At 63.6% G+C, this 55079-nt stretch carries 60 protein-coding genes (1 of these 60 running past the window's edge); 23 read left to right on the top strand and 37 right to left on the bottom strand.

Annotated features, from left to right (window positions below):
* A protein-coding gene (locus FJ527_RS25765; protein ID WP_140716521.1) for a histidine phosphatase family protein crosses the window boundary here: on the bottom strand, positions 1–90 show its 5' portion. The gene continues 492 nt to the left of window position 1, outside the view; 90 of the gene's 582 nt are visible here — the first part of the coding sequence; its start codon is at positions 88–90; its stop codon lies off the left edge, out of view.
* Between the two features lie 171 nt (positions 91–261).
* Here FJ527_RS25765 and FJ527_RS25760 point away from each other — a divergent pair, with 171 nt between their 5' ends.
* Positions 262–711 (top strand): universal stress protein, encoded by a 450-nt coding sequence (locus FJ527_RS25760; protein ID WP_140716523.1) that lies wholly within the window; start codon positions 262–264, stop codon positions 709–711.
* Positions 712–748: 37 nt separating this feature from the next.
* Here the strand turns inward: FJ527_RS25760 and FJ527_RS25755 are convergent, their stop codons facing one another.
* Complete coding sequence (locus tag FJ527_RS25755; RefSeq protein WP_140824341.1) at positions 749–1660, bottom strand: AraC family transcriptional regulator; 912 nt, start codon at positions 1658–1660, stop codon at positions 749–751.
* A 205-nt stretch (positions 1661–1865) separates the two neighbouring features.
* Between FJ527_RS25755 and FJ527_RS25750 the strand changes: the two genes are divergently transcribed.
* On the top strand, positions 1866–2432 hold the full coding sequence (locus FJ527_RS25750) for a DUF308 domain-containing protein (protein ID WP_140824340.1): 567 nt from the start codon (positions 1866–1868) through the stop codon (positions 2430–2432).
* A gap of 33 nt (positions 2433–2465) precedes the next feature.
* On the opposite strand, the gene FJ527_RS25745 is transcribed toward FJ527_RS25750, so the two are convergent.
* The gene (locus FJ527_RS25745; protein ID WP_140663555.1) at positions 2466–3164 is read right to left on the bottom strand and encodes an RES family NAD+ phosphorylase; all 699 of its coding nucleotides are present in this window, start codon (positions 3162–3164) and stop codon (positions 2466–2468) included.
* Positions 3158–3568: an MbcA/ParS/Xre antitoxin family protein gene (locus FJ527_RS25740; RefSeq protein ID WP_015316785.1), complete on the bottom strand. Its 411-nt coding sequence runs from the start codon at positions 3566–3568 to the stop codon at positions 3158–3160. Before FJ527_RS25740 ends, FJ527_RS25745 begins: the two co-directional genes overlap by 7 nt.
* A gap of 282 nt (positions 3569–3850) precedes the next feature.
* Between FJ527_RS25740 and FJ527_RS25735 the strand changes: the two genes are divergently transcribed.
* Positions 3851–4735 carry an AraC family transcriptional regulator gene (locus FJ527_RS25735; RefSeq protein ID WP_140824392.1) on the top strand — a complete coding sequence of 295 codons (885 nt, stop codon included), beginning with the start codon at positions 3851–3853 and terminating at the stop codon, positions 4733–4735.
* Positions 4736–4799: 64 nt separating this feature from the next.
* Here FJ527_RS25735 and FJ527_RS25730 read toward each other — a convergent pair whose 3' ends face one another.
* From FJ527_RS25730 to FJ527_RS25705, 6 genes are all read right to left on the bottom strand, one after another.
* Positions 4800–6233 carry an aldehyde dehydrogenase family protein gene (locus tag FJ527_RS25730; RefSeq protein ID WP_140824339.1) on the bottom strand — a complete coding sequence of 478 codons (1434 nt, stop codon included), beginning with the start codon at positions 6231–6233 and terminating at the stop codon, positions 4800–4802.
* A gap of 147 nt (positions 6234–6380) precedes the next feature.
* Positions 6381–6764 (bottom strand): ACT domain-containing protein, encoded by a 384-nt coding sequence (locus FJ527_RS25725; protein ID WP_140824338.1) that lies wholly within the window; start codon positions 6762–6764, stop codon positions 6381–6383.
* 16 nt (positions 6765–6780) lie between these two features.
* Positions 6781–7245, bottom strand: a complete 465-nt coding sequence (locus tag FJ527_RS25720) for a GNAT family N-acetyltransferase (protein ID WP_140824337.1) — start codon at positions 7243–7245, stop codon at positions 6781–6783.
* A gap of 269 nt (positions 7246–7514) precedes the next feature.
* Entirely contained in the window at positions 7515–8504 is a 990-nt protein-coding gene (locus FJ527_RS25715; protein WP_140824336.1) for an aldo/keto reductase, read from the bottom strand.
* A gap of 2 nt (positions 8505–8506) precedes the next feature.
* The gene (locus tag FJ527_RS25710) at positions 8507–8848 is read right to left on the bottom strand and encodes a carboxymuconolactone decarboxylase family protein (RefSeq protein WP_140824335.1); all 342 of its coding nucleotides are present in this window, start codon (positions 8846–8848) and stop codon (positions 8507–8509) included.
* Between the two features lie 42 nt (positions 8849–8890).
* Positions 8891–9286 carry a cupin domain-containing protein gene (locus FJ527_RS25705; RefSeq protein ID WP_140824334.1) on the bottom strand — a complete coding sequence of 132 codons (396 nt, stop codon included), beginning with the start codon at positions 9284–9286 and terminating at the stop codon, positions 8891–8893.
* A 145-nt stretch (positions 9287–9431) separates the two neighbouring features.
* Between FJ527_RS25705 and FJ527_RS25700 the strand changes: the two genes are divergently transcribed.
* From FJ527_RS25700 to FJ527_RS25685, 4 genes are all read left to right on the top strand, one after another.
* Positions 9432–10325 carry a LysR family transcriptional regulator gene (locus FJ527_RS25700; RefSeq protein ID WP_140824333.1) on the top strand — a complete coding sequence of 298 codons (894 nt, stop codon included), beginning with the start codon at positions 9432–9434 and terminating at the stop codon, positions 10323–10325.
* Between the two features lie 63 nt (positions 10326–10388).
* Entirely contained in the window at positions 10389–11828 is a 1440-nt protein-coding gene (locus FJ527_RS25695) for a PAS domain S-box protein (protein WP_140824332.1), read from the top strand.
* Positions 11829–11939: 111 nt separating this feature from the next.
* Entirely contained in the window at positions 11940–12326 is a 387-nt protein-coding gene (locus FJ527_RS25690) for an ester cyclase (protein ID WP_015316775.1), read from the top strand.
* A gap of 131 nt (positions 12327–12457) precedes the next feature.
* Entirely contained in the window at positions 12458–13522 is a 1065-nt protein-coding gene (locus tag FJ527_RS25685) for a YeiH family protein (RefSeq protein ID WP_140824331.1), read from the top strand.
* Here the strand turns inward: FJ527_RS25685 and FJ527_RS25680 are convergent, their stop codons facing one another.
* Positions 13523–14020, bottom strand: coding sequence for a GAF domain-containing protein (locus tag FJ527_RS25680; RefSeq protein ID WP_140824330.1), 498 nt, complete (start codon positions 14018–14020; stop codon positions 13523–13525).
* Between the two features lie 323 nt (positions 14021–14343).
* Between FJ527_RS25680 and FJ527_RS25670 the strand changes: the two genes are divergently transcribed.
* The 6 genes from FJ527_RS25670 (at position 14344) to FJ527_RS25645 (ending at position 21399) form a co-directional block, all read left to right on the top strand.
* Positions 14344–14577: a hypothetical protein gene (locus tag FJ527_RS25670; protein WP_015316770.1), complete on the top strand. Its 234-nt coding sequence runs from the start codon at positions 14344–14346 to the stop codon at positions 14575–14577.
* Positions 14578–14961: 384 nt separating this feature from the next.
* Complete coding sequence (locus tag FJ527_RS25665; RefSeq protein ID WP_140824328.1) at positions 14962–16005, top strand: LacI family DNA-binding transcriptional regulator; 1044 nt, start codon at positions 14962–14964, stop codon at positions 16003–16005.
* Between the two features lie 74 nt (positions 16006–16079).
* Entirely contained in the window at positions 16080–17357 is a 1278-nt protein-coding gene (locus tag FJ527_RS25660; RefSeq protein ID WP_140716548.1) for a sugar ABC transporter substrate-binding protein, read from the top strand.
* Positions 17358–17528: 171 nt separating this feature from the next.
* Positions 17529–18455 (top strand): sugar ABC transporter permease, encoded by a 927-nt coding sequence (locus FJ527_RS25655; RefSeq protein WP_015316767.1) that lies wholly within the window; start codon positions 17529–17531, stop codon positions 18453–18455.
* A complete protein-coding gene (locus FJ527_RS25650) occupies positions 18455–19312 on the top strand; it encodes a carbohydrate ABC transporter permease (protein WP_140617877.1) in 858 nt (285 codons plus the stop codon). The genes FJ527_RS25655 and FJ527_RS25650 overlap by 1 nt, the downstream gene beginning before the upstream one ends.
* Before the next feature lie 86 nt (positions 19313–19398).
* Positions 19399–21399 carry a glycoside hydrolase family 127 protein gene (locus FJ527_RS25645; protein ID WP_140824327.1) on the top strand — a complete coding sequence of 667 codons (2001 nt, stop codon included), beginning with the start codon at positions 19399–19401 and terminating at the stop codon, positions 21397–21399.
* 29 nt (positions 21400–21428) lie between these two features.
* Here FJ527_RS25645 and FJ527_RS25640 read toward each other — a convergent pair whose 3' ends face one another.
* The 9 genes from FJ527_RS25640 to FJ527_RS25600 form a co-directional block, all read right to left on the bottom strand.
* A complete protein-coding gene (locus tag FJ527_RS25640) occupies positions 21429–22523 on the bottom strand; it encodes an acyltransferase family protein (protein WP_140824326.1) in 1095 nt (364 codons plus the stop codon).
* Between the two features lie 355 nt (positions 22524–22878).
* Entirely contained in the window at positions 22879–23271 is a 393-nt protein-coding gene (locus FJ527_RS25635) for a DUF1801 domain-containing protein (RefSeq protein ID WP_140824325.1), read from the bottom strand.
* A 32-nt stretch (positions 23272–23303) separates the two neighbouring features.
* Positions 23304–23750, bottom strand: coding sequence for a DUF1801 domain-containing protein (locus FJ527_RS25630; RefSeq protein ID WP_140824324.1), 447 nt, complete (start codon positions 23748–23750; stop codon positions 23304–23306).
* Positions 23743–23964 carry a hypothetical protein gene (locus tag FJ527_RS25625; protein ID WP_015316761.1) on the bottom strand — a complete coding sequence of 74 codons (222 nt, stop codon included), beginning with the start codon at positions 23962–23964 and terminating at the stop codon, positions 23743–23745. Before FJ527_RS25625 ends, FJ527_RS25630 begins: the two co-directional genes overlap by 8 nt.
* Before the next feature lie 39 nt (positions 23965–24003).
* A complete protein-coding gene (locus tag FJ527_RS25620; RefSeq protein ID WP_015316760.1) occupies positions 24004–24396 on the bottom strand; it encodes a VOC family protein in 393 nt (130 codons plus the stop codon).
* Between the two features lie 79 nt (positions 24397–24475).
* Positions 24476–24907 (bottom strand): SRPBCC domain-containing protein, encoded by a 432-nt coding sequence (locus FJ527_RS25615; RefSeq protein ID WP_140824323.1) that lies wholly within the window; start codon positions 24905–24907, stop codon positions 24476–24478.
* Positions 24904–25227: a metalloregulator ArsR/SmtB family transcription factor gene (locus FJ527_RS25610; RefSeq protein ID WP_140824322.1), complete on the bottom strand. Its 324-nt coding sequence runs from the start codon at positions 25225–25227 to the stop codon at positions 24904–24906. Before FJ527_RS25610 ends, FJ527_RS25615 begins: the two co-directional genes overlap by 4 nt.
* A 94-nt stretch (positions 25228–25321) precedes the next feature.
* Positions 25322–26053: a gamma-glutamylcyclotransferase gene (locus tag FJ527_RS25605; protein WP_140824321.1), complete on the bottom strand. Its 732-nt coding sequence runs from the start codon at positions 26051–26053 to the stop codon at positions 25322–25324.
* Between the two features lie 146 nt (positions 26054–26199).
* Positions 26200–27108 carry a LysR family transcriptional regulator gene (locus FJ527_RS25600; protein ID WP_140824320.1) on the bottom strand — a complete coding sequence of 303 codons (909 nt, stop codon included), beginning with the start codon at positions 27106–27108 and terminating at the stop codon, positions 26200–26202.
* A gap of 98 nt (positions 27109–27206) precedes the next feature.
* On the opposite strand from FJ527_RS25600, the gene FJ527_RS25595 reads away from it, so the two are divergent.
* From FJ527_RS25595 to FJ527_RS25585, 3 genes are all read left to right on the top strand, one after another.
* Positions 27207–28430 (top strand): MFS transporter, encoded by a 1224-nt coding sequence (locus tag FJ527_RS25595; RefSeq protein ID WP_140824319.1) that lies wholly within the window; start codon positions 27207–27209, stop codon positions 28428–28430.
* Between the two features lie 52 nt (positions 28431–28482).
* Complete coding sequence (locus FJ527_RS25590; RefSeq protein ID WP_140724925.1) at positions 28483–29175, top strand: DUF2270 domain-containing protein; 693 nt, start codon at positions 28483–28485, stop codon at positions 29173–29175.
* Positions 29176–29262: 87 nt separating this feature from the next.
* Positions 29263–31629: a cation:proton antiporter gene (locus FJ527_RS25585; RefSeq protein ID WP_246677807.1), complete on the top strand. Its 2367-nt coding sequence runs from the start codon at positions 29263–29265 to the stop codon at positions 31627–31629.
* A gap of 70 nt (positions 31630–31699) precedes the next feature.
* Here the strand turns inward: FJ527_RS25585 and FJ527_RS29435 are convergent, their stop codons facing one another.
* The 3 genes from FJ527_RS29435 to FJ527_RS25575 all read right to left on the bottom strand — a co-directional run bounded on the left by FJ527_RS29435 (position 31700) and on the right by FJ527_RS25575 (position 33359).
* Positions 31700–31843 (bottom strand): hypothetical protein, encoded by a 144-nt coding sequence (locus tag FJ527_RS29435; protein ID WP_181166483.1) that lies wholly within the window; start codon positions 31841–31843, stop codon positions 31700–31702.
* 182 nt (positions 31844–32025) lie between these two features.
* On the bottom strand, positions 32026–32859 hold the full coding sequence (locus tag FJ527_RS25580) for a methyltransferase domain-containing protein (RefSeq protein ID WP_246677806.1): 834 nt from the start codon (positions 32857–32859) through the stop codon (positions 32026–32028).
* Positions 32860–32945: 86 nt separating this feature from the next.
* Positions 32946–33359, bottom strand: coding sequence for a DOPA 4,5-dioxygenase family protein (locus tag FJ527_RS25575; RefSeq protein WP_140824318.1), 414 nt, complete (start codon positions 33357–33359; stop codon positions 32946–32948).
* A 201-nt stretch (positions 33360–33560) separates the two neighbouring features.
* Between FJ527_RS25575 and FJ527_RS25570 the strand changes: the two genes are divergently transcribed.
* Positions 33561–34520, top strand: coding sequence for an ornithine cyclodeaminase family protein (locus FJ527_RS25570; RefSeq protein WP_140824317.1), 960 nt, complete (start codon positions 33561–33563; stop codon positions 34518–34520).
* Positions 34521–34609: 89 nt separating this feature from the next.
* Here the strand turns inward: FJ527_RS25570 and FJ527_RS25565 are convergent, their stop codons facing one another.
* The 9 genes from FJ527_RS25565 to FJ527_RS25525 all read right to left on the bottom strand — a co-directional run bounded on the left by FJ527_RS25565 (position 34610) and on the right by FJ527_RS25525 (position 44473).
* Positions 34610–35344 carry a hypothetical protein gene (locus FJ527_RS25565; protein ID WP_140824316.1) on the bottom strand — a complete coding sequence of 245 codons (735 nt, stop codon included), beginning with the start codon at positions 35342–35344 and terminating at the stop codon, positions 34610–34612.
* 11 nt (positions 35345–35355) lie between these two features.
* A complete protein-coding gene (locus FJ527_RS25560) occupies positions 35356–36453 on the bottom strand; it encodes a hypothetical protein (RefSeq protein ID WP_140824315.1) in 1098 nt (365 codons plus the stop codon).
* Entirely contained in the window at positions 36453–36842 is a 390-nt protein-coding gene (locus FJ527_RS25555; RefSeq protein WP_140824314.1) for an ATP-binding protein, read from the bottom strand. Before FJ527_RS25555 ends, FJ527_RS25560 begins: the two co-directional genes overlap by 1 nt.
* Complete coding sequence (locus FJ527_RS25550) at positions 36836–38725, bottom strand: ATP-binding protein (protein ID WP_181166482.1); 1890 nt, start codon at positions 38723–38725, stop codon at positions 36836–36838. The genes FJ527_RS25555 and FJ527_RS25550 overlap by 7 nt, the downstream gene beginning before the upstream one ends.
* A complete protein-coding gene (locus FJ527_RS25545; RefSeq protein ID WP_140824312.1) occupies positions 38718–40106 on the bottom strand; it encodes an Eco57I restriction-modification methylase domain-containing protein in 1389 nt (462 codons plus the stop codon). The genes FJ527_RS25550 and FJ527_RS25545 overlap by 8 nt, the downstream gene beginning before the upstream one ends.
* A 354-nt stretch (positions 40107–40460) precedes the next feature.
* Positions 40461–40706: a MoaD/ThiS family protein gene (locus FJ527_RS25540; protein ID WP_140824311.1), complete on the bottom strand. Its 246-nt coding sequence runs from the start codon at positions 40704–40706 to the stop codon at positions 40461–40463.
* A gap of 164 nt (positions 40707–40870) precedes the next feature.
* A complete protein-coding gene (locus FJ527_RS25535; protein ID WP_140824310.1) occupies positions 40871–43135 on the bottom strand; it encodes a xanthine dehydrogenase family protein molybdopterin-binding subunit in 2265 nt (754 codons plus the stop codon).
* 1 nt (position 43136) lies between these two features.
* Entirely contained in the window at positions 43137–43613 is a 477-nt protein-coding gene (locus FJ527_RS25530; protein ID WP_015316741.1) for a (2Fe-2S)-binding protein, read from the bottom strand.
* Positions 43613–44473 (bottom strand): xanthine dehydrogenase family protein subunit M, encoded by an 861-nt coding sequence (locus FJ527_RS25525; RefSeq protein ID WP_140824309.1) that lies wholly within the window; start codon positions 44471–44473, stop codon positions 43613–43615. Before FJ527_RS25525 ends, FJ527_RS25530 begins: the two co-directional genes overlap by 1 nt.
* Before the next feature lie 215 nt (positions 44474–44688).
* On the opposite strand from FJ527_RS25525, the gene FJ527_RS25520 reads away from it, so the two are divergent.
* From FJ527_RS25520 to FJ527_RS25510, 3 genes are all read left to right on the top strand, one after another.
* Positions 44689–45144 carry a hypothetical protein gene (locus FJ527_RS25520; protein ID WP_140824308.1) on the top strand — a complete coding sequence of 152 codons (456 nt, stop codon included), beginning with the start codon at positions 44689–44691 and terminating at the stop codon, positions 45142–45144.
* Positions 45145–45241: 97 nt separating this feature from the next.
* Positions 45242–46390 carry an amidohydrolase gene (locus FJ527_RS25515; protein WP_140824307.1) on the top strand — a complete coding sequence of 383 codons (1149 nt, stop codon included), beginning with the start codon at positions 45242–45244 and terminating at the stop codon, positions 46388–46390.
* 134 nt (positions 46391–46524) lie between these two features.
* Positions 46525–47145: an FMN-binding negative transcriptional regulator gene (locus FJ527_RS25510; RefSeq protein WP_140824306.1), complete on the top strand. Its 621-nt coding sequence runs from the start codon at positions 46525–46527 to the stop codon at positions 47143–47145.
* A gap of 12 nt (positions 47146–47157) precedes the next feature.
* Here FJ527_RS25510 and FJ527_RS25505 read toward each other — a convergent pair whose 3' ends face one another.
* Both FJ527_RS25505 and FJ527_RS25500 read right to left on the bottom strand, forming a co-directional pair.
* Positions 47158–48054, bottom strand: a complete 897-nt coding sequence (locus FJ527_RS25505; protein ID WP_140824305.1) for a sigma-70 family RNA polymerase sigma factor — start codon at positions 48052–48054, stop codon at positions 47158–47160.
* Positions 48051–48809 carry an SDR family oxidoreductase gene (locus FJ527_RS25500; RefSeq protein WP_140824304.1) on the bottom strand — a complete coding sequence of 253 codons (759 nt, stop codon included), beginning with the start codon at positions 48807–48809 and terminating at the stop codon, positions 48051–48053. Before FJ527_RS25500 ends, FJ527_RS25505 begins: the two co-directional genes overlap by 4 nt.
* A 243-nt stretch (positions 48810–49052) precedes the next feature.
* On the opposite strand from FJ527_RS25500, the gene FJ527_RS25495 reads away from it, so the two are divergent.
* Positions 49053–50075 (top strand): aminopeptidase, encoded by a 1023-nt coding sequence (locus tag FJ527_RS25495; protein WP_140665972.1) that lies wholly within the window; start codon positions 49053–49055, stop codon positions 50073–50075.
* 40 nt (positions 50076–50115) lie between these two features.
* Here FJ527_RS25495 and FJ527_RS25490 read toward each other — a convergent pair whose 3' ends face one another.
* Both FJ527_RS25490 and FJ527_RS25485 read right to left on the bottom strand, forming a co-directional pair.
* On the bottom strand, positions 50116–50676 hold the full coding sequence (locus tag FJ527_RS25490; protein WP_246677805.1) for a GNAT family N-acetyltransferase: 561 nt from the start codon (positions 50674–50676) through the stop codon (positions 50116–50118).
* A gap of 401 nt (positions 50677–51077) precedes the next feature.
* On the bottom strand, positions 51078–51920 hold the full coding sequence (locus tag FJ527_RS25485) for a helix-turn-helix transcriptional regulator (protein WP_140824303.1): 843 nt from the start codon (positions 51918–51920) through the stop codon (positions 51078–51080).
* A 135-nt stretch (positions 51921–52055) separates the two neighbouring features.
* On the opposite strand from FJ527_RS25485, the gene FJ527_RS25480 reads away from it, so the two are divergent.
* The gene (locus FJ527_RS25480) at positions 52056–52856 is read left to right on the top strand and encodes a carbohydrate ABC transporter permease (RefSeq protein ID WP_224585587.1); all 801 of its coding nucleotides are present in this window, start codon (positions 52056–52058) and stop codon (positions 52854–52856) included.
* Positions 52857–53287: 431 nt separating this feature from the next.
* Here the strand turns inward: FJ527_RS25480 and FJ527_RS25475 are convergent, their stop codons facing one another.
* Positions 53288–53491: a hypothetical protein gene (locus FJ527_RS25475; RefSeq protein WP_140824301.1), complete on the bottom strand. Its 204-nt coding sequence runs from the start codon at positions 53489–53491 to the stop codon at positions 53288–53290.
* 207 nt (positions 53492–53698) lie between these two features.
* On the opposite strand from FJ527_RS25475, the gene FJ527_RS25470 reads away from it, so the two are divergent.
* Entirely contained in the window at positions 53699–54982 is a 1284-nt protein-coding gene (locus FJ527_RS25470) for an alpha-D-ribose 1-methylphosphonate 5-triphosphate diphosphatase (protein ID WP_281406550.1), read from the top strand.
* Positions 54983–55079 lie beyond the last annotated feature (97 nt).

Here is a 55079-nt window from a genome sequence, read left to right as displayed (position 1 = left end):
CATGTCGGTGCGCCCGGTATGCTGCCCCGAAAGGCTCCATGCCGTCTCGCCATGCCGGACCAGATGGATTTGGGGGAACGCACTGCTCATGGGGTACCTTTCGATGTCGGCGGCACCTTAGAGGACGATGCGGCAAAGGGGAATCCGGGGTACTGGCGAAACCTCGCCTGGCCCTGATTCCCGCCGCATTGGCACAATGATTGAGCGTGCGGCATAACTATCTCTGCTGGATAGTCATCAGGCACGACAGGCAACACCATCATGTACAAACATCTGCTCATCGCCACCGACGGTTCTGACCTGGCCGGCAAGGGTGTCGCCCAGGGCCTCACACTGGCCAAGGGCATCGGCGCCGCCGTCACCTTCGTTACCGTCTCGGAACAATTCCCGATCTTCGCCTGGGGCGGCGCCATGGCCGGCTATGCCGCCGGCGACGAACTGGTCACCTATCGGGAGGAAGCGCGCCGCTATGGCAAGGAAGTGCTCGACAAGTGCAAGGCATCCGCCGACGCCGCCGGCGTGTCCGCCACGCTGGTCCATGTCGAGGACAAAAGGCCGGCCGAAGCGATCCTGGAACTGTCGCGGGCGCAAGGCTGCGACCTGATCGTCATGGCCTCGCACGGCCGCCGGGGCCTCGGCAGGCTGCTTCTGGGCAGCCAGACGGCGGAAGTGCTGTCCTACACCGAGATCCCGGTGCTGGTGGTGCGGTAGCGGCCACAACCCGATATTTTCAAGCTGGCCCCATCGGTCAGCGCGGTTTCACCGGTGCGGCTTCATTCGCCAGGGCATATTCAACCCGTGGCGGATGCCCGAAGAGCTGTTTGTAGGCGCGGCTGAAGGCGGCTTCGGACTCGTAGCCGATGCGCAAGCCGATCTCACCCACGCGTGCGTCTCGCCTGGCCAGCAGATCGCGGGCCAGGCCCAGCCGCCATTCATTCTGGTAGCGCAGCGGCGAGCGCCCGACGAGCGCGGCGAAGCGCTCGCAGAAGCTGGATCGGGACATGCCGGCCTTGTCGGCCAGTTCATTGATGCTCCACCGCTGCAGCGGCCTTTCGTGGATGGCCTTCAGGGAACGGGCGATGCGGGCGTCTGAAAGCCCGCCGAGCCAGCCCGTGGCGCGTCCTTCATGGACCCAACTGCGCAAGGTGCGGATGACCATGAGATCGATGATGCGGGAAATCATCAAAGCCGCGCCGGGCTGGGCGTCGCTGGTTTCGACCATCAGGAAAGGCAGCATTCCATCGACCCACCCTGCCCCGTGGGCACGCCCGATATGGATGCATCGCGGCAAGGCGAAGATCATTCCCCGCAGGCTGTCAGGATCGAACCAGAAGCGGCAGGCGACGATCGCCACCTGCGGATGCGACGCCACCAGCCGCAACGCGCCGGGACCACGAGGCAGGAGCACGAGGTCGCCGGCCTCCATGACGACAGGGGCCTGATCCCCACTCTCCATGCGAAGCGCGCCGACGGTCACCACGACGATATGGGCTTGGCCCTCGTCGAGATCGAGTTGCTCCGCCTCTGTCAGCGTGCGTGAAAAAACCTCGTCGCCGGTAAGCCTGATCTGCGCCAGCACATGCGAGAGAAGGTCCCCGGAGACACCGGCACGCGGCCCTCCATCCGGAAGAATGGTCAAATTTTCAGGCAATTCCATCATGGATGCGACCGGCCGGCTCCGCTACATTCCTTACGACGATAGCGCATTTTCGTGCTGATTATGCGCCGTTTTTTCCTTGGATCAAAACCAATCCCGCAGCCAAGGCTGCGAGAACGGGCTGTTCCAATCATCCAACTCGGCGAACGTGGTTCCAAATCGATCAAACGGATCAATCGCCATCCAACCAACGAGACAGGAAATTCCAATGAGCACTCAAACCATCCAGGCGCCCGGCGCCGCATCGCAGTGGCTGAAATCCTATTATTTCCTCCGGGCCGGCTTTTCGGTCGCCTGGGTGGCGGCGGCCTTCACCCTTGGCAAAAGCGCGCCGCCGGTCTCCGCGCTACTCCTGGTCGCCTACCCCTTGTGGGACGCTATCGCCAATATTCTGGACGCGCAGCGTAGCGGCGGCCTGAAAGCCAATCCCAGCCAGGCGCTCAACGCGGTGGTCAGCACGATCACGGCCATTGCCGTCGTCATTGCACTCGGACAGGGCCCGCACGCGGTTCTGGCGGTGTTCGGTGCGTGGGCGGTTCTCTCTGGCCTGTTCCAGCTTGCGACCGGCGTGCGCCGTTGGCGGGCAGGCGCGCAATGGGCGATGGTGCTGAGCGGTGCGCAGTCAGCGCTGGCCGGTGGCTTCTTCATCAAACAGGCAATCGGCACCGCGACGCCTGGCATCACCGACATCGCGCCCTATGCCGCGTTCGGCGCCTTCTATTTCCTCGTCTCGGCCGTATGGCTGGCCGTCACGCAGGCACGCAAGCCCACGTAAAGGCCTGGGACTGGTTGCCGCGGCGGCCTTCGCTCAAACCACTTCCAGCACCTTGCCCGTGTCGTGCTGGCGCACGAAATCGACGCGGCCACCGTCCCAGTGGTAGCTGTAGTGGCGGCCCTGAACCGGGACACCGATGGCGTCGGGCCAGAAGATGCCAATGCACTCCCCATCGGGCATGCGCACGCTGTTCCACACCAGCCCGTCGCTGCCGGCGGCCCGCAGCGCCCGCCCTTCCGCCTGCGACGCCGTGTAGTCGTCGGGATCGAGCACGCCGGGCACGGCGTTGACGTCGTCGAGGTCGCGATCGACGCTGCCGATCAGCACGCGGAAATCGGCCGTCCAGCCGGGCGCCTCGTTGGTGGCACGCATGAATTTCTGGTGATGGTGGATGGTTTCGGCCAGCGCCACGTCCTCGCTGTCGCCGGCGTAGTAAATGCCGTAGCTGCCGTCCGAAAAACGGCCGGGCCGAAGGACGGAACAATGCACGAAAGGTGCCATGACGAAGCTGGCGCCAGGACCGGAAACCCGCCTTGCGGCCGGCACCTTGCCGAGATCGCCAAGCTCCAGCCGGATGCGCGGGTTGGTCTTCTCCTCGACGGCGGCGAGCGCCTCCCAGTCGCGCGGATCGGCGATGTCCTCGAACAGATCGATCGGCGGATGGATGGAGCGGATGATGCGATAGGTCTGGGGCCAGTGGACGCGGCGCCGGACCGCGAGCCCACTCACCATGCACCACGCTCCGCGTCGAGCCATTCGCGCATCGCCGCGAGATCGGAAATGTCGCCGCGCAGCATCACGTCGAGCGCCGACTGCCCGCCAAAGGTGGCATTGGGCTTGCGTATCCAGGCATAGCCGCGCGCCGGCTCGGTGAAGAGGTAGCGCAGCCCCTTGTGGATGCCCATCAGATGCGCCATGCGGGTGCGCAGGTCGCGGTCGATCCGGCCGATGCCGCCCTCCTTCCAGCGCGCCCAGGTGCGCGCCGAAATGCCGCCAAGCAGGACGCAGGCCTCGAAGTCGGTGAGGTTCCAGGCCTTGAACAGGTTGACCGTGGTGCGCGCCAAAGCGCCTGCCTCTTCATCCGAAATGGCTGAGCCGACAGTGGCCGGTGTGGCGGTGATGGCTTGAAGCTGCATGTTTAGACCTCGCTAATTGGCAGATATATAGCATGTATATGCCAATTGGCAAGGCGGGGAGCCATTGCCAGTGAAGACCGCACTGATGGCGATTAGATGGTCCGAACAATATTGCATCAACAATTACGGTCGAATTTCCCGGTAGTTGGATTTCCAACTAAGGTCGCGCGTGCCCCTAAACGGTCCTTGGCGCGGTTCCGCGACCCGTGACAAACCGCAAGATCGGTCGAGCGCGTCATGTCCGCATACGCTTTAGCTGGTGCTGCCACGGAGAACGGAATGATGAAGGCGGCGCTTCAAAACTACCATGCCCGGATGCAGAGAGTGTTGGATCATATCGACCAGCATTTGAACGGCAATCTGGACCTGGATGCTTTGAGCGGCATCGCGGCATTTTCCAAATACCATTTCCACCGGCAGTTCACGGCGACCTTCGGGCTGTCCGTGCATCGCTATGTCCAGCTTGCCCGCATGAAGCGCGCTTCATACCGGCTGGCCTTCAGGGATGCCGAAAGCGTCACTGACATAGCGATGGATGCCGGTTACGATGCACCGGACGCCTTCGCCCGCGCCTTTCGGCAACGGTTCGGGCAGTCTCCTTCATCGTTCCGGAAGTCGCCCGACTGGGCACTGTGGCTTGCGGCCTTCGGGCCTATGGACAATGCGAGGAGCAAGCTCATGCACATTACCTATGACCACGACGACGTGACGATCCGCGATGTGCCCCCGACGCCGGTGGCGATCATGGAACATCGAGGCGACCGGGCGACACTCGGCGACACCATCCAGCGGTTCATCGCCTGGCGCAAGGCCGCCGGCCTGTCACCGGAGACGAGCCCGACCTTCAACGTCTTCCGTTCCGAGAGGATCCCCGCCAACCCAGCCGATTACAGCATGGACCTGTGTGTCGGGACTGACCTGCCGATCGACGCTGATGACGGGCAGATGATGGCTGGCGTGATCCCCGGCGGACGCTGCGCGGTGTTGCGCGTCGTCCACAATACCAACAACCTGGAGCCAGCCGCGCTCTACCTTTATCGCGACTGGCTTCCTGCCAGCGGCGAGGAAGCGCGTGACTTCCCGATCTATTGCCAGCGGCACTTTTCGATGTTCCCGAATGTGCCGGTGCCTGATGTGGTCTGCGAATTGTTTCTGCCGCTGAAATAGGGCCTTCTGACGGGACCTGTCCCTTCTGACCGGGCCGGCGTTGCGCCGGCCCGAAAGTCCTGCACTACTCCGCCGCCTCGTACCCCGCGATGCCCTTGATCTCGAGGAAATCCTCGAGCCCGTATTCGGCGTATTCGCGGCCGTTGCCCGACTGCTTGTAGCCGCCGAAGGGCAGGCCGGCGTCCCATTGGGGATAGTTGATGTAGACATTGCCCGAGCGCATGCGGGCCGCGACCTCGCGCGCCTTCTGTAGGTCCTTGGCCTGGATGTAGGAGGCAAGGCCGTAGACGGTGTCGTTGGCCTGCTCGACAGCCTGCTCGACCGTGTCGTAGGGCAGGATCGCCAACACCGGCCCGAAAACCTCCTCGCGCGCGATGCGCATGTCGTGGGTGACGTCGGCGAACACGGTCGGCCTGACATAGTAGCCGCGATTGAGTTCGGCAGGGCGGCCGGGGCCGCCGGCGACCAGCCTGGCACCCTCGTCGATGCCGCTCTGGATCAGGTCCTGGATCTTGTCGAACTGGACCTGGCTGACGACTGGGCCGAGCTTGGTGTTGGCGCCGTCGGCCGGACCGACCTTGAACCTTTCCGCCGCCGTCCTGGCATATCCCGCGGCCTCGTCGTGGCGGTCGCGCGGCACGAACATGCGCGTCGGCGCGTTGCAGGACTGGCCGCTGTTGCTGAAGCAGCCGGCGACGCCCTTGCTGACGGCGGTGGCGAGGTCGACATCCGGGAACAGGATGTTGGCCGACTTGCCGCCAAGCTCCTGATGCACGCGCTTGACGGTGTCGGCGGCAGCCTTGGCCACCAATATGCCTGCCCGGGTCGAACCGGTGAACGACATCATGTCGATGTCGGGATGGCTGGACAGCGCCTGGCCGACGCCAGGGCCGTCGCCGTTGACGAGGTTGAACACGCCCTTCGGCACGCCGGCCTCGTCGATGATTTCGGCGAAGATGATGGCGTTGAGCGGCGCGATTTCCGAGGGCTTCAGCACCATGGTGCAGCCGGCGGCGAGTGCCGGACCGACCTTGCAGGTGATCTGGTTCAGCGGCCAGTTCCAGGGCGTGATCAGGCCGACGACGCCGATCGGCTCCTTGACCACGAGATGATTGCCCTTGACGTGGCGGAACTGGAAATTCTTCAGCGTCTCGGCCATTTTGGCCAGATGCGCCAGGCCGATGCCGACCTGGCTGTCGAGCGCCATCTGGCGCGGCGCGCCCATCTCGCGCGACACGGCGATCGCCAGATCCTTGCTGCGCTTCTTGTAGACCTCGATGACGCGGTTGAGGATGTCGAGGCGTTCCTCGACCGAGGTGAAGCCGTAAGTGTTGAAGGCGCGCTTGGCGGCGGCCACCGCCTTGTTGACATCGGCCCTGGAGCCGAGCGAAATCCGCGCGAAAGCATCCTCGTTCGATGGATCGATAACGTCGAGCGTGTTGGGCACGACAGGATCGACCCACGCGCCATCGATGTAGAACTGCAGATCGTGTGACATAGTCTCTCCTTGGGGTGCCGCATGGCCAGGCCGTGATATCTGGCTAGAAATAACGATGCGCAAACGGCGCTGTCAAACGCAACCCCCGAACTGGTTGAGCCAACGCGGCAGTGGTTGAGCCAGAGGGCTGGACCAGCGATGAGCGGACTATAGCAGCGTATGCCCGGCTTCGCCCAGCAAACCTCTTGCCGCAGGCTCGTCAGCCGCTTTCACCAGCAGGTGGTCGCCATCGAAGGTCGATACCAGGAAGATGCCTAGCCCGTTTTCCGACAGCGGCCTGATGACGGACAGCACGATGCCGGTTTCGTCGAACGCGAACGGCCCCTGCAATTTGAAGGCGACCCAGTCGCGGTCATGCTTGACGGCATCGGGCACGCGATCCTGAAGGCAGGTGATCGAGAGCTCGTCGTCGGTCCTGGTGATGCTGACGAAACCTGGTCCATCCGCCCAGCCAGGAATACCGTCAGCGGCTTGAAGCCGCGAAATCGCGTAGAGCCCGGACAGTTGCTTCAGCGTTATCCTCGCAGCCATCGTCGCGCTCTGATCGTCATGCCAACCTCTTGCTCATATAGACCGTCACCCCATTCATGAACGGCTCTTCCCGGTCGACCGTATAGCCGTGCCGCTTGTAGAGCGACACGTTGGCTTCGAAGGCGCCGTTGGTCAACAGGCGAAGCTCGTTGCGGCCCGCCTCGCGCGCCTTGATTTCCGCACGCTCCAGCAGGAGCCGGCCGATACCCCTGCCCTGCGCTTCCGGCGCGACGCAGACGTTCTCGATCCACAGGTGATCGTCGGCCAGCGTGGTCTCGATCATGCCGACGATGCGGCCGTCCTCGACGGCGAGGTCGAACGGATGCTCGGCGATGGCCTTTTCGTAGTCGGCGCGCATCGGCAGCGGCTCGCGGCCGATCACCGGCACCCATTTGGCATAGGCGGCACGCACAATGTCGCGGATGGCGGCGGCATCGGCGGGTTCGGCCGGCCGAAACCGGATGGCAGACTCGATGATCATGACAGTGCTCCAGGCATGAAAAACCCCGCCGGCTGTTGTCGCGGGCGGGGCTGGAAACGAGCGAAGCGGATTTATCCTGCCGGCCTTTGTCGTCGCGCAATCAGCGTGCCGCTCCGCGCTGGGCGGAAGCGGCGTCGCTTGGCGATGACGGGCGCGGGAACGAACATGGCGGCAAGCTGGAGCAGCAACGGTCCCGCGTCAAGACACCGCCTCGGCCTGTCATTGGGCCAAACCGTCGGCAACGCCTTGGCCTGATACGACTGGGACCCTCAGCGATCGATCCTCGCCGCCTGTTGCGGGGAGTATCGTTCTCCCTGGACGGCAATCGCCGAGACCGCGTTCTCGATATCGCGAAGATCGTCCGCGGTCAGGGCAACGGCGAGAGATCCGATGTTTTCCTCAAGGCGGTTTAGCTTGGTCGTACCTGGGATCGGAACGATCCAGGGCTTGCGCGCCAGCAGCCAGGCAAGCGCGACCTGTGCCGATGTCGCGTTCTTGTCAGCCGCGATCGCGACGATGGCGTCGACCAGTGCCTGGTTTGCCTGGCGGGCTTCCTCCGTGAACCGCGGAACGCTGTTGCGGAAATCGTTGGCATCGAACGTCGTCCCGGCGTTGATGGCGCCGGTGAGGAAACCCTTGCCCAGCGGACTGAAAGGCACAAAGCCGATTCCCAGTTCCTCGAGGACCGGCAGGATCGCCTCCTCGGGTTCACGCCACCAGAGTGAATATTCGCTCTGAAGCGCGGCGACCGGCTGCACCGCGTGAGCGCGGCGGATGGTGCGCACGCCCGCTTCCGAGAGGCCGAAATGCTTCACCTTGCCTTGGCTGATCAAGTCCTTCACCACGCCAGCCACCTCTTCGATCGGCACGACCGGATCGACCCGATGCTGGTAGAGAAGATCGATGTAGTCCGTCCTCAGCCGCTTCAGAGAGGCCTCGACGACGTCGCGAATATGCTGCGGCCGGCTGTCCATGCCCTGGTGTCCGGCCGCGCCGGCGATATCGATGCCGAATTTGGTGGCGATCACCACCTGGTCGCGGATTGGCTGCAACGCCTCGCCGACGACCTCTTCGTTCCTGAACGGTCCGTAGACCTCCGCCGTGTCGAAGAAGGTGACACCGCGCTCGAATGCCGCCCGGATCAGACGGACTGCATCCGGCGTCTCCATCGGCTGCCCATAGGACTGGCTCATGCCCATGCAGCCCAGGCCGATGGCCGAGACTTCGAGGCCGCTCTTTCCAAGTGTGCGCTTTTGCATCGTCAGTGTCCCTTCTTCTCGGCGTCGGCCTGTTCGAAGACCTTGCGGGCGATGCCGATCGCGGTGCTTGCCGGCGGCCATCCTGCATAGAAGGCAAGATGCGTGATGGCCTCGATGAGCTCGTCCGGTGTCACCCCATTCTCGAGCGCCCGCTTCATGTGGAAGGGCATCTCGTTGATCCGGTATCCCGAGACCAGGCTGGCGACGGTGACGAGGCTGCGGTCGCGCGGCGAGAGGCCGGGGCGTTTCCAGACGTCGCCGAAAAGCACCTCGTCGGTATAGGTGCCGAGTGCTGGAGCGATGTCGGAAAACGGGCTTTTGGGAGGCGCTGGGGCATGGGTCATGAGGATCTCCTTCTTGTGTCGTCGGTGGGCGAGGCCTGGTGGTCAAATCCCGTATTGTTCGTCGGTGACATGCTCCATCCAGTCGACGACCTTGCCGTCGAGCGCTTCGGTAATGGCGATATGGCTCATCGCCGTTGTCGGCGACGCCCCATGCCAATGCTTTTCGCCCGGCGCGAACCAGATGATGTCGCCGGGACGGATCTGTTGGATCGGCCCACCTTCGCATTGCACCAGACCGGCGCCCGACAGAACGATAAGCGTCTGGCCGAGCGGGTGCGTGTGCCAGGCCGTGCGCGCGCCGGGCTCGAAGGTCACGGTAGCCCCGCCGACGCGCGCGGGGCCGCTGCCCTTGAAGGATGCATCGATGCGCACCGTCCCGGTGAAATATTCGGCGGGCCCCTTCGCCGAGGGCTGCGAGCCGCTTCGTGTGATCTCCACGTTTTCCGTCCTTTCGTGATGCCGGGAGGACATTGCCGCCAGGCCAGGAGCACCGGCTTGTTCGGCCGATTGCGTTCTATTTAGGGGCTGCGATGATCATGAGTAGTTGCTATATCCGGCATGTACTTATGAGAGAAATTCATCAATGCCACGCGACAATCTGAATGAGTTGACCGCCTTCCTCGCCGTCGCGCGCGAAAAGAGCTTCACCAGGGCGGCGGCCAAGCTTGGCGTATCCCAATCGGCGCTCAGCCATGCCTTGCGCACGTTGGAAGAGCGGCTGGGCGTACGGCTTTTGACTCGCACCACGCGCAGTGTCTCGCCGACCGAAGCCGGCGAACGCCTGGCCCGCACCGTCGGACCGAGGCTCGACGAGATCGAGAGTGAGCTCGCCGCCTTGAGCGCATTGCGAGAAAAGCCCGCCGGGACCATCCGCATCACCGCCGGCGAACATTCGGCCGACACGGTCCTGTGGCCGGCCATTGCCCGGCTGTTGCCGCAATATCCCGACATCCGGGTCGAGATCGTCGTCGACTACGGCCTGACCGACATCGTCGCCGGGCGTTATGACGCCGGCGTACGGCTGGGCGAACAGGTGGCGCGAGACATGATCGCGGTGCGCATCGGGCCGGACATGCGCATGGCGGTGGTCGGATCTCCGGCCTATTTCGCAAGCCGGCCGAAGCCGCGCACGCCGCAGGACCTGACCGATCACAATTGCATCAACCTGCGCCTGCCGACCCATGGCGGGCTCTATGCCTGGGAATTCGAGAAGGCCGGACGCGAGCTGAAGGTGCGCGTCGACGGCCAGTTGATCTTCAACACGGCGGGGCTGCGCATGAATGCCGTGTTGGCCGGCGTCGGCCTCGCCTATCTCCCGGAGGATCAAGTGACGGCGCATCTCGCCGATGGCCGCTTGTTGCGGCTCATGGCCGACTGGTGCCCGCCGTTTCCCGGCTATCACCTCTACTATCCCAGCCGCCGCCAGGCGACGCCCGCCTTTACGCTGCTGGTCGATGCGCTGCGTTATCGCGGCTAGCCTACGGGTCCAGGAACCAATTCAGCCGGACAGCGTTCACGGTGGTTAAATGGAACCTTGCGCATGACGGACCTGTCGAACAGTTCGACACTCGATCTATCCCATCAAATCCTCGATAATCTTCCTGTCGCCATCTACACGACCGATAGCGAAGGCAGGATCACCTATTTCAACCGGGCCGCGGCCGATTTTGCCGGGCGCGAGCCCGAGCTCGGAAAAGACCAGTGGTGCGTAACGCACAAGCTGTTCACGACCGACGGGCAGGTCTTGCCGCACGACCAATGCCCGATGGCCATTGCGTTGCGGGAGAACCGGCCGGTCAGAAACCAGTCGGCCATCTCGCAGCGTCCCGACGGCACGCGCGTGCCCTTCCTTCCCTATCCCACGCCGCTCCATGACGACCAAGGCAGGCTGGTCGGGGCCGTCAACATGCTGTTCGACCTCACCGACCGGCATCTTGCCGACGAGGCCAGGCATCATCTGTCGGCCATCGTGGAATCCTCCTTCGATGCAATCGTCAGCAAGGATTTGAACGGCGTCATCAAGAGCTGGAACTCAGGCGCCCAGCGCCTGTTCGGCTACACCGCCGACGAAGCGGTCGGCAGGTCCGTGACGATGCTGATACCCGATGACCACCTGGACGAGGAGCCGCGCATATTGGAGCGCATCCGCAAAGGCGAGCGGGTCGAGACCTACGAGACCATCCGCCGCCGCAAGGACGGCAGCCTAGTGCCCGTATCCCTGACGATCTCGCCCGTACGCAATGCCGTCGGCCGGATCATCGGCGCCTCCAAGATCGCCCGCGACATCTCGATAGCCAAGGAGAGCGAATATCGCATCCGCATGCTGATGCGCGAGGTCAACCATCGGGTCAAGAACCAGTATTCCGTCATCATCTCTATGATCCGCGAGACCAGCAAGAGGTCCTCGACACCGGCGGAGTTCGAACGCCAGGTGCGCGAGCGCATCATGGCGCTGTCGCTCTCGCACGACCTGCTGGTGTCCGGCGACTGGCGAGGCGCGACGATTTTCGAGCTGCTCCTGGCACAAGCCAAACCGTTCGGCAACGAGGAACGGATTTCCATGGCTGGCCCTTCCCTGACGCTGAACCCCAATGCCGTCCAGTATCTCGGCATCGCCTTTCATGAACTGGCGACCAACTCCGCCAAATATGGCGTGCTTTCGGCCGCCGAGGGAACGATATCGGTGCAATGGAAGGTGAGCCAGGCAGGCGCCCTGAAACGGTTCCAGCTGATCTGGAAAGAGCGCGATGGTCCTCAGGTGCAGAACATCGGCCATGGCGGTTTCGGCACCGTCGTGCTCCAGCGCGTCGCTCCAGCAGCTGTAAGTGGCACCGGCGTTCTCGAATATGACAGCCACGGCGTTACCTGGACCCTTGAAGCCCCCTTGTCACAGCTCGAAGCCTCGGTCGACAGCGAGCACGTCGACCCACAGGCGATCGACGAGGTGATCGGTGGACCGGAATTCGAAGTCCTTCCCTGATGCCGCACTCGCATTCCGGTATCGCCGCTCTATGTCTTCCCCGAACAAGCATTTCTCGCCGTCCGGAACAGTCGTGGAAGACATGCGGTTGGCAAAGCACCGGAGCATGCTATGACCGATGAAGATCTTGCCAATAGCTATCGTGGTTACATCGCCTGCCTCAACGCCCAGGACTGGCGGAGCCTAGACCGCTTCGTACACCAGGAGGTGCACTACAATGGCGACCGGGTCGGCCTGTCGGGTTACCGCGACATGCTGGAGCGGGATTTTCGCGAAATTCCCGATCTCTATTTCGACATCCAGCTGCTGATCGCCGATACGCCTTTCATAGCGAGCCGCCTTCAATTCAACTGCACGCCAAAGGAAACTTTTCTCGGCCTGCCGGTCAACGGCAGGAAAGTGTCCTTCAGCGAGAACGTCTTCTACGAGTTTCTCGACGGCAGGATCAGGCACGTCTGGTCGGTGATCGACAAGGCGGCGATCGAAGCGCAGCTGTAGGCCGGCCCCTTTCTCAGCTTTCGAGGGGCCAAGACCGTTCGTAAAAATCGATCATTCTAACGAAAATAATTCGTTGGAAAGATTAGTCTTGGAATGAACATTTCTCCGGCGTACTCGCACGGAGAATTGTATTGTCGTCCCTGACTCCCATCGCAAACGGTATTCCGAAAGGCCTGATTTCCGCCGATCTGGCCCAAGGTCGCAAGCGCCTCGATTTCGTGGGGAACGGCATCATTCCCGGCATCGTGCTGGTGGCGATGATCACGGCCGTCGCCTTCTCGGCCCGCAATGTCTCCGGTTTTGCCCTGTTCAGCCCGATGATCCTGGCCGTCGTCGCCGGCATGGTCTATTCCAACGTGCTCGGCACACCGGTGCACGCGAAGGCGGGCATCGCCTTTTCGCAAAAGCGCCTGCTGCGCTTCGCCATCGTGCTGCTCGGCTTCCAGCTGACGCTTGGCCAGGTCGTCTCGATCGGCGCCGGCGGCGTCGGCATCGTCGCACTGACCCTTGGCGCCACCTTCGTCTTCACCATCACGCTCGGCCGGCTGATCGGCGTCGACGCCAAGCTCACCCAGTTGATCGCCGCCGGCACCTCGATCTGCGGTGCCTCGGCGATCGTCGCCACCAACATCGTCACCGATGCGCGCGACGAGGACGTCACCTATGCCGTCGCCTCGATCACCTTGTTCGGCACCATCGCCATGCTCGGCTTCCCGCTGCTGGCGCCGCTGCTCGGCCTCGACCAGCACGCCTTCGGACTGTGGGCCGGGGCCTCCATCCATGAGGTGGCGCAAGTCATCGGCGCCGGTTTCCAGAACGGCACCCAATCCGGCGAGATCGCCACCGTCGCCAAGCTGACCCGCGTCGCCATGCTTGCGCCGATGATCATCGCGCTCGGCCTGATGGCACGCCGCAAAAGTGACGACCAGTCGGCTGCACGCCCGCCCATGCCGTGGTTCGTCGTCGCCTTTGTCGCCGTCGTGGCATTGAACAGCCTGGTTACGATACCAGCCGAAGTGAAGCAGGCGGTAGTGCTGGCCACCACCATCATGCTCACCATGGGGCTGGCCGCCATGGGCCTGCAGGCGGACATTTCGCAACTGCGCTCGCGCGGCCTGCGCCCGCTGGCGCTCGCCTTCTGCGCCTTCCTGTTCATCGGCGGCTTCAGCCTGATGCTGGTGAAGGTCTCAGGGTAACTAATCCTGGAACGAGCTCGCCGCGACATAGATCGCCGCCAGCGCCTCGATGCCAGCCTGATCGGCATTGTCGAAGCGGCCGGGCAGCGGGCTGTCGAGATCGAGCACGCCGAAAACGCCCTCCTCGTCCTCGAGCAGCACGACCAGTTCGGAGCGCGAGGCTGCGTCGCAGGCGATATGGCCGGGGAAATCATGCACGTCCTTGATCAGCATCGAGGTGCCGAGCTCGACCGCCGTTCCGCATACGCCCTGGCCGACGGCGATGCGCACGCAGGCCGGCTTGCCCTGGAAGGGCCCCAGCACCAATTCCTCGTCCGATGCCAGGAAATAGAAGCCGGCCCAGTTGAGGTCGGGCACCATCTGGAAGATCAGCGCCGCGGTGTTGGCGGCGTTGGCGATCGAATCGTGCTCGCCCTCGAGCAGCGCCTTCAATTGCTTGGCAAGGTCGCGGTAGAACGCGGCCTTGTCTGAGATATCGATGGCCTGGGCCGCGAACATGATTTGTCTCCAAACTGGGAATCGCGGTTCCGTTTCCGCAAACCCTGCACCAAACGACCACCGGACCATCCTAGGCAATTCCAGGAAAATGCGAAACGGTTTTCCGTTCGAAATTCTGTCCGTTGGCGCCTTGGCGCTATCTCCATTCCCGGCGCAAGATTTGATTCCGGCGGGAGAAAAATTTCAAAAGTATTATTTCGAAGCGCGGTCTCCTGACGCCGACAAGGAGGCCAAATTATTCGAAAGATTGAATTTTTCCTTCCGGGCGCCTATTTATCGAGAAGTTCATTTTCACGATTTCACGCGCGAAGGAGATTTCTTCAATGGCCGACGGCAATCAGACGATCATGCAAAAAGCTGAAGCCCGCTTTGTCGACAAGCAGAAGAAAACCGCGGAGCGCAACAAGGCAACCGCCGAATACATGTCCGAGGCGAGGGCCAGGGAGATCAAGACGGCAAGGCTGAGGGAATTGCGCCTGGCCAAGGAAGAAGCCGATCGCGTGGCGGAAGCGCTGAACCCGGCGCCGAAAAAGAAGCGTGTGGCCAAGAAGGCATAGAGTCACTCCAAGGACGTGAGCGGTCTCCCGCTGGGCTTGCACCGAGTCAAGGAATGCGGCGGCTCAAGCCACGTCTGACGTTCCAGCCATGCAATGATCCTGCCGACCAAGGGCAAGAGCGTCCAGCTCCACACCGCGGCGCGTTCCCTTTCACCTGCCTTTCGGCCTCGAAGATGCGAAACGTCGCGGCCGCGCGCGAAATAGCGGATGGTACCGAGGAACCCTGATCTGGCCATTTTCCTCTTGATCGGTCCCCCGATCTGGCCTAGCCTTCAAGTTGAGAAAAGGTTTTTCCAGACAGTCCCGATGGGGTTCGGCCGTTAGCCGGGCTTTATTCCGGCCGGTAAGGGAAAACCTTTTTCCAAACCAAGGATTTCTGCCGCGATGGCATCGGACGACCAGCCAGTTCCGGTCTTTCCCAAACCCGTCACCTTGCGCGACGTGGCCGCGCGGGCCGGCGTCAGCGTTGCCACTGCATCCAAGGCACTCAATGATCAGGGGCGCATGACCGCCGAGACCCGCGAGCGCATTCGCGAGACGGCGCGCAACCTGGGCTTCCGGCCTAACAGCCTGGCGCAGAGCCTGCTGAGGCGCCGCTCATTTACTGTCGGCCTGCTCACCAACGACACCTATGGCCGTTTTTCGCTGCCGCTGATGTCGGGCATTTCGGATGCGCTGGTCGATGCCGGCGTCTCGGTGTTCCTGTGCAATGTCGAGGAGGATCCCCGGCTCGGCCAGCTCCATGTCGAGGCCATGCTGGACAAGCGCGTCGACGGCATCATCGCCACCGGCAAGCGCATCGACCGCCATCTGCCGATCGATCTCGCCAATTTGCGCATCCCCGTGATCTACGCCTTCACTCAGCCCGATCCCGACGCCGTCGCCTTCGTTTCCGACGATGCCGGCGGGGCGCGGCTGGCCGTCGACCATTTCTGCCGGCTCGGCCGCAAGCGCATCGCCCATGTCACCGGCCCGGCCAGTTTTGCCGTGGTGCATGAACGGGCGCAGGCCTATCGCGCCGCGCTGATCGAGAACGGCCTGTCCGTCATCGAACCCCTGCTCGGCGCCTGGTCGGAAGCCTGGGGGCATGAGGCGGTGACGACCCTTTTCGATGGCGGGGGAGAAAAGCCGGACGCCGTCTTCTGCGGCAACGACCAGATCGCGCGCGGCGTCATCGATGCTCTGCGCGAGCGTGGCTTGAGCGTTCCCGGCGATGTTGGCGTCATCGGCTTCGACAATTGGGAGATCGTGGCCGAGGCGACCCGCCCGCCGCTGACCTCGGTCGACATGAACCTGACAGCACTAGGCCGCGAGGCCGGGCTGACCCTGCTTTCCCTGGTCGGCGGCAAGCCCGCCGCGCCGGGCATCAGAAAACTGCCGTGCCGGCTGGTGGTGCGGCAGTCCTGCGGCCGCCTGCCCGACGGCTGAAAAGACGGCTGAGAAACGAAGCGCCGCGATCGGCGGCAAGCCGCGCATCGCGGCCAAATGAGGAGGAGGAGAACATGAGGACTTTGATTGCCAAACTGGCCCCGACCAAATTGGCCCTGACCAAATTGACGTTGACGGCTGCCGTTCTGGGTTGCGGCCTGCAATTTGCCGCCGCCGAAACCGCCAACATCTGGGTACGCGCCGACGGCTCGAACTTCATGCCGAGGATCGTCGACGCCTTCAACAAGGCGAACAAGGACCAGGTCAAGCTCGACATCATCCCCAATGCCGAGATCATCCCGAAATATGGCGCGGCCGCCGCCGGCGGCACGGCGCCCGACGCGCTGTCGCTCGACCTGATCTACACGCCCTCCTTCGCCGCCGCCGGCCAGTTGGAGGACATCACCGACTGGGCGAAATCGCTCCCCTATTTCGCCAGCCTGTCGCCCGCGCATGTGAAGACCGGCACCTACAAGGACCGCATTTACGGCCTGCCCTTCTCGGCCGACGCCTCGGTGCTGATCTGGAACAAGAAGCTGTTCAAGCAGGCAGGCCTCGACCCTGAAAAAGGCCCGGCCAACTGGGCCGAGATCGAAGCCGACGCCGAGAAGGTCAACGCTCTTGGCGGCAACATCAAGGGCTTCTACTTCTCCGGCAATTGCGGTGGCTGCAACATCTTCACCTTCACGCCGCTGATCTGGGCCTCGGGCGGCGACATCCTGTCGGAGGACGGCTCCAAGGCGACGCTGGACAGCCCGCAATTGCGCGGCGCCATCGATCTCTACCGCTCGATGGTCAAGAAGGATTTGGTGCCGGCGGGCGCGCAGACCGACACCGGCGCCAATTTCTTTGCCGCCTTCGCCGCCGGCAATATCGGCATCTCGCCCTCCGGCGCCTTCGCCATCGGCGCGCTCAACACGCAATATCCTGATGTCGACTACGGCGTCACCTTCCTGCCGGGCAAGGATGGCAACTGGTCGTCCTTTGCCGGCGGCGACAATTTCGTCGTCACCAAGGGCACCAAGAAACTCGCCGTGGTGAAGGAGTTCCTGGACTTCGCCTATTCGCTCGAAGGCCAGACGATCCTCGCCAAATACGGCAGCCTGCCGGTGCGCGGCGACATCGCCAAGGACGCGCTGAAGGAGCTCGACCCGCGCTACCAGATTGCCGCCGAGGCGATGGCCAAGGGCAAGACGCCGTATTCGGTGGTGTTCAACGACCTGATCAACTCCGCCAACGGCCCATGGACGCAGATGATCAACGAGGTGTTCTTCGGCGACGACGTCGATGGGGCCATAGCAAACGCGCAGGAGACCATGCAGTCGATCATCGACCAGGCGCCGCAGAAGTAGCGGCGCCTCCACCTCCCCTTGAGGGGAGGTCGGACCGCAGGTCCGGGTGGGGTCGTCTCGGCAGTGCTCGACGTTCCTTGATGTCGGCGCGCTTGGCGGAGGACCCCACCCCCGGCCTTCGGCCGGACCCTCCCCTCGAGGAGGAGGGGACGCAGCGCCAGGGAAACAGCCATGACCACCATCACCGCAACCACCGCCCCACCCCGCCTCCGCAAACGCGTTGGCGCCGGGCGCCGGCAATGGATTGGCCTGCTCTATGTGGCGCCGGCGGTGGCGCTGGTCATGCTGTTCTTCGTCATTCCGCTCGGCATGACGGCCTGGATGTCGCTGCACAACTGGCCCTTGATGGGCGAGCACTCCTTCATCGGCCTCGGCAATTACTGGGCAATCCTGCGCGACACCAGGTTCTGGAACGCGCTGAGATTCACCGGCTACTACACGCTGATCGTCACCATCGCGATCTTCGCCGTCGCCTTTCCGCTGGCGATCTTCATCGAGCGGCCGCGCCCGTTCACCAACCTCTACCGCACCATGTTCTTCATGCCGGCGGTGGTCGGCTTTGCCTCGGCGAGCCTTTTGTGGTCGTGGCTGCTCAACGTCGATTCAGGCCTGTTCAGCCCCGCCGCTTACGATCTCGGCCTGATCGACAAGAAGTTCAACCTGCTCGCCACCTTCCAACCGGCCTTCTGGTCGATCATCGCCATGGTGGTGTGGAAGGTCGCTGGCTTCACCATGATCATCCTGATGACCGGCCTGCAGTCGATCCCGCAGGATCTGCAGGAGGCCGCCGTCATCGACGGCGCCGGGCCGTTCGCCAGGTTCCGGGCGATCACCTTGCCGCTGATGCGCCGCACCCTGGCGCTGGCGCTGATCCTGTCGGTCGCGGGCTCCATCCTTGCCTTCGACCAGTTCTACATCATCCTGCGCGGCGGCCCGCGCAACCAGACGCTGACGGCGGTGTACTGGATCTTCAACCAGTCCTTCGTCTCGTTCAAGCTCGGCTATGGCGCGGCACTCTCGATGGTGCTGCTGGTCATCCTGGTGGCGCTCAGCCTCGTCCAGCTCTGGTTGCTGCGCAAACCCGAGGGGCTCGACTGATGGCGCAGGCGATATCGGGCACAGGCAAGCTTGCCGCGCGCTTGGCCAGGCATTCCACCGGCATCGTCGCCTCGGTGCTGTTCGTGGCGCCGATCGTGTGGACGGTGCTGTCGGCCTTCAAGCCGGCACAGGAGGCGCGCCTGCCGCCGCTGCCGCCCTGGCCGACGACGGGCTTCTCGCTGGAGAACTATCAAACGCTGAACAGTTTCGGCGACGGCCTGTGGGCCTCGGCGCAGAACAGCATCTATGTCTCGGTGATGACGGTCATGCTGTCGGTCATCGTCAGCGTGCTCGCCGGCTACGGTTTTTCGCGGTTTCGGTTCCCGTTCAAGGACTTGTTCTTCGTCCTCATCCTGTCGACGATCATGATCCCGTTCCAGTCGATCCTGACGCCGATCTTCCTGGTGCTGACCAAGCTTGGCCTGCACAACACGCTGACCGGCCTGGTCGGCGTCTATGTGACGCTGCAGCTGCCGTTCTCGATCTTCATGATGCGCAACGCCTTCGATGCGGTGCCGCGCGAGATCGAGGAGGCCGCGCGCATGGACGGCGCCGGCAACGCCACCATGCTCATAAAGGTCATGCTGCCGCTGGTCTGGCCTGGTGTCGTCACCATCGCGCTGTTTGCCTTCCTCGGCGCCTGGAACGAATTCCTCGCTGCCCTGGTGCTGATGACCGACCAGTCCAAGTTCACGCTGCCGGTGATGATGACCGCACTTCAGTCCGGCCGCTTCGGCGCCATCGACTGGGGCGCGGTGCAGGCGGGCGTCACCGTGATGATGGTGCCGTGCCTGATCCTGTTCCTGGCTTTGCAGCGCTTCTACATCCGCGGCCTGATGGCCGGGGCCGTCAAATAGAGCATGATCCCGAAAAGTGGGAACCGGTTTTCGGAAAGATCATGCTCCAACAAAGAGATAGACGTCAGATCGAATGGAGTGAGTTCATGACCGCATCGCCATCCCCCCGGCACGCCACCCCAAATAAATCGCAGGAGACGGGCAAGCCGAAGCTCGCCTTCCGCCCGCTGCCGGTGCCGCAGGTCGACGTGCGCGGCTTCTGGGGTGACCGCGCCGAGGCGGTTGCCACGCGCACCGCCGACATCCTTTACGACCGCTGCGTGGCGGCGCGCATGCTGGAGCAGATCGATCCGGACCAGCCCTCGCCAGGCGTCGTCATTCCGTTCCACTCGCCCTCGCCCGACGAGGCGGCCTCCGCCGGCTTCACCGGCTCGACGGTGACCACGCAGATGTTCTGGGATTCCGATCTCGGCAAGACGATCGAGACCGCGGCCTATTCGCTCTACCGGCGTAAGAATCCCGAACTTGAGAAGAAGATCGACGCCGTCATCGACATGTATGGCAGGCTGCAGCAGGAGGACGGCTATCTCTCCAGCTGGTACCAGCGCATCCAGCCGGGCAAGCGCTGGACCAATCTGCGCGACTGCCATGAGCTTTATTGCGCCGGCCACCTCATCGAGGGCGCGGTCGCCTACTACCAGGCGACGGGCAAGCGCAAGCTGCTCGAGATCATGTGCCGCTATGCCGACCACATCGCTTCGGTGCTGGGGCCCGAGCCCGGCAAGAAAAAGGGCTATTGCGGCCATGAGGAGATCGAGCTGGCGCTGGTCAAGCTGGCGCGGGTGACGGGCGAACAAAAGTACATGGAATTGGCCAAATACTTCATCGACCAGCGCGGGCAGCAGCCGCACTATTTCGACGAGGAGGCGCGCGCCCGTGGCGCCGACCCGAAGGCTTATCATTTCAAGACCTACGAATACAGCCAGTCGCACATACCGGTGCGCGAGCAGGACAAGGTCGTCGGCCACGCGGTGCGGGCCATGTACCTTTATTCGGGGATGGCCGACATCGCGACCGAATATGGCGACGACACGTTGCGGGTAGCGCTCGACCGGCTGTGGGACGACCTCACCACCAAGAACCTCTACATCACCGGCGGGCTCGGCCCCTCGGCGCACAATGAGGGCTTCACCAGCGACTACGACCTGCCCAACGAAACCGCCTATGCCGAGACCTGTGCATCGGTCGGGCTGGTGTTCTGGGCGAGCCGCATGCTCGGCATGGGTCCGAACGCCCGCTACGCCGACATGATGGAGCGCGCGCTCTACAATGGTTCCATTTCCGGCCTGTCGCTCGACGGCTCGCTGTTCTTCTACGAGAACCCGCTGGAAAGCCGGGGCAAGCATAACAGATGGAAATGGCACCGCTGCCCTTGCTGCCCGCCAAATATCGGGCGCATGGTCGCCTCGATCGGCAGCTATTTCTACAGCCTGGCGGACGACGCGCTGGCGGTTCATCTCTATGGCGACTCCACCGCCCGCTTCGACATTGCAGGCACACCGGTCACGCTGACGCAGGCGAGCCGCTATCCCTGGGATGGTGCCGTCGAGATTACCGTTGAGCCGCAGGCGCCGGTAGAGTTCACGCTGCACCTGCGTGTGCCGGCCTGGAGCGGCAACGCCGGCCTGGCCGTCAATGGCGAGACGGTCGACCTCGAGGATTTGACCAGTGACGGCTACGCCGCGATCCGGCGCAGGTGGCAGAAGGGCGACCGTGTCCGGCTCGATCTCGAAATGCCGATCGAGCGGCTCTATGCCAATCCCGAGGTGAGGCAGGATGCCGGCCGCGTCGCACTGTCGCGCGGGCCGCTGATCTACTGCGTCGAGGCGACCGACAATGACAATCGCCTGCATCGCCTGACCCTGCCGCGCACGGCCGGCATCGAGGCGCATGACGAACCGGATCTGCTCGGCGGTGTGGTGACGCTTTCAGCCACGGCACAAGCCGATGCCGGGGATGGCTGGCAGGACGGCCTTTATCGCGCCGATCCGCCGGCCAGGGTCGAGACGCGCCTGACCGCCATCCCCTATTTCGCCTGGGACAACCGCGAGCCCGGCGAGATGCTGGTTTGGCTGCGGGATGGTTGATACCGGCGGCAACGCCGTGGGGCGGCCGGTTATGTCCGGCTTGACTGGGCGGCGGCGGTCAGCGGCTTTTTCGGCGCTGCTTTCGCGGCGCTGCCGTCAATATGCGCCCAGGCCGGCCGCTCGAACAGGAACATGCCGAAGCCGATGCGCTGCACGATGAAGTAGAGCACGATGGGACTGATGATCGAGACCAGCAGCACCGCCAGGCTGAGCAAGCCCGTGTCGGTCAGCAGGCCGCTTGCCAGCGCCGCGCCGCGGAACAGCGACATCGGAATGGTGAAGGCGACATAGACGACCAGGGAATGTTCGCCCAGCCAGCGCAGCCATTCCATGGCGGGAAATTTCGACAGGAAACCGCCAAGCACGCAAAGCGCCACGGCACCGGCGACGGCCAGGACGAGATGCAGCGGCGGCCATGCCGCCAGGCCCATCTGCATGCCGACCGGCTGCATGGCATAACCTGGCGAATAGACCAGCAGGCCATTGACGACAGCCCACAGGACGAGCCCGGCGACAGCCACAGCCGGGCGGGCCTGCGTCCATTCGACGAGCCGGAACACCAGCGGCGCCATGACGAAGCCGACGTAGAAAAAGACGAAATAGGCCGCGAATTGTTCGACCGCGTAGCTGTCGGGATGCGGCGCCCACATCTGCAGGCCGGCCGCGATCGGGATGACGATCCAGGCGGGCACGGCACACTGCCGCAGCAGTTTCGCGGCAAGACCGAACACCGCCAGCATGTAGATGAACCACAGGACGCCATAGGGCTGGACGACGGCCATTGCCAGGTCGTGCAGCATGCCGGCGGGATCCCGGCTGAAGATGCCGATCTTCAGCCCGATCGAGATGATCGCCCACAGCACGTAGAAATAGAGGTAATGGACGACGCGCCGGTCGATATAGCGCAGCCACGGCCGGTCGATCACCTGCGACAGGAACAGCCCCGAGATCAGGAAGAATTCCGGCATCCGAAACGGCGTCGCGAAGCCGATGACATAGTGGAGAAAGCCGACGCCGCCTGTATACTCGCCGGTATTGTAGGCCGAGTACATCATGACCACGAGGATGATCGAGAGACCTTTGGCCGTGTCCACCCAGGGCATGCGCATCGGGCTGCTGTTCATGGCGGCGAATCCAAACCGGCCGGCCCGGCTGGCCAGCCATCATCCCGCAATGTCTAGCACCATCAAGCTTCCCAGATCGTAAACGCGGCTGTCTTGCGGTGAGGCTGGCAGGTCCGCGGGCCGCCGTGTTGAAGCCGTTGGCAATCATCTGCCGTCCGCGCTGCCCCTCGCCTGCCTGCCGGCATCATCTCCCCGTAAACGGGGCGAGGGACGCCGTTCTCGCCGATTTCGCCAATCGCCGGCGTTGCGGAAAGAGCGTCGGCCTCGCGGTAGCCCTCTCGCCCCGTTTACGGGGAGATGTCCGGCAGGACAGTGAGGGGCAGCGCCGACCGTGACCTTTATGCGCAATGAACGATTACTTTCGGGACTTGGATTTGTTCAAAGCCACCGCCGCGCGTACCAGCGCCTTGAAGGCCTCCTGGTCGACCTCCTCGCCTTTCTGGAAATCGATGGCGCGCCGTGTGTTGCCTTCGAGGCTGGAATTGAACAGGCGCGCGGGATCGGGCAGCGCGGCACCTTTGGCGAAGGTCAGCTTGACGACCGCCTTGTAGGTCTCGCCGGTGCAGATCATGCCGGCATCCTCCCACACCGGCACGCCGCGCCATTTCCACGTCTCGACCACGTCGGGATCGGCTTGATGGATCAGCGTGCGCAGCCGCCCCAGCATCTCGCCGCGCCAGTCGCCCAAGTCCTTGATCCTGCCGTCGATCAGCTCGGAGGGAGATTTGCTGTCCTGGGTGGTCGTCATGCCGTTTCTCCTTCGAATGCTAGATAGGGCACTCACATGCGCTCGCCAGGCAAGAGGCTCGCCTGCTTCACCCAGGCGCTGAACTGCGCTTCGTCGAACGCGTCGTCCTCATGAATGTTGAGGTAGCGCGTGTCCTGGCTCCTGGATTCGCCCGGCGGCACCGGATCCAGCGACATGCCGCGAAAGAAGGCCACCTTGATGTATCTGGTGAAGCAATGGAAGCTGAGGAACCAGCCTTCGCCCTCGACGCCGTAGAAAGGCGAGTTCCATTTCACCGCCTTGTTCACCCCGGGCACGGCGCGCTCGATGAGCGCGTCGAGCCGCCCGCCCATCTCGCGCTTCCAGCCCGGCATTGCCGCGATATAGGCCTGCACCGGAGCGTCGCCATAATCCTTGGCGATCTGCGGGTTGCCGCCGGAAAGCAGCTTCGGCTCAGCCTTGGCCGGGTCGCCTTGGCCATGCGCTTTCCTCCTATCCATTGGCCCGCTGTGCGCTGCGTCCTTTCGCGACATAGGGCAGCACGAACATATAGAGGCCGCTGAACAGCATAAGGAAGAGCGGCGGCAGTGGCGAATAGACCACCCAGGCCGGCGGCTGTCCAAACGCCATGGTGACGAAATTGGCGACGACGGTCGCCGTGAAGATGATCGACAGCCAGCGATGCGCTTGCCGCATCCATTTGCTCCAGTCCAATTCTGCCTCCTCTTGCGCTATGCGTTGAAACCCGGCGCCCTACCAGCGCGCCAGTTCGGTGATCTGGATGAGATTACCGCAGCCATCCTCCAACTTGGCGATGGTCGAGCCGGTCACGTCGGTAGGCGCCATGGCAAAGGCGCCGCCATTCGCCTTGATGCGCTCATGGTCGCCCTTGATGTCGTCGGTGAAGAGCATCAGCGCCGGCTGGCCCTGCTTGAAGATCGCCTGCTGGTAGGCCTTTGCCGCCGGGTTGTCGTTCAGCGCCAGCTGCAATTCGGTGCCGTCGGGCTCTTCGGCCGAGACGACCGTCAGCCAACGGAACGGCCCATTGCTGAAATCGGCTTTTTTGGTGAAGCCCAGCACGCCGGTGTAGAAGGCAAGCGCCTTTTCCTGATCGTCGACATAGATGCTGGTCAGTTTGATCTTCATCGCTTTTTCTCCATGATTTTGCTGGCGGGAAACCCGCCCTCTAATATTTCTGTGTGGCTTTCAGTTCGGCCGAGAGGCCTCAGTCCGTCCGCGCCAGAAGCTCTTCCAGCTTTTCCAGGAATTGCGGCCAACCCACCTTGGCGCCGCCATAGGCCCGCTTCTGGTCGGGCCGGAAACCGGCCTGCTCCATGCGCAAATGGGTTCCCGTTGGCGTCGGGGTGAGCGTGAAAGTCACCACGCTCCTGAGATCGAACGCTGGGTCCTGATGCGCGAGGTTCCAGCTGTAGGACAACCTCTTGTGCGGCTCGACGGCAAGCACCTCGCAGTCCAGCACGCCGCCCCAGTCGGCGCTGATGTTGAAGCGATGGCCGACGGCGGGTTTGAAATCGCTCTTCATCAGCCACTCCTCGATCAGATGCGGTTGCGTCAGCGCGCGCCAGAGTTTTTCGGGCGGATGGGAGATTTCCCGCTCGACGACGACAGTGCGGGTTTGCTCTGCACTGTCGTTCACTGGTCCATCCTTTTGAGCAAATCCTCGAGGTCGTCGAACCGGCTTTCCCAGAACCCCGCCATATGGCGTGTCCAGTCCATCAGCGGCGCCAGCGCGGCAAGCTGGGCGCTGTAATGCGTCTGGCGGCCTTGATGGCGGTCGCGCACCAGCCCGGCCTGCTTCAGCACGCCGAGATGCTTCGACACCGCCGGCTGCGAGACGCCGGACTGGCTGGTCAGCGCCCCAACCGTCTGCTCTCCCTGGCGGCACAGCCGCTCGAAAATCGCCCGCCGTGTCGGGTCGGCGAGCGTCCTGAAGAGCATGTCATGAGCGTCTGGCATTTCTAATCGATAACCCGTTGGCTATTGGTTGACGTATAACCACAGGGATATATGTTCGTCAAGCGGAAGATTGCAGCGTCCTGACACGGTGGTGCTATATGGGGCCGTGGCTGCGACCGATCTCGCGCGCCACCAGTTCCTGCAGTTGCCACAGATTGCGGTCGCGTATGCCGCAGGCGTCGAGATGGCGGATGGTCTCGAACAGATATTGCGCGCCCGAGCCCCAATGGCCGACGGCGTTCACCAGCGTCGCCGCGACCGCGGGCTTGTCCAGTTTGCCGGCATAGCGCGGGTTGGCGGGATCCACGACGAAGCCGAGCGCCAGGCACGGCCCGCTTTCGGTGCTGACCCGCAGCCAGCGCGGCACGTTGACGGCGGGCAGGATGGTCATTTCGCGGCGCAGCAGCGCTTCCAGATTGGCGGCTACCGGTTCGGCGATCTCGAACACCATGCCCTGGCACTGGCCGCCACGGTCGAGCGCCATCATCAAGCCGGGCTGCTCGAGCGTGCCGCGAAAGCGCTGCACCGTGAAGCAGAACGACCGGTGCCAGCCCCGCGCCACCGCCCGCTCGCCGCCCCTCACCTCGCCCGCCGGCTTCCACAACAATGAGCCATAGGCGAACAGTTTCAGCGGTCCGGTCGGTGCCGAGGCCAGGATCTCGTCGCGAAACCGCGCATAGTCGTCATCGGTCATCGGGATCATGCCCGGCACCGGCCCGGCATCCTCGACCGCGCGCAAGGTGCGCGCCACCAGCGCCTCGGTCAGCGCCATCGGCGACTTGCGTGGCGGTGATTTGCGCGGTGCGGCGGAAATCGGCTTGCTCATTGTCGTGCCTCGGCCATAGCAGCCATGTTGCTGAAGGCTTGGGGATTCTCAAGAGCCAGAACCGTTCGAAACCTGGAATCCGCACCTGAGCCATCCCGTGCAGCAGCTTGATCGGATTCGACAAATTCGGGCGGCGTTCGGCGTGCCTATGACACCAGCGGCATCGGCAGCTTGAGCCCGTCGATCAGCGCATCGCGGAACAGCGCGATGGGGCGCCCTAGCCGCCCGGCAGGCGGGCGGTGCAGCAGCCAGCCGCGGACTTGCGGCTTGAAGTCGGGGCAGTCGATCACCTCGACGGCATCGCGCCAGCGACTGTCGGCGAAGGCGCCCGGCGTGACGATGCCGATGCCATGGCCGCGCGCCACCAGCGACATTCTGAGATCGACGCTGAGCGCTTCGACGCCGACCTGGAAAGGCAGCCTCGCGGCCTCGAAGCTCTGGCGGATGAAGGCGCGAAAACCGCAGCCGTTTTCGTTCATCACCCAGGCAAAGCGCGATAGATCGGCAAGCTTCGCCTGCTTCGGCACGCGAAGGCCGGGAGACGCGACCAGCAGCACCGATTGTACGCCGAGATCGTCGCGGGCCAGTTCGTCCGGTGGCGCCAGGCCTTCGGCGAGGCACACCGCCACCGCGTCGACCTCGCTGCGCGCCACCTGCTCGACCAGCCTTGGCGACCAGCCCGAAGTGATGCGCAGCGTCAATTGCGGGAAGGCGGCGCGCAGGCCATCGAGCGGCAGCGCCAGCGCCGCATCCGAGAGATAGGGCATGATGCCCAGGCGGAATTCGCCCCTGACCTCGCCTTGCGGCGACACGCCTGCCTTCAGATCCTCCAGCGAACGCAGCACGCGCCGGCCATGCTCATAAGCTTCGCGTCCCGAGGCGGTCGGCTTCAGCGGCTTCGACTGGCGGTCGAGCAATGCTGTCGCCAGCCCATCCTCGAGGTTCTGGATGCGGCGCGTGACCCCCGGCTGGGTGAGATTGAGCCTGGCCGAGGCGCCGACGATCGAGCCAGTTTCCACCACGGCGACGAAAGCTTCGAGATCGTGGATGTTCATGCATATCTCGCATAATCATTATCGATTAGATTGAATTGTAGCATGATAAAGCTTCGGCATAAAGTCCTTACAGGATATGCCACTTCATTGAGGACTTCATGCTCGATACCAATGACGGCCAACTGGCCGGACGGCTGCCGGCTCGAACCATCACCGGCCCGCAGACGCTGCTTTTTGCAGCCTCTACCGGCATTATCGTCACCAATCTGTTCGCGCCGCAGACACTGGTCGGCCTGATCGGCCCGTCGCTCGGCGCCGGCGCAGCGAGCGTCGGTCTGGTCGCCATGGCGACGCTGCTCGGCTATGCCGCCGGCCTGTTCTTCTTGGTGCCGATGGCCGATCTCGGCGAAAACCGCACCCTGATCCTGCGCATGCTGGGCGCGGCGGCTCTTGCGGCCGGCATCGCCGCGCTGGCGCCCACCATCGCCTCGCTGCTGATCGTCCTGTTCGTGCTCGGCGCCGCCTGTTCGGCGATCCAGATACTGGTGCCAATCGCCGCCTCGATGGCGCCGCCCGGCGAGGCCGGCCGCGTCATCGGCGATGTGATGAGCGGACTGATGATCGGCATCCTGCTCGCACGGCCGCTGGCCAGCCTCGTCGCCGATGCCTGGGGCTGGCGCGCCTTCTATGGCCTCAGCGCCGCCGCCCTGACGCTGCTCGCCATCGTGCTCGCCTTCACCCTGCCGCGACGGCGGCCGGAGGTGAAATCGTCCTATGGCGCGCTGATTGCTTCACTGTTCCATCTGCTGCGCCAAGAGCCGGTGCTGCGGCGCCGCGCCTTGACCGCGGCGCTGGTGATGGCGGCGTTCAGTCTGTTCTGGACGGCGGTGGCCCTGCGCCTGGCGCAGCCGCCTTTCGGCCTCGGGCAACGCGGCATCGCGCTTTTCGCGCTCGTCGGCGCCGGCGGCGCCGTGGTTACGCCGCTGTTCGGTCGCGCCGGCGACCGTGGCTGGACGCGGGCGGCGACGATCTTCTGCCATCTCCTGCTGATCGGCGCGCTGGTGCTGGCGGCCTGGGCCGGCTCCTTTCAGTCCGGCGCGTCATGGACACCGCTCGCGCTGATGGGCGTCAGCGCCGTGCTGCTCGACATCGGCGTCACCGGCGACCAGACGCTCGGCCGCCGCGCCATCAACCTGCTGCGTCCCGAGGCGCGCGGCCGCCTCAACGGCCTGTTCGTCGGCATCTTCTTCATCGGCGGCGCCATCGGCTCCTTGCTGGCCGGCATCGGCTGGACCCTGGGCGGCTGGCCCTGTCTCTGCGCCATCGGCGCCGCCTTTGGTCTCGCTGCCCTGCTGGTCGACTGGACCGGCGGGCCCGAATGACCGCTGGCCGGAACGACATTGCCTCATAAGCGTTGTCGGCGGGGAGGAAGTCATGAACGATGCGCCGGCAACGCCCGTCGGCAGGCCGCTTTCGCCTGGCGAGCTGGTCACCGTGATGTCCCATTTCCATCGCGCCGAGATCGCCCGCATGGCGGGCTGGCGCGACCGCCTCGACCGCACCAGCAATTGGGCGATCACCGTTGTCGCGGCGATGCTGTCGGTGTCGCTGTCGACGGCCAGTGCCCATCACGGCGTGCTGCTGTTCGCCATGCTGCTGGTGCTGCTCTTGTTGTGGATCGAGGCGCGCCGCTACCGCTTCTTCGATGTCTATCGCGCCCGCGTGCGCCAGTTCGAGCGCCATTATTTCGCGCAGATCTTCTCGCCGCAGCCCGACTTTGCCTCCGACTGGCTGCTGATCCTCGGCGAGAGCCTGCGCACGCCAAAATTCCTGGTCTCGCAGCGCGTGGCGCTGGCGCGCCGCTTGCGCCGCAACTACCTGCACATGATGCTGATCCTGCTGCTCGCCTGGATCCTCAAACTGTCGACCCCGAGCCTGATTGACCAAGGCGTGCCGGTCGGCTTTGTCGGCACGATGCGCGAAGCTGTCGGCGCCGCGGCGCTCGGTCCCATTCCGGGCGTAGTCATCGTCGCCGTGGTTGCCCTCCTCTATGCCGTCCTGCTGGCAGCCGCCTTCCTGACACCGGGCGACGACGGCGAACTCTCCTTCGGCGACGTCCACGTCTGAGTTCGATACCTCGTGATGGATGGCTGCAACGCAAACCCCGGCCGCGCGTTGTGATGGTCAGTCCGCGGCGGCGTCTTGAAGGGACCCATGATCCACCCACTGGCAACAAGGTCGCACGGCACCGCGGCCGCCCTTTCGCTGGCCACCGCCCTTTCGCTGGCCGCCGCCCTTTCGCTGGCGATTGTCGCCCTCGCCTCGGCAAGCCAGGCGCTGGCCGCACAGCCGGCCGGCCACGCCTCGGGCATGGGCGGCTCGGCCGAAGGCCTGTTCGTCGCCGAGATCGTGCTTCTGCTTCTGGTCGGGCGTGGCTTGGGTGAGATCTTCCAGCGCTATGGCCAGCCGGCGATCATGGGCCAGCTGATCGGCGGCATCCTGCTCGGGCCGTCGCTGTTCGGCTGGCTCTGGCCCGGCGCCCAGCATCTGATCTTCTCCACCGATCCGGCGCAGAAAAGCATGATCGATGCCGTCTCGCAGCTCGGCATCCTGCTGCTCCTGCTGCTGACCGGCATGGAGACGGATCTGCGGCTCGTGCGGCGGGTGGGTGCGGCCTGTTTTTCGATCTCGATCACCGGCGTCGTCCTGCCCTTTGCCTGCGGTTTCGCGCTGGCGCAGGTGCTCCCGGATACGCTTCTGCCCGAGCCGAGCGAACGCATCGTCGCCGGACTGTTCCTCGGCACCGCGCTGTCGATCTCCTCGGTGAAAATCGTCGCCATGGTGGTGCGCGAAATGAACTTCATGCGCCGCAACCTCGGCCAGGTCATCGTCTCCTCGGCGATCATCGAGGACACGATCGGCTGGCTGATCATCGCCGTCACGTTCGGCATCGCCACCAATGGCAGCCTGCAGGTGCTGCCGCTGGTGCTGACGGTGGCCGAAGTGGCGCTGTTCATGGTGTTCTCCTTCACCATCGGCCGCCGCCTGGTGTTCACCCTGATCCGCTGGAGCAACGATTCCTTCCGAAGCGAATACGCCGTCATCACCGTTATCCTCATCATCATGGGTGTGATGGCGCTGATCACCAACCTGATCGGCGTCCACACCGTGCTCGGCGCCTTCGTCGCCGGCATACTGGTCGGGGAATCGCCGATCCTGTCGGACCACATCGAGGGCCAGTTGCGCGGCGTCATCACGGCGCTGTTCATGCCGGTGTTTTTCGGCATGGCCGGCCTGTCCGCGGACCTCACCGTGCTTGCCGACCCGACGCTGGCGCTGCTGACGCTGGCGCTGGTGGCGATCGCCAGCATCGGCAAGTTCTCGGGCGCCTTCCTCGGCGGCCGGCTGGCCGGCATGTCGCTGAAGGAGTCCACTGCCGTCGGCAGCGCCATGAACGCACGCGGCTCGACAGAGGTCATCGTTGCTTCGATCGGCCTGTCGATGAACATCCTTTCCCACAATCTGTTCACCATGATCGTCACCATGGCCGTCATCACCACGCTGGCCATGCCGCCGATGTTGCGCTGGGCGCTCGGCCGGCTGCCGGTCGGCGACACCGAAAAGCAGCGCGTCGACCGCGAACTGCTCGACGAGCGCGGCTTCGTCTCCAAGCTGGAGCGGTTGCTGCTGCTTGTCGACGACAGCCCGGTCGGCAAATTCACCGCCTATCTCGCCGGTCTCGTCGGCGGGGGCAGCGGCATGCCGACCACGCTGCTCCACCTCGAGGATGGCAAATTGTCCGGCCCGGCCCGCGACAAAGGTCCCGAGCGCGCCTCCAAGCAGGTCAAGAGGGGGGCGGCCAGAAGCGCCAGGGCTGTCAGGAAGGCCGAGGATACGCCCGTCGACAAGGTCCACCTCACGGCCCGCACCGAGCTTGAAGCCACCACCGAGACGATCGCGGCGGAAGCCCGCAAGGGCTACGGCCTGCTGCTGGTCGGGCTGGACAACGCGCTGGCCGAAGGCACCTTCAGCGGCACGCTGAACGCCATCACCAGCGGCTTCGACGGCCCGCTCTGCCTGGTGCTGAATGGCGCCAAGGCTGATGGCAAGATGCCGATGCTGCGCGCCGGCGCGACCATTCTGGTTCCGGTGAACGGCACCGAGGTGGCGCGGCGCGCGGCCGATTTCGCGCTCGCCTTGGCGCGGCCGCACCGGGCGCGCGTGAAAGTCCTTTATGTCTCGCAGGCCCGCAAGGGCAGCCGGCCGAGCTCGGTTTCGCACCGCCGCGAGGAGGCCGTGCTCAAGGATGTCGCCGATCTCGCCGACCGCTATGGCGTCGCCGTCGACACAGCGATCAGGACGCGCGCCACGCCCGACAGGGCGATCGCCAGGGAAGCAGCCAAGGGCGCCGCCATGGTGGTGATGGGCGTCACGCAGCGGCCAGGCGACGAACTGTTCTTCGGCGACACGGCGAGCGCGGTGCTGACCGCCGCCGCCTGCCCGGTCGTGCTTCTGGCCAGCGACCGCGTCCGCCGAACCGAAGCCACCGCCGAGGAGGCGGCAGCCGAGACCGGGGCTTGATGCCTGTCGGCCTTGCCGGAGGACGCGATTCCCCCCGAGGGGGCGCTACGCGCTGTTCCTGGAATTGCGCCTACAGGCCGAGGAATTGCCGCCCGATCACGTAGCCCAGCGCCGCCGCGACGAGCGGAAACAGCGCCGGCGCGACCTTGCCGAAGAAGGAGACGCTTGTGTCCTTGGGCGGCACATAGCGTCCATTGCCAAGATTCTTGGTCATTGCGTACCCCACGCCACCGGATAATTAGCAGATGCTTATTGACGCATGGCCGCATTAACGGGTTGCAAAGAAATTCGATCGAAAGCCGGCCATTCGACTGGCGAACGCGGCTTGGCTTGGCCTGCATCTCCGAAGCGGGTTTGCCCCGGCCTCGCGAAGCCGCCGGTCGTCGCGGTTGAGCGCTAGGTCCGGCAGACCGCCATGACGAAGAACTCGCGGTAGCAGAAATCGGGATCGTCGAGCAGGCGATCCGGCCGCTGCTTCAGCTCCCGCCAATAGGCCTGGTCGGCGTCAGGCAGGGCGTAGCCCGGCGCGACGCTGGCAAAATAGGCCAGCAGGTCGCGAACATAGTCGCGCGTGAAGCGAGGCGCCGGCGCCCAGCGCTCGACCAGCCAGCCCTTGCGGCTGACGACCTCCAGGCCCGCCTGCCGCAGGCGCGCCGGAAGCATCGAACCGCAATCGGTGCCGAGCACGCCCCGGTCGCGAAACCCCTGCAGCCTGGCGGCCATGAAGCGCGCCAGCAGGGCCCGATCCATGGGCAGGATCTGCAGGATGGTCGAATCGAAATCCTTGACCGCCAGGATGCCGCCCGGCTTCAGCACGCGCCTGGCCTCGCCGACGGCAAGCACGAACTCGGCCGGCGTCAGATACTGCATGACATTGCCGGACCAGACGCAATCGAACGATGCGTCGGCGAATGGCAGCGACAGGATGCTGCCGACATGCGTGGCAATTTCCGGCGGCTCGGGCAGCGTGCCCGCGAGCGCCTCGACCCGGCCGATGTTTTCGGGCGCGAGGTCGAGCGCGGCGATGAAGCCGGAGGAGCCGACGGCGCTCGCGATGAGCGGCAGGAAGCCGCCGCTGCCGCAGCCGGCATCGAGCACGCGCCAGCCCGGGCGGATGCCGGCGTCGAGCAAGGCCGCCTCGTATTCTGGCCGCGACGATTCGAAATGAAGATCGAGCCAGCCGGCCTCGCTCGCTTCGTGACCGGTGGACGTTTGGTTCCTGCCAGACAAATGATGACCCCCCATGGCGCGGCAGGGATAGAAGCGCACCGGACGCCATCACGCAATGCCCTGCGCCGCGTGGAACCGGCGCCGGTCTACGCCGGCAGGGACGGCTCGGTGTTGGGTTCCAGCGCCTCTTCCGCCTCATGGTCGTCCGGAAGCACGTCGCCATGCACCGCCAGCGGCCGGCCGATCCAGATGGGATCGAGCAGATGGTCGCGCTTGGGATTGCTCGTGTTCGGGTGGACGAGGATGCTCAGGCCGCCATGGTTCAGCATCAGCCACGGAACCAGCGCGCCGAACATCCCGGTCCCGAAGGAGACCTGGTACATGGCCTTGTCGTGCGGGCCGACCTGTCGGTCGTGCCAATTGCCCAGGCGCACGCGGAATCGTTCCGCGATGCGCAGCCGCAGCCATTCGGCATGCTGCCGCTCGGCTTGGCCGTCGAAATAGACATGCGCGTGATAGCTGGCGATCTCGGCCAATGGCCGTGGACTGTCTTGGCTCATCTCGATGCCCTCCTCCTCCCGCCATTCAGCCCGAGAGCGCGGTCTTAAGCAAGGTCACCGACTGCCCGCTCGAGCCCCCGGGACGATCGGCGCCGCTGGACGCGGTTCCGCTTCCCAGGCATGCCGTCACGCCGCCGGCGCCGCGAGGCTTTCGGCCCCGCGCACATCGTGTAGTCTGGTCGTCCCCTAGGAAATGACAAGATGAACACCGCCGAAACCTTGCCCTACCTGTCTTCCCGGCTGCTCGACCGCCTGGCGATCTCGACAGTCGACATGGTCGACGAGATCGAGCGCCAGATCGTCGGCCAGCGGCGCGGCGAGGTCTGGTGCGCGCCGAAGGCGGTGGTGCTGCCGGGCGACGACCGCTACATCATGGCGACGCTGGGCGTCGCCTCCACGCCGCCCGTGCTGGCGACGAAATCGCTGGTCGTCAACCCGCGCAACGCCGGGCGCGGACTGCCGACGCTCAATTCGCTGATCACGCTGCTCGACGCCGAAACCGGCCTGCCGCTTGCGCTGGTCGACGGCAATTGGGTGACGGAGAAGCGCACGGCCGCCTTGAGCGCCGTCGCCGCCAGGCGCATGGCCAGAAGCGATGCGTCGTCCCTGGCCTTCATCGGCTGCGGGGTGCAAGCGCGCGGCCATTTAGAGGCATTCGCCGACCTCTTCCCCTTGCGCGAAATCCGCGCCTTCGGCCGCGGCACCGCCAACCGCGACGCGCTGTGCCAAATGGCGCAATCGCGGGGTCTGGACGCCGTGCCCTGCGACACGGCAAGGGCCGCCATCGAAGGCGCCGACATGGTGGTGACGACGGTGACCCTGGTGCCCAAGCCCGCGCCGTTCCTCGACGCGAACTGGCTGAAGCCAGGCAGCTTCACCGTGATGACCGACCAGGCCCTTCCCTGGCTACCCGAGACGATGCCCCGCTTCGACCGCATCATCGTCGACGATTTGGAGCAGGAGAGAAACATGGCCAAGCCGATGGTCGACCCGGGGATGGTTGTGGGCGACCTGACGGGGCTGGTCTGTGGGGACTTTGCGGGGCGGCAGAGCCCGGGCGAGGCGACTGCGTTTGTGTTCCGGGGGTTGGCTGTGGGGGATCTGGCGGTGACTGGGTTGGTGTATGGCCGGGCCAAGGTGGCTGGGATGGTTGGGGCGTAGAGCAAAGAGGGAATGGCGGGAACGGGTTTCGGGCCGGACTGCGTTGGACCGAGCCTGCTCATCTACTCAGCCATCCTCGACAGCGCGCATCAGGCGTTCGCTGCGGGAGCTTCGTACCAATGCGAGGCACGATAGCATCCCGCAGCGTGAGCCTCGCTCAGGAACGGTAGCCGGTGTGCCGCCCCAACGAGAAAATCGCAGGACCTTCGCAGCTTCGCAAAGGCGTCCTTCACATCAGTGCTGGAGTCTTGCCACATCAGATGGTCGGCGCAGATCTGGGCTATAACGGAGAAGATGTCCATCTGCGCAGAGGGCGTCCGAACCGTACCAAGTATTGCACCGACACGATCCACGACCGCTTCGTCGCGCTTGAACAACGTATGCACCGCGGCGACGAACGCCTGCTGCGACCCGAACTGGACGTGGAAGACGGGGTGACCAGGTCTGGCTTCGTCCATATCAAAATGGGCGCCAAAGACATGGTCGAGATTTTGCCCCTTCTGACGAAAATAGCCAACTTCTGTTCCAAAGTTTTTTGTCCGAAGAGGTAACTGTCTGAAGTCAGGCCCCTGGAGGGTCAGCCAACCCTGAGCCACTACGAAGAGGTCGGGTGAACGCCGGTTCGGCCGCTCTGGAACGTTGAAGACGATTGGCCCGAAGTCGAGCTTTACTTCATCGTCAGGCGTATTGGTGTCGAGCCTGAACGCCTCGTAGCCGCTCTGCGGCAATACAGAGCTCACCTGGCTCATCTGCTGGAGGCCATAGATCGCCGCCTGCCAGGCGTCGTTGACCTTTAGCATCACTCGATGCGCATCCTTGTTCACCCAACGGCCCCTCATAGCCCCAGCAAGGGAGCCCATTCATCGTAGAAATCTTTCTCCACCCGGCTCAGTTGGGCACCTGTCGGTATCCAACTGCTCGAAGGTACCGAGCAATCGGAGCGCTCGCAGACTGGCCGCAAAGTGAATGGACACCAGAAACCGCCCTTAACGCCGCCACAGCGGTCACACTGATGGCGCAAGAGCTGTCGTCCCAGGACAGTTTCCATGATGTGGCGATTGAGGTCGGCAAAAGATTCAAATTGCGCCTCTCCCAGATCCGCGCCGAGTCGATCCAGAATGCTGTCGACCTCCTCTTTCCAGAAAAGGCTCTGGCCTTCACTGAACGGTCCAAGATAACGGGCGTCGGCAAAATAAGGCTCGATCGCGGGACCCTCTTCCGGGCCTGTCGCAACGTAGGCGCATAGCGCCTTACGCGAGAGGATCGGGCCTGGGTATTTCAGCACAGCATTGAAGAGGACGTGCCCCAGAACGTAGGTCAAAAGTCTAATTTTGTCCGCGTCGTTTGGCTCCTCGTCACCTGCGAAGTCGCGCAATCGCTGCAGCAAGGCAGAGTTCGCAGCACCGAGCCGCGACATGTAGGCAGCGAATTGACTTTCAAGCCTCGGCCGTCCAAGCAATGATGCTAATACAGCCGCTAAGCTACGGCGTTCCGTGAGGAGCGCAGGTGAATGTTCTATACCTTGGCGAATCGCTCGAAATCCACGGAACATTGTGGCGATAAACGCAGCATCGTGTTCATCGTCAGTGGGTACACGCAACTCGAATAGATTCGGTTCTTTCGGCAACGCCGTCACGTTTCCACGCGAAAAATCGCCCACAGGAATCGACTTTTTCTGGCACCATCCCACGATACTTAGACCGAAGAGCCCTCTTACGCTGGTGGTGAGATCATAGTCGGTGATGACAAGTGCAGTATTTTCATCGACACGTGCTTCGAAGGCTTCAGCCGGCGGGCCGTCGTTCTCAGTAGGAACCCAAGTGTGGAGGTCGGCTTCTTCAGGATGAAGGAGCGCTACGAGGCGTTGCCGAAGCGCCGCAAGGTTCGGCTCGTTGTCGTCGATCAGAAGAAGCGATGCCTTTGCATTGCACATCATCGGGTCCCATCAGCCGGTAGCGGCAGGCGAACCCGCACGCATGTTGCGAATTCAGCCGGCGGAATGACGAGTTCCGCTCTACCACCGAAGGCTTCCGCTCCACGCCGTACAAGCGCCAATCCCAATCCCATGCCCGAACCGAGCGGATCATTTTTCGACTGAGTCGTCGTAAAGAGGGGATCGAAAACCCTCTCTTGGAGTGCACTGGGAATACCGACCCCGGTATCAGACACCTCAAGGTAGTGCCACTTACCTTCATTCCAGGCACGAAAAGCAATCTTACCCCGGTCCTTGCCGACCTTCGCCGTCACTGCTTTGAGCGCATTGGTATAGAGGTTGAGAGCAATGCCGTTGTAAAGCGACACCGGCACCGGCGGGGCTAGCAAATCGCTCTCCGCCCAACCTCAATGTTCCGCTCCTCGGCGTAGCGGCCAAACACGCGCTTTACCTGCTGAAGTCGTGGCCTAACTGGGTACGGCTTGCTTGGGGCAACCTTCGCGCCTTGGATATATCCCGATGAGTACGTCACAAACTCCTTTAGCTGGCGAATGTGACTGGCGAACGCCTCAACTTGCGGTCCAAATTTCGGCTCCGACTTCGCGAGTTCAACTAGATCCTTCTGGGTGGACTCAAGTTCTTGAAGCGCAACACCGAACTCATGAGTCATAAAACCGGCGACGACGCCGAGCAAACTCATTACTTCAAGTTGTTGTTCTCGCTCTCTAGCATTCTCTTCTTGGCGCTCGACAAGCTGTTGCGTCTGCGCGATCGCAGCAACGATGCGCAACTTATCTTGTGCGGCGATGTTTGGGTTTGACTGAACCTCTGAGATCGCCGAGCGCGTCCGATCACGGATGTCAGCGAGTAGTGCTGCCTGCTGGGCTTGCTCCTCTTCCTGCTGGAGCTTCCGGTCGGCATAGGCGATCGCCTCAACGGCACCGCGGACCAGGTCATTCAGCTGCGCGAAGGCGGCATTCTCGACAAAGCCCTCGCGATCGGCTGACGCGATTAGACCCTCTTCATCGCCCTCGGGATCAAGCTCATTCGATCGAGTGCCCTCAACTTGCACCAAACCAACCAGTTGCGCTGACTGCGGCAATCGCAGCATCCAGTTCTGAGACGTGTCCGCTCGCACTTGCGCCGGCATGGCGAAGTGCTTGGCAGAGATCGTTGACCGTGGGTCACGACGGTTGCGCGCTGCGTCCGCCTGCAATTGCAGCCAGTCGTCACGTGAAGACCCGTAGGGTTGGACTCGAAAGCTTCTGTCGAACACCGCAACGCCGTGGTTCGCGGCGACCCACGACTGAGCACGACGACCGTCAACCGGCATGTTGGTGAACGTCCCCGACCGTCGTGGGAAGAAACGAATGTCGGCGTAGAGCTTCCCAATCTCATTCGGGTAAGTATCAACGACCTTCAGGTAGGCCACTCGCTGCCCTCGGCGGTAAATACGCAGATCGACTTTGTCGCCGCGAAGCCGCAACTGGGCACGGAGGACGTAAGCGTCGAGGATCGTGGCGGCGACGTCGCCTTCCTCATCGTCGTCGCCGACCCGCACGTTCAGGATGAAACCGGGATCGACAGCATCGCCATCCTCGTCAGCCACCACCTCAACATCGTCGCCTTCTGTCATCTCTCGGAAGAGCGATCGAAGCGGCGTCAAAATACCGATTGATCCGGTGCGAACTGTATTCAGGTCGAGGCGGCTCGCTTCTGTCCGCAGCCTGGTGATAGTCAGGACGGTTCCAGTTGCGGTCTCCGCCGGCGCCTCGGTCAGAACGTATGGCACCTGAACCTTGCCGAGATCCTCGTGCCGGTCGAACTTCGGCCAATCGAACGTGGCGGAGAGTTGAGTCCGCATCCCGCGGTCAGCATCATCAGCAACCGACACGAGGTTCAACGCTCGCCCAAGGAACCGGACTGCGAACCGACCGATACCCTTTTCACCTGTGATTAGCCTTAGATAAATCTCGCTGAACCGGATTGCTTCCTTGGAACTCGTCCCAATCCGCATCCAACCATTGGTGAAGCGATCCAATGTCATGCCAGAACCATCATCCGTGACCGTGATCGAACGAGGAGGATCGTAGTCGACAGTACATTCAGTCGCGTCCGCGTCGTAGGCGTTCTTGATCAACTCGACGACGGCAACTTCGGGCTGCTTGACCAAGCGCTCGCCAAGCTCGCGGAGGATCCGGCTCTCGATGGTGAACGAAATTGTTCCCCGATCGAGCACACGGTCCTTCGTCACGATCAGGGCCTTAGTCACGCGATCCTGCCAACGAAAACTTGTCCAAAAGCAGTGCGTTGAGCTGGTTGATTTCGATCTTCCGAAGTCCGTTCGAGTGTGCGACGACCCGGTCGCGAAGGTCCTGCCCGTCGAGACCACCTACGATTGCGACCATCTGCTTCTCAGTTGCGTTGTAAATTCCTGTGACCCCACCGACGGCACGCGCGCCGACTGCGTTGCGCACCCCTTTCGGAAACTCGCCTTTGAAGCTTTGGGCGATCAGGACGTCCGGCAGCGGCGGCATCTTGAACTCCCACCAGTTCAACCGCTCCAGACATGTTGCCGTCTGGTACTGCTCAGCCGGCACTGCATTCAGGTACGAGCGCAAGGCTGCGCTCTGGCCAATGTCGGTGCGGATGAGCCAGCATTTCTGGCCACGCGACCGGTAGTATTTCTTAAATGCCGAATCATCTAGCTCCCGAAGGTCACCCGGCAGCGTTCGTAAGGTAGTTATACAGGGCACTACATCGCGGCCGATCATTAGTCCGCTCCGTACGCGCTCGCCCTCGGTAAGGGTAAGGACCTTCTGCGTGCCCGGACTCAAACCTCGGATCGCGCGGGGCATGCCTTCAGGGATATCGCTCCGCTTCGCGTAGCTAATAACACCTGCACTCGACCCGCTCGGTGACGGAAGAGAAAGATATTTCCCCTCGGCCGTCTCCTCGAAGTAGCTCCATGTGCCGGTGCGCTTGGCCTTGTCGACGATTGTGATGGATGATGTGGTCAGCACGCTATCGAAAGTAGTGTCGACCAGTCGGTAAACGTTCACCTCCCAGCGCTGCTCTTCGATGAAAGTTCTCAGCGCGCGAGCCGATGGTCGCGAAACCCATTCATACGGGATAACGAGCGCACAAAGCCCGTCGTCCTTGAGGCTGGCGAGAGCCTGAAGGAAGAAGTATTGCCACGCGTTCGCAAGGCCGGAGACATGTATTCCCAGACGACGTTGAAGAACCTTCGACGCCTGCTCGCGCCAGCCGGCTGGCAGATCTTGATTGCGTACAAATGGCGGATTACCGATACACACGTCAGCGTTATCAACGTCGTCCGAGAAAGCGCAACGGTTAAGCAACCTTGCGTTCGGAGGCAGCTTCACATCCGCACAACGATCACCATCGATCTCGTACCCAACATATTCTGCATAGGTTCCTCCAAACGCAAAACGGGCATCACCTGCGCCTAAATCGAGAACTTTGCCGACTTGAGGTCGGAGAAGACTAACGTGAGCCCAAGTTGCCTCGACAAGCTCACTAGGAGTATCGACTTGGCAGCGATTGAGATAAAGAGAAACGCTGCTCCAATCACCCCAATCACGGGTTAAATCGATCACCTGGCGTGCTTTGACTGCTGGTTGTGTAATCATACGCAGTAGCTCACCCGTCAAATCATTTTTTCGGACCGAATCTCTTCAGAGGCCCCCAAGCGACAAACCAGCGTTGCGGTCGAGATCGGACAATCGGTTATAGCTGCAGAGCCGTTAACAACGGCTGGAGACACGTGAGACAAACTTAGCAGGAATCTCGCTTGTGCGACAGAGATTTGCGATTGGCATTCGCGGCTCCAGTGGTCATGACTCCTCCGCCCCTATATTTCGCGAAAGCTTCTTTCACAATTTCAATTCGTACCGAGGCGGCGCCACGCCATGTCCGGTTTTCCATCGAGTAGCGCAACGCGGTCATCCACAAGAGCTCGCGGCCAGCCTCTTGCCTCGCCCCCCTCACCCCCCAGCCAGCCTCGGCAGCAGAAAAATCTCCGCCCCCGGCGGCAGCGTCTTCCCCCACGTATCCCTATAGATCACCCCGTCGATCGCCACCGCGATGCCCTTCTCGATCCATGGCTCCAGGGCGGGATACTGTTCAGCCAGCTTCCTGAACAGTTCCCTGATGTCCTTGGCCTCGACCTTGACCTTGCTCTGGCCCCCGGCAAGCTGGCTGAGCGCGCCCCAGAGCGTGACCTCGACCATCGCTACGGTGTGCTGATATTCAGGTGAGGCCGGCCTGCAAATGGCAGGTTCCTGCGCTTCCGGTGCTCACGTACTTCAAGTACGCTCCGCTCCGGTTCTCGGAACCCGCCACTTTCGGCTCGACCTGACCTGAATCTCAACACACCTTATCCCTAGCTTTCGCCTTACCCTTCCCGTTCCGCCTCGATCGCCGCCAGGATGCGGGGCGGCGACATCGGGATGTGGGTCATGCGCACGCCGGCTGCGTTCGACACCGCGTTGGCGATCGCCGCCAGCGGCGGCACGATCGAGGTTTCGCCGACGCCGCGCACGCCATAGGGGTGGTTGGGGTTGGGGATTTCCAGGATCTGCGTGTCGATCATCGGCAGGTCGGAACAGACAGGGATGCGGTAATCGAGGAAGCCGGCGTTCTGCAGCCGGCCGTCCTTGCCGTAAATATACTCCTCGTTGAGCGCCCAGCCGATGCCTTGCGCCGCACCGCCCTGGTACTGGCCCTCGACATAGGTCGGGTGCACCGCCTTGCCGGCATCCTGCACCACCGTGTAGCGGATCACCCTGGTCGAACCCGTCTCGGGATCGACCTCGACGTCGCATATATGGGTGGCGAAGGAGACGCCGGCACCGTCGGCGACGAGCTCGCTATGGCCGGCGATCGGCCCGCCTGTGGTGCCCGATTTGGCCGCGATCTCCTTCAGCGACAGCTTGCCGAGATTGCCGTGCTTCTCGCCCTTGGCGACCGCATGGCCCTGTTCCCAGATCACGTCGTCGACGGAGATGTCCCACATCTGCGCGGCGCGCTCGCGCAGGATTTTTATCGCGTTGCGGGCGGCCGAGATGGTCGCCATCGAGGACGAGAAGGTGCCGCGGCTGCCGTCGGTCATGTCGTTGTAGCCGAGGGAAGAGGTGTCGGCGACCACCGCCTTGAGCTGGGAATAGTCGATGCCGAGCTCCTCCGCCGCGACCAGCGACAGCGAGGCGCGGGAACCGCCGACATCGACGGTGCCGACGGCCAGCGACACCGAGCCGTCCATGCCGATGTTCAAGTCCACGCAGGTCTGGCCGCCGAAATTGAACCAGAAGCCGCAGGCCATGCCCCTGCCCTGGTTCTCCTTCAGCGGCGCCTTCATGTGCGCATGGCTCTTCACCGCTTCCAGCGTCGGGCCGATGCCGATCGGGCCGTAGACCGGGCCGTAGGACGACCGCGTGCCTTCCTGCGCGGCATTCCTGATGCGGAATTCGACCGGATCCATGCCGAGCTCCTTGGCGAGCTCGTCGACGGCGCTTTCCACCGCGAAGGCCGCCATCGGCGCCGAGGGCGCGCGATAGGCGGCGGTCTTCGGCCGGTTGACCAGCACTTCGTAGCCCACCGTCTTGACGTTATCGAGACGATAGCAGGCGAACGCCGTCATGGCGCCGATCTCGGCCCAGGAGCCGGCATAGGGGCCGGCGCTGTAGCGCAGCGTCGCTTCCGCCGCCGTGATGGTGCCGTCCTTGCGGGCGCCGATCTTGACGTCGATCGAGGTGGCGCTGGTCGGACCCGAGGCGCGGAACACCTCGTCGCGGGTCATCACCAGCTTCACCGGGCGGCCGGCCTTGCGCGACAGAGCGAGCGCCACCGGCTCGGCCCAGACATGGGTCTTGCCGCCGAAACCGCCGCCGATCTCGGACGAGGTGACGCGCAGCTTCGAGGCTTCCATGCCAAGCAGCTGGGCGCAGTGCTGGCGATAGACGAAATGGCCCTGCGTGCAGACCCACAGGTCCGCCGTGCCGTCGGAACTGACATTGGCCACGCAGGCATGCGGCTCGATATAGCCCTGGTGGGTCTGCTCGGTCTTGAACGAGCGCTCGACGATGAAGTCGGCCTGCCCAAAACCCTGATGGACGTCGCCATGGCCGAACTGCGAGCGCTTGGTGACGTTGGAAGCCTTGACCGGTTTTTCCTCCAGCCCTTCGGTGAAGATCGTGTCGTTGATCAGCGGCGCGTGGTGCGCCATCGCCTCGTCGACATCGGTGACATGCGGCAGCACCTCGTAGTCGACCTCGATCAGCTTCAGCGCCTGCCTGGCCGTGCGCGCATCGATCGCGGCGACGGCGGCCACCGCATGGCCGTCATAGAGCGCCTTGGTGCGCGCCATGCAATTGTCGAGGATGTCGTACATGGCGGCATCGCCGTCGGTGAGGTCGGGCAGGTCGGCGGCGGTGATCACCGCCTTGACGCCCGCAAGCGCTTCCGCCTTCGAAGTGTCGATCTTGCGGATCCTGGCATGCGCGTGCGGGCTGCGCAGCACGCGGCCGACCAGCTGGCCGGCCATGTTGAAATCGGCGCCGTAGCGGGCGCGGCCGGTCACCTTGTCGACACCGTCGGGGCGGATCGGGCGCGTGCCGACGGATGCGAATTTACGCCCCGAAAAACGCGGATCGAAATTCATCTCAGGCTCCCTTCATAACGATGGCCGCGTCCTGGACGGCGCGCACGATCTTGTCGTAGCCGGTGCAGCGGCAGAGATTGCCGGCCAGGCCGAAGCGGATTTCCTCCTCGGTCGGGTCGGGGTTCTTGGCCAGGAGATCCTTGGCCGCGATCAGGAAACCTGGCGTGCAGATGCCGCATTGCAGTGCGGCGTGCTCCAGGAATTTCTGCTGCAGCGGATGCAGCCTGTCGCCATGCGCCATGCCCTCGACGGTCTCGATGCGGCGGCCTTCGGCTTCCGCGCCAAGCACCAGGCAAGAACAGACCAGCCGGTCGTCGACGATGACGCTGCAGGCGCCGCAATCGCCCGTGCCGCAGCCTTCCTTCGCGCCGGTCAGCCCCAGCCGGTCACGCAGCACGTCGAGCAGCGTCTCGTCGGGCTGGCAGAGATATTCGACATTGTCGCCGTTGATCGTGGTTGAAACCGCTACGCCAGCCATCATTTGCCTCCTGCACGTGCATAGGCGGTCATTGCGGCCCGCCTGGCCAGCACGCCCGCAACCTTGCGCCTGAATTCGATTGTGCCTCTTTTGTCGTCGATCGGCCGGCACGCCCCGGCGCAGACCTTGGCCAGCCGCTCCAGCGCTGCCTCGTCGAGCTTGCGGCCGATCAGGGCCTCGGCCCCTTCTTCCACCAGCAACACGGTCGGCGCCGCGGCGCCGATCGCCACACGGGCCGCTGTCACCACGCCCGCCTCGTCCAGCGTCAGGTTGACGCCGGCGCTGACCACGGCGATGTCCATCTCCGTGCGCGGAATGAACCTGAGATAGGCATCGGCCGAACGCGGCGCGGGCTTGCCGAGCAGGATCGCCTCGATGATCTCGCCCTTGGCGAGCGAGGTCCGGCCCGGCGCGGTCGGCACCGTCTCGACCGCAATGGTGCGCTTGCCCGACGGGCCGACGACCACGGCCCTGGCGCCCGCAGCCACCAGCGCCGGAACGCTGTCGGCCGCCGGCGAGGCGTTGCACAGATTGCCGACAATGGTGCAGCGTCCCTGCACCTGCTTCGAGCCGATCAGCTTGGCCGCCTCGACCACGCCAGGCCAAGCCTTCTTCAGCGCGGCGTTCTCGCCCAGCACGGCGCAAGGCACGGCGGCGCCGATGCTGAAAACGTCGGCGGTTTCCCTGATGTCGCGCAAGCCGGCGATCGACTTGATGTCGATGATCAGTTCGGGTTCGACAAAGCCGCCCTTCATCCTCACCAGGAGGTCACTGCCACCGGCAAGGATGGCGGCCGGGCCGGCCGATCCGGCCAATTGGCCGACGGCGTCTTCGATTGAAAGCGGACGTATGTAGCGCATCGTCTCCCCTTGGTATCGCGATTTTCAGCGACCGTTATAAACAATCGTCTCATAATGACCATCCGTTTCCCGAGCCGAGGCGATTGGGCCAGGTGCGGCAAAATGCGGTCCACTCGACCTGGAACATGGCCGCGAAGCGTCAGCCAGTGGGGCCAATTGGGGCTTGACCGCCCCGCCTCGTGCGTCAATCCTTCCCGGCCAAGGGAGGAATTTCCATGCGACGTCTGTTGGCTGTGCTTTGCGCCGTGATGCTGGCCGCGCCGGCTGGCGCCGCGACGCTCTATTACGGCGCCCGGGTTGGAATGGAGCTTACCATCGTCAAAAAGTCGGGCATCGGCTCCACGCACGCCAGCATCCTGGCCAGGCACGACAGGCGCAAGGCCCGCCTCTACTGCCGCGAATACGGCCATGATTTCACCGAGGAGTGCATTGATGCGGAAATGAAGGCGCCCCTGCATTTCGAAATCACCGCCAACTGCAAGACCGGCGAATTCACCACTTTCTATGGCGCCGCCATGCTGTTCCAGGGCCGCAACAAGGGCACGGATGTGACGACGGATTACCGGATCACCGCCGTCGACGAAAAGGTGGTGCTGGATGGCTCCGGCGCCTCGGGCTACGATTATACGCTGGACCAGTTCAAGGCGCTCTGCCCCAACCGCGTGAAGTAGACCGATCGCGAGGCCTGGCCCGCCAAAGCCCGGAACTTGGACCGTGGTAGGCAAGGCCGTTTATCGCTAGCACAGGACCGCAGTGGAGGCGAAAAACATGACCCTGACCAATCGCGACATTGTCGAACTGACTGAGTGGCGGCGCAAGCTGCACCGGCAGCCGGAAATCTCGAACGAGGAGGAGAAGACGGCGAAAGAGGTCGTCTCCTTCCTCGCCGACACCGGGCCGGACAAGGTGCTGACCGGCCTCGGCGGCCACGGCGTCGCGGCCATCTACGACAGCGGCAAAAACGGACCAACCGTCCTGTTTCGGTCCGAACTCGACGCGCTGCCCATCGAGGAACTGTCCGGCGTGCCGCATGCATCGCAAATTCCTGGCAAGTCGCATATGTGCGGCCATGACGGGCACACCGCTATCCTGGCCGCCCTTGGCCGCCAGTTCGGGCGCGAACGGCCCGCCAGCGGCCGCGTCGTGCTGATGTTCCAGCCCGCCGAGGAAACCGGCAATGGCGCGGCCGGCGTCGTCGCCGATCCGCGCTTTGGCGAGATCGCGCCGGATTTCGCCTTCTCGCTGCACAATCTGCCCGGCGTGCCGTTCGGCGAAGTCAGGCTCAAGCCCGGCGTGGTCAACTGCGCCTCGCGCGGCATGCGCATCGTGCTGGAGGGCAAGACCGCGCATTCCTCCATGCCCGAGACCGGAACCTCGCCCATGCCGGCGATCTCGGAGCTGATGCCGGCCCTGCCCGCGCTCGGCCGCGCGACTTTCGCCGACGATGATTTCTCCATGGTCACCGTCACCCATGCGCGGATGGGCGAAGCCGTATTCGGCATCGCGCCCGCCCACGCCGAGGTCTGGGCAACGCTGCGCACGCGCCGCGACGAGCGCATGGCCGACCTCTGCGCCGCCGCCGAAACCCTGGTCAAGGAGATCGCCGGCCGCCACGGCCTCTCCGCCAGCTGGGACTATCACGAGATCTTCGTCGCCAGCGTCAACGCACCGGATGCGGTCGAGCACCTGCGGCGCGCCCTCGATGAAGAGAGCGTCGCGCATGGCGAGGAAGTCTTGCCGATGCGCGCCTCGGAGGATTTCGGCCTGTTCGGCCACAGCGCCAAGTCGGCGATGTTCTTCCTCGGTGCGGGCGAGCGCCACCCTGCCCTGCACAATCCCGACTACGACTTTCCCGACGACCTGATCCCGATCGGCTCGAAGATCTTCATGAGGACCGCGCGCAACCTTCTCGGCTGATCTCAGCGGCACGCCGGCCAGCACTGTGGCAAAGCTCCGTCCCCGATCGACTGGCCACCTGGATGCCTCGAACTGGATATTCCCAACGGGCCGGATTGTGTGGCATCTGTCAGGGCAATGCGAGGAGTTCGAAAATGTACACGCCGCCCGCCTTCCGCGACGACGACAAGGACAGCCTGATCGCGACGATCCGCGCCGCGCGGCTGGCCAATCTCGTCACCGCCACGGCGGACGGGCCGCTCGCCACCCCCCTGCCGCTTTTTCTCGACGAGACCGAGGGCGAGCACGGCGTCATCCATGGCCATCTGGCCAAGGCCAACCCGCAGTGGCGCGTTCCCGCGATCGGCGACGGGCTCGCCATCTTCACGGGCCCGGACGCCTATGTGACGCCGACCTGGTACGCCACCAAGCAGGAAACCGGCAAGGTCGTGCCGACCTGGAACTACGCCGCGGTTCATGCCTACGGGCCGGTCGAGTTCTTCGAGGATGCGGACAGGCTGCTGGAAGTTGTCACCCGGCTGACCAACCTGCATGAGGGCGCGCGCGCCGCGCCCTGGGCCGTGTCGGACGCGCCGCCAGACTTCATCCAGTCGCAGCTTCGCGGCATTGTCGGCCTGCGCATGCCGGTCGTCAGGCTCGAAGGCAAGCGCAAGATGAGCCAGAACCGCAACACCGCCGACCGCGCCGGCGTGGCCTCCGGGCTGGCGGCGAGCGAGCGTCCGTCTGACCGCGAGGTCTCCGCCCTCATCCCGTGAAGGTACGGCGCCTCACCTTGCCAGCACCAGGTCGGCGTCCTCGATAACGTACCGGACATAACGGTAGTCGCGAATGAAGCTGATCCGGCCGTCGCGCCATTCCAGCCACATGAAATGACTGGGTTTCGCGTCGGCCCGGTCTTCGAACACCGCGATCACCTCGCGGCCCTCGACCCATGCCGGCCTGAGCCACAAGCCGTCGCTCCTGGCGTAGATGGTGAAGAACATGCCGACGTCGGCGGCCCCCGCGCGCGGCTTGTGCGTGGACTGATGGAGCCTCACATCGTCGGCCAGCAGCGCGCGCAAGCCGTCCCAATCGCGTCGGTTGAACAGATTGACGTAGCGCAGGATGGCCGCCGATGCGATGCGCGCATCGGGGAGCGGATTGGCCTCGGCGTTGATCCGCCGAAGCCGGGCGCGGCCGCGCGCCAGATGCGCCTTCACCGCATCGACCGTGATGCCGAGCAGGGCGGCGATGTCGGCCAGCGGCTCGTCGAGCACATCCCTGAGGATGACCACGCTGCGTTGCGTCACCGGAAGCTCGGCGAAGCGCGACACGGCGGTTTGCACGGCTTGCTTGCGCATCAGCACCTCCACCGGGTCGGCTTCGTCGGCTATGTCGAGCGCCGCCTCGATCGGCTCCACGGCGCGGATTGCGCGGCTACGCAACAGGTCAAGCGCGCGGTTGTGGGCGATCCGGAACAGCCACGGCCTGAGCCGAGGCACCTCACACAACTCCTCCAGGGCAACGACGACGCGCGCGAACGTGTCCTGCACGACATCCTCGCCGTCGATGACCGAGCCCATCAGGCGCGAACAATAGCGGTGCAGCTCCGGCCGCAAGGCGGTGGCAAGGGCAAGCAGCCCTTCCTGCCGGTCGCGCTCCCCCGCTGGCTTTCCGTCGTTCAAGGACCCGCGCCCTCCATGATCGTCACCCCGGCGTCGCCGCTGAGGCCGAAGACGACGCCCTCGCCATATTGCGGGTCTTCCAGCAGCGAGACCACCCTGTCGCCGAACGCCCGGGGCGGCATCGGCGCGCCGAAGCGGGTGACGAATTGTTCCGGCGTGATGCCCATCGAGCCGGCATAGGCGCTCGCCGCCGCACCGCCGATCCCGGTGTCGAGGATCATCTGCCGCGGCACGATCGCCTGGAAGCGGATGCCGAGGCCTTTCTCCTGCGCCACGCCATTGGCGTATTTGGCCATGAACCAGAGCATCCGCTTGGCGCCGCCATAGCCGCCCGACATCTGCGACCCGGTGACGGCCGCACCGCTCGACCCGACCAGCACCCGGCTGCCCGGCCCGAGCGGCAGGTTCAGCGACGCCTGCAGCCAATAGAGCCCGGCCTTGACATCGGTTTCCCATGCGATGGAGAAGTCCTCCCACTTCAACTGGTCCAGCCGCCCCATCCGGGGCGTGGCGCCGGCGTTGAGCACCAGTATGTCAGGGCGGACCTCGCCAAGAATGCGATAGGCGGCGTCCTCGTCCGTGACATCGGCGGCGATGGTGGCGACCCCAAGCCGCGCACCGACCGCCTGCAGCGCCTCGGCGCCCCGCGCGACCACGGTCACGCCGGCGCCTTGCTCGACAAGCGCTTCGACCAATCCGAGGCCAAGCCCACGGCTGCCGCCGGTGACCACGATTTTCTTGTCCCTGAGGCTCATTTGACCCTGCTCCAGTGTTTCACTGTAGCTAAGACGTTTGAGGATCCGGAAAAGAGTCAGCGGTGGGGGAGGATTTGTCGTCAGCCAGAAGCCGGGTCGACAGTCCGCGCCGCTGCTCGCTATGGATCTTGACGAAATTGGTGCGCCGGTTTGGACATTGGGGCGCAACATGTGCTCCATGGCAGGTGACGAAGCGGTGGGGAAGAAGTGAAGCGCGTTTTTCGATTGTTTGCGGCGGCCGTCATGGCGTCCGCGCTGAGCGGCTGCACCAGCGTTTCCTACTACGCGCAATCGCTGGAGGGCCATGTCCGGATCATGGCCGCGCGCCAGGACGTTGGAAAACTGATCGAGGCCCCTTCGACGCCGGAGGCATTGCGCGCCAAGCTGACGTCGGCGAGCGCCATAAGGCAGTTCGCGACGGATGAGCTGGCACTGCCCGACAACAGCAGCTATCACAGCTATGTCGACATCCACCGGGATGCCGTGACCTGGGCCGTTTTTGCCGCCCCGCAATTCTCGCTCACGCCCAAGACATGGTGCTTTCCGGTTTTCGGCTGCGTTCCCTACCGGGGTTACTTCGATCGGAAATCCGCGACCGAAAGCGCCATGGCACTTCATCGACAGGGGCTGGACGTCTATGTCACCGGCATCACCGCCTATTCCACGCTGGGCTGGTCTAGTGACCCGCTGCTCTCGACCATGCTGCGTCAGGACGACACCTATCTGGCGAGCCTTGTCTTTCATGAACTGGCGCATCAGCGCCTCTATGTGAACGGCGATTCCGCATTCAATGAGGCTTTCGCGGTCGCCGTCGAAACCACCGGCACGAGAAAATGGCTCCGCGCCGCCGGCGATCGCGCCGGATTGCGCCGCTACGAGGCCGATCGCAAGCGCAGCGCCGATTTTCTCGCACTGGTGTCGAAAACCCGCGACGAGTTGCGGCAGGTCTATGAAAGCTCCCGGCCCCCCGACGGGATGGCGGCGGCCAAGGCAGCCACGCTCGACAGGTTGCGGACGCGCTACCGGCAAATGCGCGACGGAAGCTGGGCCGGATACCGGGGATACGACGCCTGGTTCAATGCGCCGATCAACAACGCAAAGCTCGCCGCGACGTCTGTCTATGGCGAACAGGTTCCTGCGTTTATTCGCCTGTTCGAGCTGTGCTCCAGCGACTATCCGAGATTCTACGCTTCCGTTCGACGGATCGCTGACCTGCGCGAACCGGCCCGTGCCGAAGCGCTCAAGGCGGCGACCAGCTGCGATTGACCTGAGCAAACACGGCGGCCTTTGGCGTGCTCCGATAGCTCTAAGCCTGGTTCGCCAGGACCAACGGTCCTATGTGCGCGGCGAGCACGAAACGCTCGCATTGCTCGCCGTCGGACTCATCGATGAAGCTGTCGACATGTTTGAAGCCGAGCTTCGCCAGGATCCGCAGCGACGCGACATTGCGCGCCGCCGCCTCGGCCGTCACCTGTGCGAGCGCCAGGGTCTCGAAGGCGTAGCGAATGACCTCGCGTGCCGCCTCGGAGCCCAGTCCCTGCCCCCAATGGGTACGCCCCAGCACAAATCCCAATGCGGCCGACCTGGCGTCGTCCGCGCCGAAGGACAGGGTTATCGTCCCGATCGCGTCCGCCACGCCTGGCTGGTCTATCGACCATTTGATCGCCCGGCCGTCGGCGAACTGCTGACGCGCAAGGGCGAGCCATCGCGCGCCCGCGCCGATGTCGTCGGCAACGGGATCGCCGGCAAGGGAGGCGGATTCGACATCGCTCGCGCGCGCGAACCACGCCGGGATATCCCGCTCGCCCGGCGCCCGAAGCACGAGCCTTGGTGTGGTGAGCCTGGGAACTGCTTTCATGGAGAGCATTTTCGCCCCGGGGCAGCGCCAATGCAACGGCGCTGAGAGCCGCGGCGGCTGACCGCCAGGACAGATTCGACCGCAAGCTACGCCCCAACCGCCTTCAGCCCCAGCGCCGTGCGCTTCAATCACTCCGGGGCCACCCGGCTACCGCCGGCCAGCGAGTGGCGTGAGATTTGGTGATGGCACCAGCCCACCACAGGGCGGGACTATGACAACGCGCGTTGGCGATTCGCGATGAACGGCCGTTGTGGGGCCGAATCCAGACTGACTGGCTTCGGGCCTGCACAAACGAAAGCTGCTGTTGGCGATCGACTCCTTTAGGATGACAAGACAATCTGCGAACGGTGATGCAGTAGCCTTCGTGAGTGCATGGAACAACGCCCCGAACCATGCGTAACGATCAATAATCAACGATGCCGCGCTGCGAAGAGTGTCTCGCCAGGATCAAGGTCGTTGAGGACCGCGCGTTTAATAGTGGCTGGCACCGACGCGTCGTCAAGGTCGTAACTGCCAAGACCGCTTAGGGCAACGCGCCGGTCGATCTCAGTCCCGATGAAATCCATGACAACGCGAGCCGCGGCAATGGCCCGGGCTGGGCCATGGCTGACGCTAACGGTTAGTCCGTTCATTCGCCTCGACTTACGTCCACGCGGATACAGGAACATCGTGGAGACTTCTCGGCCGGTCCCACGGTGATAGTCGATATTGATCAACCGATCGCCAACGCTGCCAACGATACCACGGTAGGTGATAAAGGCTGACGAGGCGTCCGCCCCCTCGTCCTCTCCGAGGTAGCGCTGTTTGACCGACGATACGAGCATACCCTCACTCCCGTACCAGTGCACCAGCTCACGCTTGATCCGGTGGCCACCGAGGTAGGTGTAAAAATACTTGAAATAGAAGCCTTGATACTCGGCCAACTGAGGCAACCCAAGGACGGCGCGACGAAGATCGTCCCAGCGCCGTGATGCCGGCTCAGCCTCTACCATGGTTCGGGGCTTGAAGGATGCCGCAAACGCGGAGCTTGGCATGAACAAATGTTCGGGTTCGAGGCCGAAAAAGTCGCTGATAAGCTTATAGTTATGCCGCGACGGAAACGCCGTACCAGCCAAGTAGCGGTTGAATTGCTGCCGGTTAATCTTCAATCGCCGGCATACCTCGGACACGGAACGGTAGTGATCGCAGCAGAGTTGGAGGTTTGCACAAAAATCGTCCTTGCGTTCGGCGAGGATGAGCTGAGGCGGAAACATACAGACTCCACTTTTAAGCGACTTGAAGCGTAGATCGCTAAAAGTCGCTTAATCTAGCCCACAAGCCTTTGATGGCGTCAAGAAGCAGCGCGTGAGACGCTCGGAACTGGTAACACACTGGTTCTGGCGATGAAAATGATGCGCAAACTTCTCCTGACCTGGCTTGCTTGGGGTGTGGCATTGAGCATATCCGCACCGATCTTCTTGATGCTGCTGACAGCACTGAAATCGAATGTCGACGCTCTTGAGCCGTCACGGCTCCTGTTCATCCCAACGCTGGACAACTTTATCGCAGCCGGCTCACCTAGCGGCATTCAGCGGCCACTGTTGAATAGCGTCGTGGAGGCTGGCGGAGCGACGGCTCTGTGCTTTTTGTTAGCTCTGCCAACGGCCTATGCATTGGCGCTCTGCAATGCCAAGCATCGAAGGGCGGTGCTGCATGGCATGCTGATGACCCGGTTCATGCCCGGCATCGGTGTGGCGATACCGATGTATCTGATCTTCAACGCCGTCGGCCTGATTGACACCAAACTCGCGCTCATCGTCATCTATACCACAACCAATCTGCCGATCGTGGTTTGGATGCTATTCTCATATCTGCGCGAGCTCCCACCTGGTATTCTGGAGAGTGCCCAGATGGATGGTGCGACCGTACGGCAGCAGATTATCTTTGTGCTGGTGCCCTTGTGCTTACCCGGCCTGTGCTCGACCGCACTTCTATCCGTCGTCCTGTGCTGGAATGAAGCATTCTGGAGCGTTCAGATGACATCGTTAGAGGGTGCGCCCCTGAGCGCTTACATCTCCACCCTGTCAAACGATCTGTTATGGGGAAGGCTGTCTGCAGCTTCTCTGCTGGCGATCGGTCCTATTCTTCTGATCGGCTGGCTGACGCAGCGCCAGTTCGTGCGTGGGCTGACGTTCGGTGCCGTACAGTAAGTGATTAGGTGTCTGAGAAGCGTTGCGTCGGCTTCCAGCGTGGCGAACAAACCAGTGCCGCCTTCAATCCCCGTCAAGGCGAGATGATCTCTCCCTTCGCGGCTTAGCCGTAGTTCTTGAGGTCCGCTTCCCACCCCAAATAGAAAGGACAGCAACGTTCTCCATGAGCCGAAGGGGTCATCCGCAATGGAAGCGGCACTCCATCGTTCGTTCTTGGCGGGTATGAAACCTGGCGTGCACAGGATTCGGACTTTCGCCTGACCATGGACTTAGCTGTATGATTCGTGTCTGGTTTGGAAAATTCCGGGGCTAGATTTGAGTGACCGGAAGGCAGGCGCACATGTCTGGAGTGAGTGGCCGTGCTTACTTCTGTCTATTTTCAATCTTTAGATTTGGGAGGTCGGGTCGCTTGGATACAACACCGGCCTCCTTCAAGGCTTGTATCCAACCTTTTTGAGGAGCTTCTCTGTTTTGGCGCGCTCCTCATCGAGAGCGCTCTCACGTTTGACCTTGGGCATGCGTCCTCCATTTGGTTGATTGTCGTTCGCCAGCAACTGGATTGCCAGCACTATCGCCGAGGATGTCAGCTTTGAGGTCGCGGCAGGGACTATTTCAACGTCCGAAATGCGGCGCATTCCTGACGTAGCCAACCAACGTGCGTCTCGTATCACATCTTGCGCCCACCGGTGGCAGCACGGCGGCCCAACCCGCCTGTCCTACACAAAGCTGTCACCAACTGAGCTTATCCGATCCTCGGGAATGAACCATCCACATGACACGCCTTGAAACCGCCCGGCCGGAGGGCGATCGGGACATGTGGAATGCTGTTTTCGGAGACGACCATGCTTGAACGGACGGACAGGGCCGCACCCCATCGGAATCAGCTGAAGAAACAGGATCTGTGGTTGAGCGAATTCGAGATTGTGCTGCGCGACCGTGTCATTGCCAATGGCGCGGTCAGGATCGAAGACGGCCGGATCGCCGAGATCCGAGACCAGCCTGTCGAGAATGCCGACTTCGTCGGCGGCGGCCGCCTGCTGCTGCCTGGTTTCATCGACATGCACGGCGACATGGTGGAACGGGAAGTGGAGCCGCGCAGCGGGGTCCACGTGCCGATGGAAATCGGCATCGCCGAGCTCGACAAGCGGCTGGCCTCCTGCGGCGTGACCACCGCCTATGCCGCGCTCTCCTTCATCGGCAACAGCGCCACGGCCGCCTTGCTGCGCTCGGAAGAACACACATCGTCCATCATCGAGACCATCGCCGGGCTGAAAGACCACCTTCTGGTCGATCACCGCATACATGCCCGCTTCGAGGTGACGTTCAGCGCGGCTGTCGGCGTGCTGGAAAGATTGATGGATGCCGGCAAGCTGCATTTGATTTCGCTGATGGATCACACGCCTGGCCAGGGACAATACCGCGACGTCGAACTGTATATCGCCCGCCTGGCCAAGGAGCGCGGCATGTCCATTGCCGACGTATCCGAGGTCGTCGGCAAGCGCATGGCCGATCGAAACGGGCATGGCGGTGTGCTCGGCACGCTGCAGAGCCTGTCGGCGTTTGCCCGCGCGCGCGGCATCGTGCTCGCCTCCCACGATGACGACACGCCGGAAAAGGTGGAATTGGTCCACGGCCTGGGAACTGTGCTCAGCGAGTTCCCGGTGACGCTGGAGGCGGCGCGGGAAGCCCGCCGGCTGGGCGTGTATACGGCCATGGGCGCGCCCAATGCGCTGCGCGGAGAATCCTATTCCGGCAATCTTTCCGCTCGCCAGGCCTATGAGGCCGGGTTGCTCGACATGCTGGCCAGCGACTATCACCCGGCCTCGATCCTGCCGGCCGTGCTCGGCCTGGCGAAACTGAGCGACGGTGGCCTGGCGAAGGCGGCGGCGCTGACGAGCGCCAACCCGGCCGCCGCACTCGGGCTCACCGATCGCGGAGCCATCGAGGCTGGGCTGCTGGCCGATCTCGTCGTGGCCGACCGCCAGCCGGTGCCACGTGTGCGAGCCACCTTCCGCGCCGGCCGCATGATCTACGGCGACGGTACGCTTGAACCGGCGCGGAACAGGGCGATCGAGGGAGGCCGCGACCGGCCGCTGCCAGCCGACCGAGGGCAATCCCAGGACTAGACACCTAGGCAACTAGGGCTTAGAGCGGTTCATCGCTTGATAGAATCGGAAGGGATTCCCGCTCGGTTGGATTTGTGATTCAAGATGCTGGCTGGAT

It is taken from the genome of Mesorhizobium sp. B2-4-18 (assembly GCF_006441385.1).
Classification (GTDB): Bacteria; Pseudomonadota; Alphaproteobacteria; order Rhizobiales; family Rhizobiaceae; genus Mesorhizobium; species Mesorhizobium australicum.
Note: the sequence above shows the minus strand (reverse complement) of the source record. Positions and strands in the feature narration are given on the sequence as shown.

Bases quoted from the DNA above. Each gene is read 5' to 3' on its own strand.
- FJ527_RS25535 (WP_140824310.1), bottom strand. From the start codon at position 43,135: ATGAATTTCGATCCGCGTTTTTCGGGGCGTAAATTCGCATCCGTCGGC.
- FJ527_RS25660 (WP_140716548.1), top strand. From the start codon at position 16,080: ATGAGGACTTTGATTGCCAAACTGGCCCCGACCAAATTGGCCCTGACC.
- FJ527_RS25605 (WP_140824321.1), bottom strand. From the start codon at position 26,053: ATGAGCAAGCCGATTTCCGCCGCACCGCGCAAATCACCGCCACGCAAG.
- FJ527_RS25530 (WP_015316741.1), bottom strand. From the start codon at position 43,613: ATGGCTGGCGTAGCGGTTTCAACCACGATCAACGGCGACAATGTCGAA.
- FJ527_RS25610 (WP_140824322.1), bottom strand. From the start codon at position 25,227: ATGCCAGACGCTCATGACATGCTCTTCAGGACGCTCGCCGACCCGACA.
- FJ527_RS25545 (WP_140824312.1), bottom strand. From the start codon at position 40,106: ATGATTACACAACCAGCAGTCAAAGCACGCCAGGTGATCGATTTAACC.
- FJ527_RS25750 (WP_140824340.1), top strand. From the start codon at position 1,866: ATGAGCACTCAAACCATCCAGGCGCCCGGCGCCGCATCGCAGTGGCTG.
- FJ527_RS25760 (WP_140716523.1), top strand. From the start codon at position 262: ATGTACAAACATCTGCTCATCGCCACCGACGGTTCTGACCTGGCCGGC.
- FJ527_RS25590 (WP_140724925.1), top strand. From the start codon at position 28,483: ATGAACGATGCGCCGGCAACGCCCGTCGGCAGGCCGCTTTCGCCTGGC.
- FJ527_RS25650 (WP_140617877.1), top strand. From the start codon at position 18,455: ATGGCGCAGGCGATATCGGGCACAGGCAAGCTTGCCGCGCGCTTGGCC.
- FJ527_RS25490 (WP_246677805.1), bottom strand. From the start codon at position 50,676: ATGCTCTCCATGAAAGCAGTTCCCAGGCTCACCACACCAAGGCTCGTG.
- FJ527_RS25570 (WP_140824317.1), top strand. From the start codon at position 33,561: ATGAACACCGCCGAAACCTTGCCCTACCTGTCTTCCCGGCTGCTCGAC.
- FJ527_RS25745 (WP_140663555.1), bottom strand. From the start codon at position 3,164: ATGGTGAGTGGGCTCGCGGTCCGGCGCCGCGTCCACTGGCCCCAGACC.
- FJ527_RS25730 (WP_140824339.1), bottom strand. From the start codon at position 6,233: ATGTCACACGATCTGCAGTTCTACATCGATGGCGCGTGGGTCGATCCT.
- FJ527_RS25485 (WP_140824303.1), bottom strand. From the start codon at position 51,920: ATGTTTCCGCCTCAGCTCATCCTCGCCGAACGCAAGGACGATTTTTGT.
- FJ527_RS25725 (WP_140824338.1), bottom strand. From the start codon at position 6,764: ATGGCTGCGAGGATAACGCTGAAGCAACTGTCCGGGCTCTACGCGATT.
- FJ527_RS25495 (WP_140665972.1), top strand. From the start codon at position 49,053: ATGGCGTCCGCGCTGAGCGGCTGCACCAGCGTTTCCTACTACGCGCAA.
- FJ527_RS25560 (WP_140824315.1), bottom strand. From the start codon at position 36,453: ATGTGCAATGCAAAGGCATCGCTTCTTCTGATCGACGACAACGAGCCG.
- FJ527_RS25735 (WP_140824392.1), top strand. From the start codon at position 3,851: ATGAAGGCGGCGCTTCAAAACTACCATGCCCGGATGCAGAGAGTGTTG.
- FJ527_RS25740 (WP_015316785.1), bottom strand. From the start codon at position 3,568: ATGCAGCTTCAAGCCATCACCGCCACACCGGCCACTGTCGGCTCAGCC.
- FJ527_RS25500 (WP_140824304.1), bottom strand. From the start codon at position 48,809: ATGAGCCTCAGGGACAAGAAAATCGTGGTCACCGGCGGCAGCCGTGGG.
- FJ527_RS25525 (WP_140824309.1), bottom strand. From the start codon at position 44,473: ATGCGCTACATACGTCCGCTTTCAATCGAAGACGCCGTCGGCCAATTG.
- FJ527_RS25655 (WP_015316767.1), top strand. From the start codon at position 17,529: ATGACCACCATCACCGCAACCACCGCCCCACCCCGCCTCCGCAAACGC.
- FJ527_RS25520 (WP_140824308.1), top strand. From the start codon at position 44,689: ATGCGACGTCTGTTGGCTGTGCTTTGCGCCGTGATGCTGGCCGCGCCG.
- FJ527_RS29435 (WP_181166483.1), bottom strand. From the start codon at position 31,843: ATGACCAAGAATCTTGGCAATGGACGCTATGTGCCGCCCAAGGACACA.
- FJ527_RS25640 (WP_140824326.1), bottom strand. From the start codon at position 22,523: ATGAACAGCAGCCCGATGCGCATGCCCTGGGTGGACACGGCCAAAGGT.
- FJ527_RS25695 (WP_140824332.1), top strand. From the start codon at position 10,389: ATGACGGACCTGTCGAACAGTTCGACACTCGATCTATCCCATCAAATC.
- FJ527_RS25470 (WP_281406550.1), top strand. From the start codon at position 53,699: ATGCTTGAACGGACGGACAGGGCCGCACCCCATCGGAATCAGCTGAAG.
- FJ527_RS25595 (WP_140824319.1), top strand. From the start codon at position 27,207: ATGCTCGATACCAATGACGGCCAACTGGCCGGACGGCTGCCGGCTCGA.
- FJ527_RS25670 (WP_015316770.1), top strand. From the start codon at position 14,344: ATGGCCGACGGCAATCAGACGATCATGCAAAAAGCTGAAGCCCGCTTT.
- FJ527_RS25630 (WP_140824324.1), bottom strand. From the start codon at position 23,750: ATGGATAGGAGGAAAGCGCATGGCCAAGGCGACCCGGCCAAGGCTGAG.
- FJ527_RS25540 (WP_140824311.1), bottom strand. From the start codon at position 40,706: ATGGTCGAGGTCACGCTCTGGGGCGCGCTCAGCCAGCTTGCCGGGGGC.
- FJ527_RS25755 (WP_140824341.1), bottom strand. From the start codon at position 1,660: ATGATGGAATTGCCTGAAAATTTGACCATTCTTCCGGATGGAGGGCCG.
- FJ527_RS25720 (WP_140824337.1), bottom strand. From the start codon at position 7,245: ATGATCATCGAGTCTGCCATCCGGTTTCGGCCGGCCGAACCCGCCGAT.
- FJ527_RS25700 (WP_140824333.1), top strand. From the start codon at position 9,432: ATGCCACGCGACAATCTGAATGAGTTGACCGCCTTCCTCGCCGTCGCG.
- FJ527_RS25585 (WP_246677807.1), top strand. From the start codon at position 29,263: ATGATCCACCCACTGGCAACAAGGTCGCACGGCACCGCGGCCGCCCTT.
- FJ527_RS25620 (WP_015316760.1), bottom strand. From the start codon at position 24,396: ATGAAGATCAAACTGACCAGCATCTATGTCGACGATCAGGAAAAGGCG.
- FJ527_RS25510 (WP_140824306.1), top strand. From the start codon at position 46,525: ATGTACACGCCGCCCGCCTTCCGCGACGACGACAAGGACAGCCTGATC.
- FJ527_RS25680 (WP_140824330.1), bottom strand. From the start codon at position 14,020: ATGTTCGCGGCCCAGGCCATCGATATCTCAGACAAGGCCGCGTTCTAC.
- FJ527_RS25635 (WP_140824325.1), bottom strand. From the start codon at position 23,271: ATGACGACCACCCAGGACAGCAAATCTCCCTCCGAGCTGATCGACGGC.
- FJ527_RS25515 (WP_140824307.1), top strand. From the start codon at position 45,242: ATGACCCTGACCAATCGCGACATTGTCGAACTGACTGAGTGGCGGCGC.
- FJ527_RS25715 (WP_140824336.1), bottom strand. From the start codon at position 8,504: ATGCAAAAGCGCACACTTGGAAAGAGCGGCCTCGAAGTCTCGGCCATC.
- FJ527_RS25600 (WP_140824320.1), bottom strand. From the start codon at position 27,108: ATGAACATCCACGATCTCGAAGCTTTCGTCGCCGTGGTGGAAACTGGC.
- FJ527_RS25665 (WP_140824328.1), top strand. From the start codon at position 14,962: ATGGCATCGGACGACCAGCCAGTTCCGGTCTTTCCCAAACCCGTCACC.
- FJ527_RS25475 (WP_140824301.1), bottom strand. From the start codon at position 53,491: ATGCGCCGCATTTCGGACGTTGAAATAGTCCCTGCCGCGACCTCAAAG.
- FJ527_RS25690 (WP_015316775.1), top strand. From the start codon at position 11,940: ATGACCGATGAAGATCTTGCCAATAGCTATCGTGGTTACATCGCCTGC.
- FJ527_RS25575 (WP_140824318.1), bottom strand. From the start codon at position 33,359: ATGAGCCAAGACAGTCCACGGCCATTGGCCGAGATCGCCAGCTATCAC.
- FJ527_RS25645 (WP_140824327.1), top strand. From the start codon at position 19,399: ATGACCGCATCGCCATCCCCCCGGCACGCCACCCCAAATAAATCGCAG.
- FJ527_RS25710 (WP_140824335.1), bottom strand. From the start codon at position 8,848: ATGACCCATGCCCCAGCGCCTCCCAAAAGCCCGTTTTCCGACATCGCT.
- FJ527_RS25480 (WP_224585587.1), top strand. From the start codon at position 52,056: ATGATGCGCAAACTTCTCCTGACCTGGCTTGCTTGGGGTGTGGCATTG.